This window comes from Janthinobacterium tructae (genome assembly GCF_006517255.1).
Taxonomy (GTDB): Bacteria; Pseudomonadota; Gammaproteobacteria; order Burkholderiales; family Burkholderiaceae_D; genus Janthinobacterium; species Janthinobacterium tructae.
Map to the genome: position 1 here is coordinate 5943325 of NZ_CP041185.1, position 53648 is coordinate 5996972.

A 53648-nucleotide genomic window follows, 5' to 3' on the forward strand; every position below is an offset into this window, starting at 1 on the left:
AGTGATACCACCGTCACTAAAGCCCAATATGGAAAAACAATCGATGTTCAAGTGCGCCAGAATAGCTTCTACATCTGCTTGATATCGTTGATAGGTCAGGCGGGATTTTCCGAGCGTCGACTTGCCGTGTCCACGAAAATCAACGCCAATCAATCTAAATTCACTTGCAAGTTGAGCGACAATGCCATTGAAGTCTGTCAGGTTGCCTAAGCCGCCGTGCAGTAACAGCAATGGACTCCCGATCGGATTTCCTATGATTTCAAAGTATATTTCGGCATCATCAACGGATAAGTACTGGCCTGAAGAATGAGTAAAAGTAGTCATGGTGAGTTTATCCCTGCAACCTTTTGAGATAGCCCCCTGATTCCCCGGACACAGCCTATGCGTTATTCTTACGGATAGTAATAGGACTGTGCATATGACTAGGAACAAGCAAACAATCGAAGTGGTAACGGTGAGCCAGGAGCGTCGCAGACGCTGGTCAGCCGAGGAAAAGGCGGCACTGGTACGCGAGACGTACGAGCCGGGCATGAACGTGTCGCTGGTCGCTCGCAAGCACGGCGTGGGGGCGAGCCAGCTGTTCAACTGGCGCAAACTCGAACGCGAAGGTGCACTGATGGCGGTTACTGCCGGCGAATCGGTCGTGCCAGCGAGCGAACTGGCAGCTGCGCGCGCCCAGATCGCACAATTGCAGCGCATGCTTGGCAAGAAGACGATGGAGGCGGAAATTCTCAAGGAGGCCGTCGAGTTCGCTCGCGAAAAAAAGTGGATTGCGCGCTCGCCCTTGTTGGGCAAGGACGACCAGTGAAGCCGGTTTGTTCTGCCCTTGGTGTAGCGCGCTCGCATGTTTCGCAAATGTTGATTCGGCCGGCCGACTGGGTCGATGGCCGCACTGTACAAACGTTCCATCAACCTGCTGACGCGATCCTGGTCGACGCGGTGCGCGCCGAGATCACCGCATTGCCAACGTATGGCTATCGCCGTGCAGGCGCTCTGGTCAATCGAACACGCGCATTGATGGGGCTGCAAACGATCAACCATAAGCGCTTTTACCGGGTGATGAAACAGAACTCTCTACTGCTGCCCAAAGCACCTAAACGGCCCGTCAGTAGCCGCGTGCACGACGGTGTGGTGTCGGTGGCCGAATCGAACCAACGCTGGTGTTCCGACGGTTTCGAGATCGCCTGCGACAACGGCGAAGTGGTGACCGGCGTGTTCATGAAGGACTGCTGTGATCGTGAAATCATCGCGTGGCGGGCGTGGGCTGAACGTGGGTTGCCTGGCGAACCGGTACGTGACATGTTGGTGGAAGCGGTGGAAGCGCGATTTGGCCAGGCCAGTGTCGGATCGACCCGGCTGGAATTCTTGAGCGACAACGGTGGCGCCTACCGGGCCCATGAAACGCACGCCTTGGTGCGCGCACTTGGGATTGAACCGGTGCACACGCCGGTATGCAGCCCGCAGTCGAACGGCATTGCTGAAAGCTTCGTGAACACGTTTAAACGAGACTATGTGAACTTGATGGACCGCAGCAGCGCAGAAATCGTTCTGGCTCAATTGCCAGACGCCTTTATGCACTTCAACGAGGTCCATCCGCATTCGTCGCTGAAATGGAAATCGCCTCGCATGTTCAGGAGGGAGCTGGCGCGCCGGGCTCAGGAAAGTGGCGCTAACTAAACGATTGGCTGTGTCTGGTTATACGGGGGCAAGATCACTTTTAGTTTTTGATGCACCGATCTTACGTGGGTTGAATGTCAGTTTTTGTCAGTATCTGTTCGGTATCTGGCCCTTGCTCCATCTCGCGCCCGCACGGTGCTTTCTGCTTTGACTTCTGAAAAATTCCTCCATGTCTACCTTGTCTGTTCAGAAGTACTGTGTAAAAATACAGTGTCAACTTTCAAAAAGGACACCTCATGATCAAAGGCAGTTGCTGCTGTGGTTCGGTAAAGTTTGAATTGGCATCACCCCCAAGCATGATGGGCATGTGCCACTGTTCTCGGTGTCGGAAGGCCGGAGCGAGTGCCTTGGCCTTTGTTGATAAGAATTCTTTTACTTTGCTGGAGGGGCGAGAATTTATTCAACGATATGAACCAGAGCCTCCATTTAAATATGCAAGAACTTTTTGCAAGAATTGCGGAACTTCGTTGGGGGAAATTGGTTCAGAGAATGATTCATTTCCAATATCAGTTAACTGCCTGGATGATGACCCTGAGGTAAGAATACAATTTCATGTTTATGTTGGCTCCAAGCCTGCATGGTATGCAATTTGTGACAATGCAAAACAGTTTCAAGAAAGTCCAACATAAATAAAAAAAAGCCAGTCAGTTGACTGGTTTTTTTATCGCACTCTTGATATTTCGAAGAATGTCGATGTTCGTTTAATGTCGCCGCATCCTGCGTGTGAGATTTGAAGCGCCGGGCCTGCCGGCCCAGCCCGATCCGAATTTTCCAACTGCAACTTCGCGACCGATCTTGTTTGAAAATCATCGATTCTTCAAAATCACACCACTCATGTATTGATTCAAGTCGCGAAAATCCTGAACCTTCCATGCGTACGGCGATATTCTTACGCCATTTTCTCGCAAAGTTTTTGGAATCAAGTCGCCATTCGGGCGAAGTATGACTGATGAAATAATAACGCCCGGATAATCTTTCAGACGTTTTTTGAAGGCGGAGGTTGTAAGGTCAGGTGTGGAAGGATTGCTTTTATTCGCCAGTGGGCCGGTTCCCTTGATATCTGTTCCATGGCACATGGAGCATCGCTGTATATAGAGATTTTTACCGTTGATATTGTCCGCGAAGGATGGTGGTGCCTGAATTGGCGATAGCATTCCTAGCGAGGCGATGAATGATATTTTGATTTTCATGTAGTCTTGCATCAATAAAATCTGAGTCAACTATTATATCTGCCGTTGTTTGGCTGCACCAGTTTAGTGATTCAGGAGCGAAATTATGCTGCCAGTGCTAAGGCGGCGTCGCGTGGCTCCGCTTATCTCCTCGGTTGAGCCGGCTACTACGACGTCCAGTACCTCTGCTCGTGTGCAATGCCATGGAATGACCCCGATGTGCTCATGTATGCGCCATCGGCCCCTTGTTGATGGGGACGAACACTACCCATTTCTTTTGTATCGTGGGCTTTACGGTCTGGTCGCAACTTACAGCAACATTCGGTCCAGACAGGCCATGGCTCTTCGGAACCCATTTCACGCGCAGAGATCCCGCACATTTGGCCACCAGAATCTTCCGGTTCGGCTCCATGGCTTGCCACTTTGTTCCATTTTTTAGATTCTCTGCTGCAATGAACTGTACCGCAGCCTCCCTTATCTCAAACAATCCATGTATGTCACCTCGTGTCCTATCCTCGTCAAGCGTGCTGGCAAACACCGATGAGGCACCCGCAGCAAGAAAAAAGGCGCCAGCAATGGTGGTGTTCACGCGTTTATTCAATCGTAACGGTAGCAGCATATTTATAATCCTTGCCAAGTTTGTTTTTTATCGGATAAGTTTCAGCGTGCCTGCTTGCGTGACCTGGCCGCTTCGGTCTTGCTGAGCGTTAAATGCGGGCATGCATCTTGTCTACGGCGCGACTGGAGCCTCATGACGCGCCAGCCTCTGCCCGCAAGACAGAACCGCCTATTGCGCCATTATTTGGCAGAAGCGGTTTCCCATACGGATCTCTTTACACTCGTGAACCAATGAAAAACATCACTGTCGAATACCGTCATAACTTTCCTCTTGATCCGGCGGATGTCGTTCGCGTGTTCGATCACTCCGGCATCAAGCGGCCCACAGGCGAGCTCCCGAGAATTGCGCGCATGTTTGCCGCGCCTTGCCTGTTGCTGTCGGCATGGGTGGATGGCGAGCTTGTGGGACTGGCCCGGTCGCTGACCGACCATGCGTATTGCTGCTATCTCTCGGACCTGGCCGTCGACAAGCACTACCAGGGCCTGGGTATCGGCAAGGAGCTGGTCAAGCGTACCCAGGCCATCATCGGCGATGAAGTGTCCCTGATATTGCTCTCCGCTCCCGATGCCATGTCCTACTATCCTACGCTCGGTTTTGAACTCGCCGGCAATGCATACGTCATTCGGCGCAAACATTGAGTGAGCGCTTACAAGAACTCTTGCACCCTTATGATACCTGTCTACACCCTCGCCGAAGCCCTGGCACAAGACCCCGCTCGCGTCACCAGGACGCAATCGCTCACCCTCGACAGTGCCAAGCCCCTCATGGGACTGAAAGGCAGGCACGGCCTGTTTGCCTCGGACGCATGGTGGGACAGCATCAAAGCCGGCCGCATCCAGACGCAAACGGTGACGGTCAGCATCGAACGCACGTATTTCGCGGGCCAGGACAGCCGCCGTGGCGATCAGATCAACAGCTTCACCCTGCGCCTGGCTGACGGTTCGACAGTCAACGAAAGCATCTATACGCACCGCAAGCAGGACATCGCGCTGTTCGTGCCCGGCGCCATGGTGACGATGGTGTATGCGCTGGACGAACTCAAGGAACAGCCGGCTTCGGATGGCAGTGTCAATGTCGCGCGTATCGTGCTGGAAGTGTACTGCGCTTTGCCGCCACTCCGCCCATCTGCGCAGAATTGATCCCGAACAAGTTTCCTGCCGAAATTCGTTTGACCGCCCCCCGCGCCAGGTCTAGAGTCGTCGACGAGACCTCAACCGACTGCATCCCCACGCCATGGCCAAGCCTTTTCCCTTGAACCCCAAGAATCCCGAACGCATCTGCTGGGGTTGTGACAAGTATTGCCCGCCGGACGCCATGCGCTGCGGCAATGGTTCCGAACGCACGCAGCATCCTATCGAGCTGTTTGGGGAAGGCTGGAATGACTGGGGGCTGGCGGCCGCTGACAAGAAAGAGGACGAAAGCAAGCCTTAAGGCAAGCGCACCACGCGGCGCGGCGCTACAATTCCCCATCGCACCAGCGCTGAGAAAATCACCATGCAAGAAACCCTGTCCCGCTGGCTGGCAAGCAGTGCCGGTGACTACACCTTGGTCGAACACCCGGCCGTGCACACCATCGATGAAGCACTGAACCACGTGCCGGCCATGTCCGGCCTGATGGTGAAAAACCTGTTCGTGCGCGACGAGAAGGGCCGGTGGCATTTTCTCGTCATCGTGCCGTTCGACAAGCGCATTGACCTGGCTGCACTGGGGCGCTTGCTGACGGTCAGCAAGTTGAGCATGGCCTCGCCCGAGCGCCTGCTGCAGCACCTGGGCATCACCCCCGGCTCCGTCAGCCTGTTTGCCTTACTGAATGACAGCGCGCACACGGTGGAACTGGTGCTGGACCAGGCCGTATGGGAAGCTGATTCTATGCAAGCACATCCGCTGCGCAACGCGGCCACGGTGGCGCTGTCGCATGCCACCTTGGCCAGTTTCCTGGTGCATACGGGGCACGTGCCGCGCATCGTGACGGTGCCGGCGGCTGATTAAACGGTCGCCTCAGTGCCCGGCTACGGGCGCGCCGCCGCTGCGCCGTCCCGGCCGGAAACCGTGCGCGCTGGCCGACCAGGCGACCGTGAAAGCCAGCACCAGCAACGCCACCATGGCCCAGGGAAAGGCGCCCGCGCCCCAGGTTTCCAGCAGGGCGCCACCCACCACGCCCGCGGCTGCAATCGCCCCATTCCACGCCACCACATTCATCGACAAGGCCACGTCGGCGCCGAAGACGAGCCGGACCAGGTCGATGCGCCCCGTCAATCCGGCAGGGGCCACGAACGGGGCGATGGAGGTGTAGAGAATGTTGTGCGCAAGCATTCAGGTGATGACGACGGCCAGCAAGGGGCGCACGCCCGGCGTCGTGAAAACGCGGCGCAGGGGCAGGCGCTCATGGACGGATAGTCCCGGATAGTCCGGCACCTTCGCCTGTATCCAGGCGATCATGAATAACGTCAGGGCGGAAATGATCCAGAACGCGGCGCGCCAGACGACCAGCGAACCGAGCCGGGTATCCAGCCGCGTGCCTGGCTAGGCGCTAGGCCGTCCAGCGAAACTCCAGCACATCGTCGCCATACTTGTCCGTTTCCCCCGTCGCGGTCCAGCCCAGGTAGCGGTAAAAGCCGTAGGAGCGCGAAGCGGGATCGCTGGAGCAACCGAGGAACAGCCGTTGGTGGCCCTGCGCGCGCAGTTCCGTCATCACCAATTCCAGCAAGGTCTTGCCGATGCCCAGTCCTTCGAATTCCGGCAGCAGGGCCAGGACGATGATTTCGCCCGTGTCGCGCGCGCCAAAGCAGTAGCCGACCAGCTGGCCGTCGTGGTGGCAGACCTGGCCGGGCAGGCTGCCCGAGCGCATCATCTCGGCCCAGGATTCGGCCGTGATGCCCACTTCCGCCAGGCGTTCTCTGGAAACGGCGTTTTGCCGCGTCTTGCCGCGCAATGCGATAAAGGCCGGGGTGTCGTCCGCCTTGGCGGCATGGAAGGTGATCGATGCTGGATGTGTCGTCATGTCTGCGTTCATTGTTCGATGGTGGTGAAGGATTGACTCCCCAGGATTTATTCCCAGGATTTGCGCATGATGCGCGCATGGCGCTGCCAGTCATATGCTTTTACATTGTCGATGGCCTGCTGGCCGGAATTGCCGCTATCGATGATTTCATCCTTGACGATGATCAAGTCGTTCTTATCACTCAAGCGGTATTCCCGATAGCGCTCGCAATCCTGTGCGCGCCGGGCGATGGTAATTAATTTGCTGGCCCTCCATGCATAGCTGTCCTCATAAAAGCATTGCGCCGCGCAGCCGCAATTGGCGATGCCGCCTTCGATTCTCTGGTCGGCTATGTTGATTTCCAGATTCGGAATCGCCGATAAGGGCGCGTTGAAACTGTATTGCCGCGCTGGCGCATCCCACAGCCACACATCGGAACAGCGGACGCGTCCCTGGCTATCCGTGTAACCGGTCACCCACAGGTCGGCATGGCCGTCGAAATTCATGTCCAGCAGCAGCGCATGCAAGTTGCCCGTGCCGCTGCTGCTGCAGCTGCCAGCTATCCACTGCTTGCCGATTTTTAGCCGGTAAGTCTGCTTTTCATCGTGATTGACATAGCGGATATCGGCCGCTTGCCGCACTTTGCCTGTCGCGGCTTTGTCCAGGTGCAGCGTGGCGCCATAAGCCGCGGTGGAAATTAGGGATAAAAGCAAAACAATCAGTTTCATGGAGATATTCTTGGGCTGGCACTTGTCGTTATGCCGGAATTAAACCGTGCGGTGAACGATCATAACGCAGGATTTGGGCAATGCACCACACCGTTCCCACACCGTTCCTATCGTGCATTCGGCGCGGAACAGTGCTGTGTACAATGCCCAAAATCCCCGAACAAGGAATCTTCATGAGCGTATCGACAGCATCTTTGAATGAAGCGGGCATCCTCGCTTATAACGACGGCAATTACGCCGAGGCCTTTAAACAATTCGACGCGGCTGCGCGCACCGGCGAACCGGCCGGCCAGCATTTATTGGCCAGCCTGTATTACCAGGGCCATGGCGTGATGCAAGACGTGCCGAAAGCGGTGGAACTGTTCACGGCGGCGGCGCAAGCGGGTTTTCCCCCATCGCTGGCCAACCTGGCCCTGATGTATGCAAGCGGCGATGGCGTCGCGCAAGACATGGCGCAATCGCTCGCATATGGGCGCCAGGCGGCCGAGGCGGGCGATGGCCAGTCGCAATTCAACCTGGCGCAGGCGTACCGCAAGGGTGATGGTGTACCGCAAGACTATGCCGAAGCGGCGTTCTGGTACAAGCAGGCGGCCGAAGCCGGTTCCCTGTCGGCGCAGAATGAATATGGCTTGCTGTACGCGCAAGGGCAGGGCGTCGAGCTCGATTACGTGCAGGCGTATGCCTGGATCGCCATGCCGGCAGAGGCCGGCAGCGCGCAATCGATCAAGAACCGCGACCAGTTGCTGGAAATTCTCACGCCCTCACAGCAGCAGGCGGCACGCGCGCTGGCCGCTGAATATGCTGCGCAGTACGGCGTCAATCCCCACTAACGGTTGTTAGCGGGATTTCGCCGGCAGCTTGCTGAGCACGCCGGCCGCATCGAGTTCATAGCTGTCGAAATCGCGCGCCAGGAACAATTCACCCGAGTAATGCAGCCGGGCTTCCGCTTCCAGTTCTGCCATGCCGTCCGCATTGTGATAGCGGGCGCTGAAGTGCGTCAAAATCAGATTGGGCAGGCGCACAGCTTCGGCAAACTGCGCCACGCGCTGCACGGAACTGTGCGTGGGGCCGGGGCCCACCTTTTGCAGCATCGCTTCCGTGTAGGTGGCTTCATGCACGAGCAGCTGCGCGCCGGCACAGGCGTCCGTCAGCAACGCTGGCGTGTCGTTGTCGCCGCCGATCACCACCGTGGCGCGCTGCGTTTCCACCTGGCGGAAGGCGGTGGCGCGCAAGACCGTGCCATCGTCCAGGATCGCATCCTGGCCCGCCTGCAACAGTCCCCAGGCGGGGCCGGGCGGCGCGCCCGCTGCCTGCAGGGCCGCCTTGTCCAGCTTCCATCTGCTCGTTTCCAGCGCAAAACGGTAGCCGACGCTGGGCGCGCGGTGCGACAGTGCATGGCGCGATATGGTCAAGCCCGCTTCCTCATGCACGACTGGCGCGCTGTCCACGTCGATGTGGATCAGCGGATACGTCAAAAATAGTTCCGTGTGCAGCAAGGTCGCGTCGATCCAGGCCTTGATGGCGGCCGGGGCGATCAGCAGCAGGGGTTTTTTGCGCCCCGTCATCGAGGCGCTGGCCAGCAAGCCCGGCAGGCCATAGCTGTGGTCGCCATGCACGTGGGTGATGCAGATGCCCACCAGGTCGTGCACGGACAAGGGCAGTCGCTGCAGCCGGTGCTGCGTGGCTTCGCCGCAATCGATCATCCACCAGTCGCGGTTGTGCGTGGTTTGCAGGGCCAGCGACGTGACGTTGCGGTGGCGCGTGGGCACGCCGGAAGACGTGCCGAGAAAAGTCAGTTTGAACATGCCCGCATTATGCGGCAGGCGTGCCCGCTTGCCAACGCTGCTGGCCTCAGCCTGCCAGCGGCACGCTCAATTTGTCCTTGTAGATGCGGCCGTTTTTCATGATCAGCAGCAGGCTTTCCTCGGGATGCGCGAGGAAATCGAGGTTTTTCGTCGGGTCGCCCTCGGCCACCAGCAAGTCGGCCAGGGCGCCTGCCGCCAGGCGGCCCAGGGCGCCCGGGTAGGGCGCGCGCTGGCCGGACAGGGCCAGCAATTGTCCATTCTGCCCCGTCGCCTGCGCCAGCAAGGTCAGGGGATCGTAAAAGCGCGTGAGTTTGGCCAATTGCCGGCCCTGCGTGGGCGTGTTTTTCGCGTTGAACAGGATATCCGTGCCCCAGCCCGTCTTGATGCCGTACTTTTGCGCCAGCGCATACGCCTTCACCGTGCCTTCCGAAACGATGGCCTGGCTGGCCTTGCGCGCCGCATCGGGGTAGACGTTCGCATCCGCATCCTGCAGGAACGGTTGCAGGCTCCACCATGTGCCCGCGTCGCGCATCATGCGCGCGGATTCGTCATCGGCCAGCTGGCCGTGCTCGATGCTGCGCACGCCCGCGCGGATGGCGCGCTGTATGCCTTTCGGCGTGTACACATGGGCCATCACATACGTGCCCCAGTCGGCGGCCGCTTCCACGCCCGCGCGCAGTTCGCGTTCCGAATACTGCGTGCTGTCGAGCGGGTCGTACATCGACGCGACGCCGCCGCCGGCCATCATCTTGACTTGTGTCGCACCCAGCATCAGCTGCTCGCGCACGCGGCGCAGCACTTCCGCCTCGCCATCGGCGATCATGGCCATGCCCGCCGTTTCTGCCATGCCCAGCGGTGCATTCGCCGCGCGCGGGATCTCCGAGCGCAAACGGAAGTCGCCATGGCCCGAGGTTTGCGAAATCATGGCGCCGGACGGGAAGATGCGGGGACCGTCGACGATGCCTTCATCGATGGCGCGTTGTAAGGCAAAGGCGGGGCCGCCAGGATCGCGCACGGACGTGAACCCCCGCAGCAAGGTGCGCCGCGCTTCCTGCGCCGCCACCAGGTACAGATAGCCGACATCCGACGTCATGGCCGTCACCTGGTTGATGGCGGCCAGCATGGTGTGCCAGTGGGCGTCGATCAAGCCCGGCATGACCAGCTTGCCCTGGCAATCGATCACTTGCGCGCCCTCGACTTTCTCGCCGGCCGGCAGCAGGGCGGTAATGCTTGCCCCCGTCACCAGCACATTAACACCGGAACGGGGCGCCTTGCCCGTGCCGTCGAACAGGCGCAGATTGGTCAGCAGCAGGGGGCGTTCGGAGGTCTTGGGCTGCTGGGCAATGGCGTTGCCGGTGGACAGGCCGAGGCCGACGAAGGGCGCCAGCATGGCGGCCGCGCCGCCGAGAAATTGCCGGCGCCGCATGTCGGCCATCACCCGCTGGTGCAGGATGGTAAAGATGGTGCCGCCGCAGTCGCAGGCGCGCGGTTTCAAGCCGCGCGTTTGCCACGTATCCATCAGATGCTGCTCTTGTGCCAGTGCCATCGCCGCCATCCTTTCATCGCTGCCGCAGCAGGAGACTGGCAGCAGGCAAAGTTAACAATAGGAAACTATTGCCATTGAAAGCCCGCAGCGTCGGCAAGTCAAGCGTGCACTTGCTTTACGGCAAAGAATGTAGCATCGGCTTGCCAGACGGTAAGCTTGCACCGTGTTTCCTCCGTCACTGTGGTGGCATGTCGCCAGCCGTGTAGTCGACGAAGCCGTCGCGGCGGCAAAAACTGACCAGTTGCATGCCGGCGAGGCGGGCGTCATGTTTGTCGGTTTCTGCCGCGATATCACGGTGACCGTGGGCATGCTGCGGCAAATGTATGGCGTAGGCTATGATGGCGTCAGCAAGACGGACAGGCTGCTGGATTTTTCCACGCCGCTGTCGTCGGCGATCTATTTCGTGCCCAGCATCGATGCCTTGCTGGCCGTGGGTATTTCGCCGGCCGATCCCGGCTAAGGGCCGCCCCGGCGGTTCCCGGTCCTGTCTCTATTCTTTACTTTACAAGGAGTTTTCCATGCGTATTCGTCCCGCCACATTGCTGTCCGCCCTGATCTTCGGTAGCGTCGTCTTCAGCGCTTCCGCTTCCGCCGTCGGCCTGGGTTTCCTGGCCGATACGCCGATGGCTTACCTGAACAAAAACGACAAGCCCGTCTTCGTGAAAGCCGTCGCCGACGTACTCAATGACAAGAAGGATGGCGAAACCGTGCAATGGAGCAATGAAGGCTTGCGCAATTCCGTGCGCATCGCCGCCGAGATCACGGCCAGCGACACGCAAAAGACGGACGCGCAAACCTGCCGCAAGGTGCAGGTGGGCTTGAGCGCCAAGGGCCAGGAACAAACCCTCAAGCTGAAAGTCTGCAAAGCCGGCACGGCCGCCTGGAAAGTGGCGAAGAGCTGATTGCCCGTGCATTGCCCTTGCCGGTTCTGCACCGGCAAGGTGCGACTTTCGTCTAGGTAAGTCTGGCAGCGGTTAGAATCACGCTTTACCCTCACTCTTCCCAACTACATGCAGCAAAGTCGCCTCCTGTTCTTCCGCTTGGCCGGCCAGTTTCGCCGCTATGGCGCCATCGTTGCCGCCACCTTGCTGGCCGTGGGCGTGGCGTCCGCCACCGATGTATTGTTAATCCGCCAGTTGCAAAACGTCGTCGATGCCATGCGCACGACGGCCAGCGAGCAGGTGGCGCCCGTGTCCGGCGTGATGGGCATGCTGCAGGGCTGGGTTGACCGTTTCCTGCCGGCACAGGCTGGGCAGGTGGACTTGTGGGTGATTCCCGCCACCATCCTCGGCCTGGCCGTGCTGCGCATGGTGTCCAGCTTTGCCGGCGATTACGGTTCCGTATGGCTATCGAGCCGGGTGCAGGCTGATTTGCGCGAAAAAATGTTCGCCACCATCATGCGCCTGCCCAGTCGCTTCTTCGATACCACCACCACCAGTCTGACGCAGTCGCGCGTGGCCTTCGACGCCAGCCAGGTGTCGCAGGCGGGCTTGAACGTGCTCAATGTGATGGTGCGCGACTCCGTCGCCACCATTGGCTATCTGATTTTGCTGTTCAGCATCGATGTGAAACTGGCCCTTTTCTGTATGGCCTCGATGCCCATCGTGGCCATCGTCGTGACCCTGGCGGGACGCCGCATGCGCCACCTGAGCAAGAGTTCGCAGCAAGCCGTGGGCGAGCTGACGTCCGTGCTGGACGAAAGCATCGCCGGCCAGCGCGTGGTGAAGATCTTCGGCGGGCAAGACTATGAACAGGCGCGCTTCGTCGACGTGGTCAAGCGCAACCGCCAGCTGGCCGTCAAGCATGCCGCCACCTCGGCCATGAATTCCGGCTTCATCATGATGCTCGTCGGCATTACCCTGTCTTCCGTGATTTACTTTGCCATGCTGCGCGCGCAAAGCGGCGCCATCACGCCGGGCGCCTTCGTCGCCTTCATGGGTGCGCTGATGGCGATGCAGTCGCCGATCAAGAATTTAACCAAAATCAATGAGCCGCTGCAGCGGGGTCTGGCGGCGGCCGAATCCGTCTTCGGCCTGATCGACACCCCGCTGGAGCCGGACCCGGGGACTGTGGCCCCGGCGGCCGTGCAGGGCAATCTGTCGCTGCAAAACGTCCACTTCCGCTACAACAGCGACGATCCCGATGCGCCCACGGCCTTGAGCGAGATCACGCTCGACATCCGCGCCGGCGAAACGGTGGCCCTGGTGGGCGGCTCCGGCGGCGGCAAGACGACCCTGCTGGGTTTGCTGCCGCGCTTCTACGATGTCAGCGGCGGCCAGATCCTGCTCGACGGCGTCGACCTGCGCGACTACGCCTTGCTGGCCCTGCGGCGCCAGTTCGCCCTCGTCAGCCAGGATGTGATTTTGTTCAACGACACCATGGCGGCGAATATCGCGTATGGCGACCCGGCCCCGGACCAGGACAGAGTCGAAGCGTCGGCGCGCGCCGCCTACGCGCATGACTTCATCATGCAGTTGCCGCAAGGTTACGCGACGCAGGCGGGGCAGAACGGTTCGCGCCTGTCGGGCGGACAACGCCAGCGCCTGGCCATCGCGCGCGCCCTGTACAAGGACGCGCCGATTCTGCTGCTCGACGAAGCGACCAGCGCGCTGGACACGGAGTCGGAGCGACAGGTGCAGGCGGCGCTGGAAGTGCTGATGCGCAACCGCACCACCATCGTCATCGCGCACCGTTTGTCGACCATCGAAAGCGCCGACCGCATCGTCGTCATGCAGGGCGGGCGCCTGGTGGAATCGGGCAGCCATGCCGCCTTGCTGCAGCAGGGCGGCGCGTATGCGCGGCTGCATGCGAGCCAATTGTCTCCCGTCAAGAATGGCGTGGGCTGACGCCTGGCGCACCAGCGCATCCGCCAGGCCGGAACCGGACCAGCAGGTCCGTTCCGGCCTTTTTTCATGGGGCGGCAATCGTACCCATGGCGAACGGCGCTTGCCTTTATGATGGTGGCCGCAAAGCAACATGATCAATGGAGCAACATGAAGAATCAACAAACGCTGCGCTGGCTGCTGGCCGCCGCGCTGGGTGCGGCCTTGCCGCTGGCGGCACAGGAACTGGCAGCGGCACAAACGCCAACGCTACAGGAGGAACAGCAGACCATGTATCTGGATGAAAATTTCATGCCGAGCAATCAGCGCCGCGCCGTGTATGCACTGCGCACGCCGCCCGTGCGCGACGAGGCGCTGGGCGCCTGGCATGTGCGGCTCGAATTTCCCGACACGCCAGGCGTGCTGGCCTTTGAAACCTATGCCACGGATCTGGACTTGAGCCAGGTCAGGTTCGTGCGTTTTCGCAAGTACTACTACGAGAATGGCCAGCTGCTGCGCGAAACCTACTTCAATGCCCAGGGCGAGGAGCTGCTCGGCGGCAGCGTGTACTTCGAGAATGGCCAGGTCCAGCAGCGGGTGACTGCGTTGCCGAACGGGCGCGACAGCATCTCGGAAACGTATCACGAGAATGGCCAGCTGGCGCACAAGACGCTGTATCACGGCGACGAGATGGCCGATGGCGAGCAAGTGTCATATGGCGCGAATGGCGCCGTCAGCAGCCGCTCGTATCGACGCAATGGCGAGATGCATGGCGTGCAGGAATCGTTTTATGCCGATGGCAAGCTGTTCCAGCGGGGACAGTTCGTCGATGGCAAGCGCGAGGGCGAGTTTGTCACGGTTGCCCAGGATGGCAGTGTGCTGGCCAGAACCGTCTGGGTGCACGGCCAGCCCGACGGCTGGTCGTTTGAAAGCCATGGCAATGGCGTCGTGTCGAACAAGACGCTGTACCAGAAGGGCGCCGTGCTCAGCTTGCAAACGTGGGGGCCGAATGGCCGGCCCGTGTTTGCCTGGCAGAAGGACGCGCAGGGGCGCGACCATGGCGATACGACGGACTGGCATGCGAACGGCGTGCGCGCCAGCGTGACCCCGTTTGTCGAAGGCCAGCGCCACGGCTTGCTGCAGACCTGGTACAGCGATGGCAGCCTGCGGCAGATCGTGCCGTACGAACACGGCAAGAAGCACGGCATCGAGCGCCACTGGGACCAGGCCGGCAAGCTGGTGCTAGAACAGGCGTGGCAAGCTGGCGAGCCAGCCTCCATGCACTAGGAGTCTACCTGCCTTTGCAGCGCCTTTACAGGTATCATGCAGGGATTCCGGCCCGCCAGCAGGCGTGACGCCGGCAGGATAACTGGAGGCAATGGTGGTGGAAGCGGAAGGTTCGGCGGTGGCCCGGGCACAAGGCCTGGCCTTGCAAAACATGCGCGTCGTCATGCGCGCGGCGCAGCGGCACTCGGCGCAGATCGAGAAACAATGCGGCGTATCGGGCGCGCAATTGTGGGTGATGCAGGAATTGCTGGAGCGCCCAGGCCTGCGCATGGGCGAACTGGCCGGCAAGATGTCGATCCATCAGACGACGGCCAGCAACCTGGTCGACGCGCTGGTGAAAAAAGCCTATGTACGCAAGGCGCGCGACCAGCCCGACCAACGCGTGGTCACGCTCACCCTGACGGCGGAGGGCCAGGCCGTGATCGCCGGCGCGCCGCAGCCGGCGCGCGGCTTGCTGCCCAGTGCGCTGGCCCAGCTGGACCCCGACAGCCTGGCGCACCTGAACCAGGGCTTGAACGCCTTGCTGGCCGTGGTCGCCCCAGACGACCGCCAGGCGGGTATGCAGCCGTTTCCTTTCACCATGTAATCCCAAGGCAAGCGTGTGGCTGGAGCGCCCCGCTTGCCATTATCATCGGCGCTGTCGCAGCGTTGATGAAAGCATGCATTGAAAATAATCAATTCCGTTTTGCTGGCCGCCGTCCTGGCCAGTTCTTCTTCCCTTGCCACCCCGGCCTTGCCTGCCGAAGCGTTGCCCGCGACCCTGTATGTCGACGCGGAGCGTCAGCCCGCCGCGCCCGCTGCAGCCATGTACGAGCAGCGCGCGCCGCTGCGCCATGATGCGGCCCGCCAGGCCTGGCATTGGCAGCTGTATTTCGCGCAGCCGCCAGGCAAGCTGCACATGGATGCCTGGTTGCTGAGTGCCGACGTGGCGTCGCCGCGCTACGCCTACCAGCGCAGCGTGTATTTCGCCGATGGCCGGCTGGCCCTGCTGGAAGAGCGCAACGGGGAGGGCGATTTCGACGGCGTGAACGTCGAATACCATGCAAACGGTGCGGTGAAGAGCCGCAAGGCTTACCGCGACGGCGAGTACGAAGGCTTGCACAGCCATTATCATGCGAATGGCCAGCTGAGTCGTGAAATGCGCTACCAGGCGGGCCAGCCCGCCGATGGTGAGTACCTGAGCTTTGACGAGCAGGGCCAGATCAGCAACCGCGCGCATTTTGCCGATGGCGTGCTGTCGGGCGAGGCGCAAGCGTTTCATCCGAACGGTCGGCTGGCCGAGCGGGGGCCGTATCTGGAAGGCCAGCGCAACGGCCTGCACCAGACCTGGTGGCCGGACGGCCGCGAAAAGTCGCGCCTCAATTTCCTGCATGGCAAGCCGCAGGGCTGGTCGCTGCTGTATTTCGCAAATGGCCAGCTGGACCAGAAAAACCTGTTCGAGGATGGCGTCATGCTGAGCACGCAAAGCTGGCGCGACGATGGCACGCCGCTGCATGCCGTGGAGTATGTCGACGGGCGCAAGCACGGCCTGGAGCGCCGATGGGGCGAGGATGGCACGCGTACCGTCTGCGCATGGCAGGACGGCAGCTTGCTGCGCCCCTGCAGCCATTTTTAGTTGGGCGGCGCCGGCAGCCGTTGCAGCTGCAGTTGCGCCAGCGCCCCGTACAGTGGTTCGCTGAGCACGCGCGAGACGGTGCTGGCCACCACGGCGCAGGCCATCAGGCTCAGCACCATGCCGTGGCCGTCGACCATTTCCATGACAATGATAAACGCCGTCAGCGGCGCCTGCGTGGCGGCGGCCAGGAAACCCACCATGCCCAGCGCGATCAGGGCCGGTGCGTACGGGTAGTGCAGCAGCACGGCGATATCGTGGCCGATGCCGGCGCCGATGGCCAGCGACGGTGCAAAGATGCCGGCTGGCACGCCCGACCACACGGTCAGCCATGTCGCCACATACTTGAAAGCGACAAAGGCGGGCGATGCATCGCTGGAACCTTCCAGCATGGCGCGCGTGGCCACGGTGCCGCTGCCGAACGTGGCGCCATGGCTGGCGATGCCGATGGCCGCCACCAGCAAACCGCAGACGGCGGCGAACAGCACGGGACGGCCCTTTCTCCATGCAGACAATTTGCCCAGCGGGTTGCCGCGGGCGGACGCCAATAGCAGCCGGGCGAACAGGCCGCCGGCCACACCGGCGACCAAGGTGACCAGTAAACCTGGCAGGGCCAAGGCCAAGCCGATGGGGCCAGGATGGATGATGCCGAAATGGGTGGCGTTGCCGTGGATCGAGACGGCCATCATGCCGGCCAGCACGATGCCAGCGACGATGAGCCCGCTGTTGCGCTGCTCGGGTGAACGCGACAATTCTTCGATGGCAAACATGACGCCCGCCAGCGGCGTGTTGAAGGCGGCCGCGATGCCGGCCGCGCCACCGGCCACCAGCAGGGAATGGGCGCTCACCTGCGAATGACGCGGCAGCAGGCGGCGCGCGGCCAGCATCACGCCGGCGGCGATTTGCACGGACGGTCCTTCGCGCCCCAGCGAGAGTCCCCCCAGCAAGCCGCCCGCCGTCAGGACGATTTTCGCGGCACTCAGTTTCAGGGACACGAACAGCGAACGCTGTTCCGGTGCCACGGCCGGATCCAGGGTGGCCATCACTTGCGGGATGCCGGAGCCGGCCGCACCGATGGCGTAGCGGCGCGTCAGCCAGACCAGCAGGGCGGCGCAGGCCGGTGTCCACAGCAGGGCGAACCACCAGGCTTTGCCGTTAAAAAAGAGAAACAGGTCCAGGGCTTCCTCCGCCAGCCACGTAAAGCCCACGACGACGAGGCCCGCGATGGCGGCCATGCCGACGACGACGGCGCGCGACCACCACAGGCGCGGGTTGGCAAATTCATGCTTGAAGGCAGAGGGGATGTCGTGCAAGTGCTTCATTGCGGCAAGTCCGGGAAGGGGCGCGCAGGGCGTCGGGAAGACTTGTCATTATATAGATGTATTTGTTCAAATGTATTTGCGGGGTTTTAATTGTGGAACGTCAGTTGTAGAACTGCTACACGAACAGCTCGTGCCGCGCGCTCTGGCTGATGGCGATGGTGGCGGGGTGACTCAGGCGCCGTTCGGTGGTGATGGCATACACTTGCTCGACCAGGCTGTCGACCCGCCCCAAGGCCACCACGGCATATTGCTCGCATACCTGGGGCGCGATAACGGTCGGCGCAAAGAACAGGCCCGCGCCGGACTGGCCGAAGGCCTTCATCATGGCGCTGTCGTCGAACTCGCCCACGATGCGCGGGTGCAGATGGTTGTCGCCGAGCCACTGCAGCAAGCGCCCGTAAATGGCGAAGTCTTCGCCCGGCAGCAGCAGCGGCGCGCCGTCCAGGCATTCGGGGAAGCCCCCGCTCAGGGTGGCGGCCAGCGCTGGCGTGCCGAACAGGGTCATGCCGCTTTCGCCGAGCAAATGGTTAAAACCGCGCACGCTCAAATGGGCGGGCATGGGGCGGTCCGCCATGATCAGGTCGAGCCGGTGCACGGCCAGGTCCGCCAGCAGGCTGGCCAGCCGGCCTTCGCGGCAAATGATGCGCAGCGGTTCGGCCAGGCTGAGCGCCGGTTCGACCAGGCGGCAGGCGATCAGTTTCGAGACGGAATCGGCGCAGCCCACGCGAAACGTCGTCGTCGCCGTGCGCGACTGGTCGCGCACGATTTCCAGCAATTCATCGCCCGTGCTGAAAATGCTTTCGGCATGGCTGAGGATGCGCCGGCCCGTGTCCGTCAATTCCAGCTGGCGCCCGCTGCGGCGGAACAGTTCCACGCCCAGGGTGTCGGCAAATTCGCTGAGCTGTCCGGAAATCGATTGCGGCGTCAGGTGCAGCTGTTCGGCCGCGCGCGCGATGCTGCCCGTCTTGGCCACCATCCAGAAATAGCGCAAGTGCTTGAAGTTGAGTGTCGACATGCTTTTCCCTAAAGCGAATACATCGAGTTTTTCGATGTATTCGTCAATTATATTCGATTTGTTCGATGTTTATATTCAGACTATGATGGCTGCTCAATTCATGCAAGGAGAGTGCCATGGGCATCAGGATAGAAACAGACAGTTGCGGAGGCCACCGATGAACGGCCTGGAGAGTATTGCAACGGCACCCATGTGGGCCGGCTTCATCGCCTTTGTTCTGGTGATGCTGGCGCTGGACTTGTTCGTGTTCGGCGGCAACAAGGCGCACAAGGTCAGCGTCAAGGAAGCGGCGACGTGGTCGCTGGTGTGGGTCAGCCTGGCCCTGCTGTTCAACGGTGGCCTGTGGTGGTATCTGAACGGCACGGCCGGACCCGAGATCGCCAATCAGAAGGCGCTGGAATTTTTCTCCGGCTACCTGATCGAGAAAGCGCTGTCGGTCGATAACGTGTTCGTCTTCCTGCTGATCTTCAGCGCCTTCCAGGTGCCGATCCAGTACCAGCGCCGAGTGTTGATTTATGGCGTGCTGGGCGCGATCGTCATGCGTGCCGTGATGATCATGGCCGGTGCATGGGTGGTAAGCGAGTTCAGCTGGGTGCTGTACCTGTTTGGCGCCTTCCTGTTGATTACCGGCATGCGCATGCTGGTGGCGGCCGACTCAGAGCCGGACGTGGCGAACAACCCGGTGCTGCGCTTTGCCCGCCGCCACTTGCGGGTAGCCGATGGCGACCATGGCGAGCGTTTCTTCGTGGCAAAGGGCGGTTTGCGTTACGTCACGCCGCTGTTCCTGGTGCTGATCCTGATCGAGGTGACGGACCTGGTGTTCGCGGTCGATTCGATCCCGGCGATTTTCGCCATCACGACGGACCCGTTCATCGTCTTCACGTCGAACCTGTTCGCCATCATGGGCTTGCGTGCCCTGTACTTCCTGCTGGTGGATGTGGCTGACCGCTTTCACATGCTCAAGTATGGCCTGGCGATGGTGCTGGTGTTCATCGGCGCCAAGATGCTGATCATGCCGTGGTACCACGTGCCGGTGGAAGCTTCGTTGCTGGTGGTGGCAGTGCTGATCGTATCGAGCTGCGTGGCGAGCGTGTTCATCACCCGCAGCGACAAGAAGTAAATGCAGTACAGCGCGCCCCGCCTGGCGGTGGCGCGCCTTTTAATTGACTAATAGAAAGAGTAGAAAATCATGCGTACCTATGAAGCGAACAGTCCCCAGGCAGCGGGACGTATTCTGGCCCTGATGATGGTGGTCGACGGCAACCTGGCCAGTGCCGAGCTGCAAGCGATGCACCGCAGCAAGATCCTCGAGCATATCGACCTGGCGCCGGCCGCTTTTCAACAGCTGCTGCAAGACCTGTGCGACGACATGCTGACCTCGACCGTGCATGGCGCCGTGCAACTGGCCAATGGCGTGATCGACAGCCTGCTCGATGAAATCGATGATCCGGACTTGCGCCGCAAGCTGCTGCAAGCCATGTGGAAGATCGCCGACGCGGACGACTGGCTGGCCGATGGCGAAGCCGTGTTGCTGGCCCGCGCCAGCGCCGTGTGGTCGGCGGAAACGAACTTCCGCGCGCACGGTGCCTGATGCACGTCAAGCCGTCTTGTGCCCCATGGCAATGACAGCGGCGCCGGCCAGGGCCAGGGCCACGCCGGTGATATCCGTCCAGGCGGGCGTGATGCCGTCCACCAGCCACAGCCATCCCAGCGCCGTGGCGATATAGATGGCGCCATACGTGGCATACACCCTGCCGCTGGCGGCTGGATGCAAGGTCAGCAGCCACACGAAGATCAAGAGGCTGATGGCGGCCGGCAACAGCAGCCACACGCTGCCCTTGTTGCTCAGCCACAGCATGGGCAGGTAGCAGCCCAGCAGTTCGGCCACGGCCGTGACGGTAAACAGCCCGAAAGTGCGGGCAAGACTGGTCCATTCGATGGCGTCGCTCATTGCATTCCTGTTCGTGATCAAGCCGCCATTGTAGCCTCCGGGCGGCGCCGTCCCTGCTATGATCGGGTTCGGATACCGGAGGAAACACCATGACGACCACCCCAGCGCCGCGCGCCTTGCTGCAAGCCATGTTTCAGGCCGCCATCGAAGCGGCCCAGCCATCGCACTGCATACCGCCCCATCTGCCGGCTGCGCCCAAGGGGCGGCTGATCGTCATCGGCGCCGGCAAGGCGTCGGCCGCCATGGCGCAAGCCGTGGAACAGCATTGGCCGGGTCCTCTGTCCGGACTGGTGGTGACGCGCTACGGTTACGCCGTGCCATGTGAGCGCATCGAGATCGTGGAAGCGTCGCACCCCGTGCCGGACGCGGCCGGCATGCAGGCCGCGCAGCGCATGCTGGAGCTGGTCGCCAACTTGCAGGCGGACGATACGGTGCTGTGTTTGATCTCGGGCGGCGGCTCGTCGCTGCTGGCCTTGCCGCTGGACGGCATCAGCCTGGAAGACAAGCAAGCCTTGAACCGGGCGCTGCTGGCCTCGGGCGCCACCATCGGCGAAATGAATTGCGTGCGCCGCCATTTGTCCGCCATCAAGGGCGGGCGCCTGGCGGCCGCCTGCCATCCGGCCCAAGTCATCACTTTGGCCATTTCCGATGTGCCCGGCGACAAGCTGGGCGATATCGCTTCCGGCCCCACGGTAGGCGACGCCACCACCTGCGAGGACGCGCTGGCCATCGTACGCCGCTACGGCATGGACTTGCCGGACAGCCTGCGCGCGGTGCTGGAAAGCGGGCGCGGCGAATCCGTGAAGCCCGACGACCCGCGCCTGGCGCGCACGCGCACGACCCTGATCGCCACGCCGCAGATGGCGCTGGAGGCGGCGGCAGCCGTGGCGCGCGTGGCCGGCGTCACGCCGTATATATTGGGCGACAGCCTGGAAGGCGAGGCGCGCGACGTGGGCAAAGTCATGGCTGGCATCGCGCTGCAAACGGTCATGCGGGGCCAGCCGTTTCCCGCACCGTGCGTGCTGCTGTCGGGCGGTGAAACGACGGTCACCGTGCGCGGCAACGGGCGCGGCGGGCGCAATGTGGAATTCCTGCTGGCGCTGGGCATCGCGCTCGATGGGCACGAAGGCATCCACGCGCTGGCGGGCGATACGGATGGCGTCGACGGCCAGGAAGACATCGCCGGCGCGGTTCTGGCGCCGGACACCCTGCAGCGCGCCTGGGACCTGGCTATCCGGCCCCGCGACAGCCTCGACAACAACGATGGCCACGGCTTCTTCCAGGCGCTGGGAGATAGCGTGATCACTGGCCCGACCTTGACGAATGTCAATGATTTCCGGGCCATCCTGATTACCTGATTAATTAAAATTTTCCAGCACGATCTTGCCCTTGGCGGTGTTGCTTTCCAGCAGGGCATGCGCGCGCTTCAGATTCGCCGCATTGATCGTGCCGAAGCGCTCGGCCAGGGTGGTCTTGATGATGCCCGCATCCACGAGCTGCGCCAGTTCTTCCAGCAGTTCATGCTGCTGGACCATGTCGGCCGTCTGGAACAGCGAACGGGTAAACATCAGTTCCCAGTGCAGCGACACGCTCTTGCCCTTGAACTTGCGCACGTCGATGTGCTCGGGGTCGTCGATCAGGGCGAACTTGCCTTGTGGCGCGATCAGTTCCACGATTTGCTCGAAATGCTTGTCCGTCTGGTTCAGGCTGATCACGTAATCGACGGGCGGCAAGCCCAGGCGCGTGATTTCCTGCGCCAGAGGCAGGCTGTGGTCGATCACATGGTGGGCGCCCAGTTCCTTGACCCAGTCGGCCGTTTCGGCGCGCGAGGCCGTGCCGATGATGGTGACGCCCGTCAATTGCCGCGCCAGCTGCACCAGCACGGAACCGACGCCGCCGGCCGCGCCGATCACGAGAAGCGACTTGCCCGTCAGACTCTTGTCGCGGCTGAGCTGCAGGCGGTCGAACAGCAATTCCCAGGCCGTAATCGCCGTGAGCGGCAGGGCGGCGGCCGGGGCGAAATCGAGGCTGGCGGGCATGTGGCCGACGATGCGCTCGTCGACCAGCTGGAATTCGCTGTTGCTGCCGGGGCGGTTGATGGCGCCCGCGTACCAGACCTTGTCGCCCACCTGGAACAGGGTGACGTCGGGGCCGACGGCGGTGACGACGCCGGCCGCATCCCAGCCCAGCACTTCCGGCTGGCCCTCTTTCGGCGCGCGGTTCTTGCGCACCTTGGCGTCGACGGGGTTGACGGAGATGGCGTGCACGGCGACGAGCAGGTCGCGCCCCGTGGCGACGGGCGTGGGCAGCTCGATGTCGAGCAGGGCGTCGGCATCCGTGATGGGCAGGCTGTGGTGGTAGGCGATGGCTTTCATGATTATCCTTGGGCTAGAGTGGGGAGGTGATGACGTATGATGGTTGCTTTCGCGTCCGGGAAAAAGAGGGCGCGTAGCGAAACACTTTCAAAGGAATGCTGAAAATTGCTGCGACTCGATGACTTGCAGGTATTTGTCCGTACGGCCGACCGGGGCAGCCTGTCGGCGGCCGCGCGCGAGATCGGCATTTCGCCCGCGCTGGCCAGCGCCGCCGTCAAGCGCCTGGAAGGGGAGCTGGGCTTGCGCCTGCTGACCCGCACGACGCGTTCGCTGAGCCTGACGGCGGAAGGCACGCAATACCTGGAACATGCGCGCGAAGCCTTGCGCCTGCTGCGCGCGGGCCACGACGCGCTGCTGGCCGGCAAGGACAGTTTCGGCGGAACCTTGAAAATTGCCATGCCGTCCGACCTGGGCCGCAACCTGATGCTGGGATGGCTGGATGAATTCCAGTTGCGCCATCCCAAGTTGCAGTACCAGCTCAGCGTCAGCGACCGGGTGGCCGACATGGTGCGCCAGCAAGTAGACATTGCCTTGCGTTACGGGCAGCAGGACGATTCGAGCATGGTCGCCATGCCCATCGCGCCTGCCAACGATCGCGTGCTGGTGGCTTCGCCCGCTTACCTGCGCGCGCATGGCCCCCTGCTGGCGCTGGAAGACTTGTCGCAGCGCAATTGCCTGCGCTTTGCGCTGGAAGATGGCTTGCACGACCGCTGGACCTTTTATCGCCTGCCGCAGCGCGAGCAAGTCACCGTGCCAGTGAGCGGCAACCGCAGCGCCGACGATGCCGAGCTGGTGCGGCGCTGGGCCGTGGCGGGCCTGGGCATCGCCTATAAATCGCGGCTCGACGTTGCCGGCGACGTGGCGGCCGGCCGCCTGCAGGTGCTGCTGCCCGAGGTGGCGGGCGAGGCCGCGCCTTTGCAGCTGCTGTGCATGCACCGGGCGCAAGTGACGCCGCTGGTGCTGCAGCTGCGCGATTTCCTGCGCGACAAGTGTGCGCAATGATTCAAATGACATTACTGATTACAACTCGTTGCAAATCGCAATCATGCGCGGGTCAACCTGGGCGTACCCTCAGGCATTGTGCATGAAATCGCTTGAAGGATGGCCATGAACCCGAACCGACTGTTGCCGACGACCTTGATGTGCCTGCTGTTGCTGGCCGGCTGCGCCGCGACGGCGCCGCCGGCCGCGCAGCATGCCGCCGCCGCGCCCGACAATGCCGCGCAAGGCATCGCCATGCTGGAACGGGTCAGCTGGGGCGTGAATGGCGGCAGCGTGCGCCAGTTACAAAAGGAAGGCTGGAGCGCTTATCTGCAGGCGCAGTTGCACCCAGGCAAAACCAGCCTGCCGCCCGCCGTGCAGGCACAGATCGACGCCATGACGATCAGCCAGGTGCCGCTCGATCAGTTGGTGATGTCGATGGAGCAAAAGCGCAAGGAGTCGGCCGCCGTCATGGACGACATGGCGAAGCAGCAGGCGCAAAAGGATTACCAGCAGGAACTCAACCGCCTGGCGCGCGAGGCGGCCACGCGTTCGCTGTTGCTGGACGTGTATTCGACTCAGCAGCTGCAGCAGCAGTTGAGCTGGTTCTGGCTCAACCATTTCAGCGTGCACCAGGGCAAGCACAATTTGCGCGCCATGGTCGGCGATTACGAGGCGAACGCCATCGCTCCGCATGCCCTGGGGAAATTTCGCGACTTGCTGGGCGCGACCGTCCACCATCCCGCCATGCTGCGCTACCTGGACAATGAAGCCAACGCCGTCAAGCGCATCAATGAAAACTATGCGCGCGAACTGATGGAACTGCACACCCTGGGCGTCAACGGCGGCTACAGCCAGGCTGACGTGCAGGAACTGGCGCGCATCCTGACCGGCGTGGGCGTCAACCTGGGAGGGGATACCCCGAAGGTGAAACCGGCCTTGCAATCGCAATACGTGCGCCGGGGCTTGTTCGAATTCAACCCGAACCGCCACGATTACGGCGACAAGCAATTCCTCGGGCAAACGGTGAAGGGCAGGGGGCTGGCCGAACTCGACGAAGCGCTGGATCGCCTCAGCCGCAGTCCCGCCACCGCGCATTTCATCAGCGGCAAGCTGGCCCAGTATTTCGTCAGCGACAATCCGCCAGAGCCGCTGGTGGCGCGCATGGCCGCCACCTTCCAGAAAAGCGACGGCATGATCGCCGATGTGCTGCAGACCATGTTCAACAGTCCCGAATTCAGGCAATCGCTGGGCAAGAAATTCAAGGACCCCATGCATTATGTGGTGTCGGCCGTGCGTCTCAGCTATGACGACAAGCCCATCCTCAACGCGGGCCCCATGCTGAACTGGCTTTCGCGCATGGGCCAGCCCCTGTACGGACGCCAGACGCCCGATGGCTATCCCATGACGGATGCGTCCTGGGCCAGCCCCGGCCAGATGACGACGCGTTTCGATATCGCCCGTACCATCGGTTCGGGCAGCGCCGGCCTGTTCAAGACGGAGGGCCCGCAGCCGCAGGAAAAAGTGGCGTTTCCCCAGCTGTCCAGCGCCCTGTATTACCAGTCGTTGCAGCCGACCTTGAGTCCGGCCACGCGCCAGGCCCTGGAACAGGCCACTTCACCGCAGGAATGGAATACATTTCTTCTTTCTTCCCCCGAAATGATGCACCGCTAAGTTGAAACCGGAGGATTGCCATGCACCGTCGTGACCTGTTGAAAGCCCTGGCCGCCGCGCCCTTGCTGTCGCATGCGGGCAGCTTGCTGGCCGCACCCGCCACGAATGCCCGGCTGTTGTTCGTCTTTTTGCGCGGCGGCTATGACGCGAACAACCTGCTGGTGCCGGTCGGCAGCGATTTTTACTATGCATCGCGGCCGAATATCGCCATTGCAAAACCCGGTGCGGACAACGGTGCGCTGGCCCTGAATGCGGACTGGGCCTTGCACCCAGCCTTGCGCGAGACCATCTACCCCATGTTCAACGGCGGCGAGGCGGCCTTCATTCCATTTGCGGGCACGACGGATTTGACGCGCAGCCATTTCGAGACGCAGGACAGCATCGAACTGGGGCAGGAGATTGGCGGGCGGCGCGATTTCCGCTCGGGCTTTTTGAACCGGCTGGCGCAAAGCCTGAATGCCAATCAGGGCAAGCACGCCATTTCCTTCACCGACCAGCTGCCCCTGATCTTCCAGGGCGGCGTGCAAGTGCCGAACATGGGGCTGCGCTCGGTGGGCAAGTCGGGCATCGATGCGCGTCAAAGCCAGCTCATCGCCGCCATGTACAAGGGCACACCCTTGCAGCAACCGGTCAGCGCGGGTTTTGCCGTGCGCGACGATGTGACGAAGGAATTGACGGGAGAGATGCAGGCGGCCAACCGCAACGCCATCAGTACCCGCGGCTTTGAGCTGGAAGCGCAGCGCATCGCCCGCTTGATGAAGGATAAATACAATATCGGTTTCGTCGACGTGGGCGGCTGGGATACGCATGTGGGGCAGGGCGGCGCCAACGGCTATCTGGCGGGGCGCTTCGACGAGCTGGGGCGGGGCCTGGCCGCGTTTTCGCAGGAAATGGGCAGCGCATGGCGCAATACCGTGGTGGTGGTGGTCAGCGAATTTGGCCGCACCTTCCGCGAAAACGGCAACCGCGGCACGGACCACGGCCACGGTAGCGTGTTCTGGGTGCTCGGTGGCGCGATCAAGGGCAAGCAGGTGGCGGGCGAGCAGGTGGCGATTTCACAGGCGAACCTGTTCCAGAACCGCGACATGCCCGTGCTCAATGAATATCGCGCCGTGCTGGGCGGCTTGCTGCGCCGCACCTTCGGTTTGACGCCGGCGCAACTCGAACACGTGTTTGCCGGCGTCAAGCCGGTGGAGCTGGGGCTGGTGTGATGTAACGAACCTCCGTGTTACGCTACGCCTGCGCAACTGGCGCGTAACTAAAAACAGCTAACAAAACCGTAGCGAGCGGAAGGAAGGCTCGGCGCCCCCGTTGGCTTGAGAAGCGCAACTGTACGAAGGTACAGTGAGCATCGCAGACCGCAAATTACGACGCGCAGTAGGTTTTGATAGGTGTTCTAAGCCCCGTCCCTGTCCCCGGTGCGAGGCACGAATGGAGTGGTATGACCGATACCCAGCGCGACATCGTCAGCGCAGGCTTTTCCCTGGCCCTGATTGCCGTGACGGCCTTCGTCATGCAGCGTTTCTTTTTGCCGCTTGTGTGGGCCGGCATCCTGTGCGTGGCCACCTGGCCCTTGTACCTGCGCGTGCGCGCGGCCCTGGGGCAGCGCACCATCATCGCTGCAGCCGTGCTGACCCTGGCGTTCGCCTGCATCTTCATCATCCCCGTGCTGTTCGGCGTGGCGCAGGCGGCGCGCGAAGTGCCCGTGCTGGCCAATTTCGTCGTCCACGCGAATACCGAGGGCTTGCCCGTGCCGGACTGGGTGGCGCATATTCCGCTGGCCGGCAGCGCCATCGGCGACTGGTGGCTAGCCACCCTGAGCCAGCCCCATGGCCTCGGCCACTTCTTTGCGGGCAGTGCCGTGGGCGGTTTTCATTCCGCGCGCGACATCCTGAAAATCCTTGGCGCGGACGTGTTCCACCGCCTGGTCGACTTCGGCCTGGCCTTCTTGTGTCTGTTTTTCTTTTACAAGGATGGTGAAGCGCTGACGCGCCAGATCACGGCCGTCGGCAGCCATTTTTTGCGCCCCGAACGCTGGGGCCGCTATGCGCAAAAAATCCCGACCGCCATCCGCGCGACCGTCAACGGCCTGGTACTGGTGGGCCTGGCCGAAGGCGTGCTGATCGGCATCGCCTATGCGATTGCCGGCTTGCCATCACCGGCCCTGTGGGCGTTCGCCACCGGCATCCTGGCCATCATCCCGTTCGGCGCACCGTTGGCTTACCTGTGCGCCGCCGCCTTGCTGGTCGTCCAGGGCAATCTGGGCGCCGCCATCGGCGTGGCCGCCTGGGGCACCGTGGTGCTGTTCGTGGCCGACCACTTCGTGCGTCCCGGCATGATCGGCAATGCCACCCGCTTGCCCTTCCTGGCCGTGCTGTTCGGCATTCTGGGCGGCGTGGAAACCCTGGGCCTCGTGGGCCTGTTCATCGGTCCCGTCGTGATGGTGCTGTTCGTGACCTTGTGGTACGAAGCGAATGTGTCTGACAAGGTGCTGCCAGTGCAAACACCTGCCAGCCCGGCCGCACCGGAGCGCGCACAGTAATGAGGGGTCGGTCAGCGTTGCCGCTGGCCGGTACTGAGGCGTTCCCGGCGTGGCCGGGCGAGCTGACTTTACAACAGGGTGCGAGCACCTTGTTTTAAAGTCATTCTTAATGCGCCTTGGATAGAATAAGCAACCAACGGCGCATCAGCAGCACTTCAACATAGCCCGGCTCGATGCCCGTACCGCACTCGATCAGGGGATTGACGGTGTAGTAGCGCTTGCGGAAGTCGCGGCAGACGAGGATTTCGCGCTTGCCCATGCGGACGAGGAAAGAGCTTGGGGCGTATTCCAGGCCGAACCGTGAGCCAAAACCGCTATTCAATGTTGCCATGACAATTCCTTTGAGGGAGATGTGTTGAACGAGTCATCAGAATAGCATAACTACTGTATGAAAACACAGCTACTGTATGAATAAACAGTATTTTTTTACTGGTGTGGTTTTTTTGATCATCACCGCGAACATGAAAGAGAGATGAGTTTGCAAGAGAAGAATGACATGGGCATGACCACGGGCTGGACCATGAAACTGCGCCGCTTCGTCGAGGCGCGCCTGTCGCCCGAAGGCGAGCTTGGCCTGCACATGACGGTGGGTGTGGCGCTGATGCTGGTGGCCATCGTGGTGTTCCACGAGATTGCCGAAGCGGTGATGGGCATGGCCCAGATCACGGTGATCGACCTGCAGGTGGCGCAGTGGTTCAACCAGCATGCCGTGCCGTGGATCACCAGCTGCCTGCTGGTCGTCACGCATACGCATGGCGTGATCGGCGCCATCACCCTGGCGACCCTGCTGGGCTGGTATCTGCACCGCAAGGGTGCCGATTACTGGCTGTTTACCCTGGTCATCACCATGCCGGGCGTCATGTTTTTGAACCTGCTGCTAAAGTACATTTTTGTCCGCGCGCGGCCCAGCTTTGACGAGCCCCTCCTGCAGACGGCCCTGAGCACGTACAGCTTTCCGAGTGGCCATACGGCCACCTCGACGGCCCTGTACGGCTTGCTGGCTGCCTACCTGATTTGCCAGACGGCGCCGGGTGCCTGGGGCAAGCGCATCGCCATCGCGCTGGGCGCCTTCCTGATGGCGGCACTCGTGGGTTTCAGCCGCATCTACCTGGGCGCGCATTACCTGAGCGATGTGCTGGCAGCCATGGCGGAAAGCTATGGCTGGCTGGCCATCTGCATCGCCGGCGTGTCGACCCTGCGCCGCCGCCGGCATATCCGGCAAACCAAATAAGGGGAAAGATCCTGAGTAAAATTGCAGTCATCATCAACGGGGGCGCTGGCTGCGGCTATGCGCCCGACTGGGCGCAGCAGCTTGAAGCGCAATTCGCCGCCGTGGGCCTCGACGCCGCCATCACCCTGGCGCAAAGCGGCGCCGACATGATCACCACTGCCGAGCTAGCCCTGCGTGATGGCGCGCCCATCGTCGTGGCCGGCGGCGGCGACGGCACCATCAATGCCGTCGCCTCTGTCGTCGTCGGCAGCGGCACGCCGTTTGGCGTCTTGCCGCTGGGCACCCTGAACCATTTCGCCAAGGATTTGAATATCCCGCTCGACCTCGATGCGGCCATCGCCAATGTGGCGCGGGGCGTGCGGCAGCAGGTCGACGTGGGCGAAGTGAATGGCCGCATTTTCCTGAACAATTCCAGCCTGGGCCTGTATCCCGATATCGTGCGCGACCGCGAAAAGCAGCAGCGCCGGCTGGGACGGGGCAAGTGGCTGGCCTTCAGCTGGGCGCTGGTGGCGGCCTTGCGCCGCTATCCGTTTCTCAGCGTGCAATTGAAACTCAAGGACGCCGTGCATGCGCGCCGCACGCCTTTCGTCTTCATCGGCAATAATGAATACCTGATGGAAGGCTTGAATATCGGCGAGCGCGAGCGGCTCAATGGCGGCCAGCTGAGCCTGTACGTGGCACAGCGTCCGGGCCGCCTCGGCTTGCTGAAACTGGCCTTGCACGCGCTGTTCGGCAAACTGTCGCAAGCCAAGGATTTCGATATGCTGATGGCCAATGACCTGGAAATCGCCACGAAACACCGCCGCCTGCGCGTGGCCACCGATGGCGAAGTGACCATCATGAATACGCCGCTGCGCTACCGCATCCGTCCCGCCGCGCTGGACGTGATCGTGCCAGCGCCAGCCCAGGAGTAGGCCATGCGTACCCTCGTGCATTTATCCGATTTGCATTTTGGCAGGGTCGATGCGGCCCTGCTGACGCCCCTGCGTGCGCTGGTCGAACGCCTGGAGCCGGACGTGGTGGTGGTCTCGGGCGACCTGACGCAGCGCGCCCGCAGCGTTCAATTCCAGCAGGCACGAGCTTTTCTCGATAGCTTGCCGGGGCCGCAGGTCGTGGTGCCGGGCAACCATGACGTGCCTCTGTATAACGTCTTTTCCCGCTTTCTGACGCCACTGGTGAAATACCGGCGCCACGTGACGGACGATTTGTCGCCCGAATACGTGGACGAGGAAATCGCCGTGCTGGGCATCAACACGGCCCGCTCATTGACGTTCAAGGATGGCCGCATCAGCCACGAGCAGATCGATGTCCTGCGTGAACGCCTGGGCCGTTTGCCGCCCGGTTTGACGCGCATCATCGTCACGCACCATCCCTTTGACTTGCCCGAGCATTTCGACAAGGATGACCTGGTCGACCGCGCGCCGCTGGCGCTGCAAATGTTTTCCGAGTGTGGCGTGGACCTGTTGCTGGCCGGCCATTTGCACGCCAGCCATGCAGGCGACACCTCGGCGCGCTACAAGATCGACGGCTACGCTGCCCTGATGGTGCAGGCGGGCACGGCCACGTCAACGCGGGGCAGGGGCGAGTCGAACTCGTTCAATGTCATCCGCATCGAAGACAGCGGCATCAGGGTCGAGCGCTACAGCTGGAATGAAGACAGCGCCGACTTTGAAAAGGTCAGCACGGAAGCGTTTGCACGCCAGGGCGGGGTGTGGGCCAGTTTGCGGCCGTTGTAGGTCGGATTAGCGCGGCGAAGCCGTGCGTAATCCGACGCTATTGTTGGCGGTGGTGGTTTTCGTGATGGTGTCGGCTTACGCTGATGTCGGCTTACGCTGCGCTACGCCGACCTGCGCCGACCTGCACCGGTAGCAGGAGTGGCCGGCAAAATGGCCAGGGCGAGGCAATGCAACAACGCCCTGGACTTTTTGACGGCTACTCCCTTACAGCCAGTAGTTCATGAAGCGCGCCGCCCACTCCTTCATGCGGTCCGAGATGGGCCGCGTTTCCCATTTGGCCCTGGTGATTTCTTCCGAGTCGCGCAAGTCTTCCTGGAAGGCGTTTTCCATTTCACGGCCGAAGCTGTCGCCCAGCACGATCACGTTCAGTTCGCTGTTATGCAGGAAGCTGCGCATGTCGATGTTGGTCGAGCCTACCGTTGACCAGGCGCCGTCGATGACGGCCGTCTTGGCGTGCAGCACCGCCAGTTTCAAGTGGAAGATGCGGATGCCGCCAGCCAGCAGCTGGTCATACAGCGCGTGTCCCGCATGGAACACCAGGCCGCTGTCGGACACGCCGGGCAGCACCACGGTGACGTCCACGCCGCGTCTGGCGGCCGCCACCAGCGCGTCGACCGTCTGCTGGTCGGGCACGAAATAGGCGGACGTGATGTGGATGGATTTCTTGGCTTCCTGGATGGCTAAAATATACGCCTTGTAGATTTCGAAGCCGCCTTCCGGTTCGCTGGCCACCACGCGCACCAGCTTGTCGCCCACTTCGGACAGCACGGGGAAATAATTTGCGTCCGGCAAGTCGGCCTGGTCTTGCTGTGCCCAGGTGCGGATGAACAGCCACTGGAAGGCGGCCACGGCCGGGCCTTCCACTTTCACGTGGGTATCGCGCCAGCCCACGTCCTTCTTGTCGGTGGCTTTCGATTTCGAGCGGAACAGCGAGCTTTTCGCATAGGTATCGCTGATATTGATGCCACCCGTAAACGCCGTCTTGCCATCGACGATCAGCACCTTGCGGTGGTCGCGGTTGTTGATTTTCCAGTCGTCGCCCTTGAGCTTGGCGGGATTGACGGGGTTGAATGCCACCAGGTGCACGCCGGCCGCGCGCATGCGCTCGAAAAACGCCTGTGGCACGCCGAGGGTGCCCACGCTGTCATAGATAACGTTGACCGTCACGCCCGCCTGCTGCTTTTCGATGAGCATGTCGGCAAACTTCAGGCCCAGCGGATCCTGGTCGAAGATATACGTTTCCAGGTTGATGCTGTTTTTCGCTTCGCTGATGGCCCGGAACATGGCGGCCATCGTTTGTGGGCCGTCAAACAGCAGGGTTACCTTGTTGCCCTTGATCAAAGGCACGCCCGTGGCCGCCTCTTCCAGCGCGGCCTGGGCCTTCAAGTCCATGCCGGATTTGGCCCAGCGCTTGTTGAGCAAGGCGGCGCGGCTGTTGACGTTCAACAAGGCGCCCTTGCCTGTGATCACATTGGGCCTGGCCACGGGGGCCAATGTGGTGTTGAGGTTCTTGACATCGGGCAGCGAGGCGCATGCAGCCAGGGTCCAGCACAGCAGTAGGGCGGTGAGGCAGGATTGCATGCGCCTGTTGATCATTTTTGAGCCTTGTTTGTCAGTGACAGGTTTGCCGAGTCATCGGCCAGTGCCAGGGGCGGCGGGTTTTTCGAGCCGAAGAAGAAGACGATGGGCGAGCGCAGGAAGCGCTTGCCCAGAATCTTCAACAATTGCATGCCGTGCTTGAAGCGCACCTGGCGCGAACGCAGCGCTACCCACAGGGCCAGGCCGAAGCTGACCAGCAGGTTGGCCGTGCCGATGGCGAAGATGCCCGACAGTGACTTGACGGCCAGCTGCCAGCTCATGTTGTGGTCGAGGCCCACCAGCGCCGTGGCAAAGTTGGCGGCCGAGAAGGTAATGTGGCGGATATCGATGGGCAAGCCGATCAGGAAACCCAGGGTGCCGATGGAACCGAGCAGGATACCGAAATAGAAATTACCCATCAGGCCGCCCAGGTTGTTTTCCAGGTACAAGCCCAGGCGCTGCAAGCGATCCTGGCCGATGACGCGGCCCAGGCCGCGCAATTGCGCGATGCGCTGCGCCCAGCGCGTGTACAGCGCCTGATTGTCATAGTAGCCGGAAATCAGGCCGGCCACGAACAGGCACACGCCGGCAATCATGGCGTAAAAAATGGCGGGGCTGCCGATGGGGTCGATATCGTGCAGCAAGTGCATGGCTTTTTCCGGTGATACCAGGTGGTGGCCCGTGATCGCCTTGTAGCCGAGTGCGATCAGCCAGGCCGTGGGAATGGCAGTGGCCAGGTTGCCCAGCACGGCCATGTTTTGCGTGCGGAAGACCTTGTTGATCAGTTCGGCCATGCTGTCGAGGTCGATATTCCGGCCATCCTTGCTGTGCAGGCCGGCGGCGATGCGCGAGGCCGTCATGGCCGGCTGCTTGGTGGCCACCGTGAAATGCAGCAAGTGGATGAACATGAAGCCGATCGAGTAATTCATGCTGAACATGAAGGCTTCGACCAGCGGCGCCGAGCGCAGATACGACATCAATATCTTGAACAGCGCCATGAAGCCGATGATCACGCCCGCGCCGGCGGACGAGAGGAACATGGCACCCATCTCGCGGCGGTTTTCCGCAATGTAATGTTCGCCCGTGCGGCTGGCGTTTTCCGTCACATTGCGCGCCAGCAAGTTGATATTGTCGGAGAACAGGTCGCTGACCTTGTACTTGTGGTTATGCGCGCGTATCAGTTCCAGCGCCAGCCCCACGGCGCCCGCGCGGCGGCGGCTGACCGGTTGCGGGTGCAGCAAGTCTTGCGTGGCGTCCACCGTGATGGCGGCGATATCCACGTTGGCGGAGCTGGGCAGCTCGCCGCTCGTGTCGACCAGGAACAGCAGCTTGCGCAGGCGGTCGATGCTTTGCGCCAAGGCCACCAATAAATAGGTGAGGGGAATGCTGGTGCCCTGGTACAGGGCCTTCTTGCGGATCTTGGCGATGACGGCATCGCACTGGTCCAGCATCACCAGCAGGTGGCGCGCATCCTCGATGTGCTCGATATTGCCTTGCAGTAAATTCGTGTAAGCGTCCAGGTAGGCGTTCACTTCCGTGTTCTGCACCATGAATGGCGACTGGAACACTTCGATTTCATTGTGGAAACGCGTCAGCTCCGGCTCCAGCCCCATGGCACAGACGCGGTAGGACAGGGTGCGGATGGCGTCGAGTATGCCGGGCAGCATGATATTGCCGTCGCCGACGGCCAGTTCGATGTCGTCGCTGGTGAGCACGTCGAACAGTTCCAGCCAGTCCGTGGCGGGCACGTTGCTGATCCACAAATAATCGGTCTTCAGGTACAGCACCTGGTCGAGCGCGTCGTTCAGGTACTCATCGCCCAGGGCGGGTGGCAGCATGCGGTAGGCGATGCGGCGTTTCAATTCGGTGAAAAAACCGCTGTTCGACAGCACGCCGATGTCCGTGTACAGGCTGGCGTGGCGGCGCGCGGCCAGCACGCGCAGCACGTATTCGTGCAGGGCGCGCGCTTGCGCGGGGTTACCTTTGAGAAGCTGGCGCAGGGTGCGCACGTTGGCGATCGCGGTAGCGCTGTCGTGCGGGCGCTTGGGACGCAATGAGTTGAATAATTCCACCAGCAAGTCGATATTGCTGGAGTTGGGGTCAATGCGTTCGAGGATAGCTAGCATGCAGAAAAAACGGGCGAGCCGCTGTCGGTAAAACCAGTAGTGTACCGCCTGCGTCAAATCGCGCAACGTTCGCCACCGAACATTGCTTTGCGGCAGGGCCTGCTTTTAACGCCATTTTGCCGCAGATTGCCACAATCATGGTCAAACTTGCGTGTTGTCAGTGCGCGACGTGTTTCCCGGGACTAAGCTGAAGTTTCTGTTGCACAACGCACGGATGGCTGGACAAAAAGCGAGGATAAGGTAACACTGAGATGTGACATACAGCGCATGTCCTGATCAATACCGGGAAGTTTCACCCACGTCACCGAGATATTTATCATGAAGACCTCGTATTTTGCGCTTGCTGTGATAGGGATGGGGCCTTTCGTGCTGGGCGCAACGGCCCAGGCCGCCGATGGCGCGGGCGGTCCCGCATCGAGTCACGTTGCCGTGTACGGCGTGCTTGACGCGGGCATCGTTGCCGAACGGGGCTGTGCCGCCAATTGCGCCGGCAGCAAGGTGTCCGGCGGCGTCGCGTCCGGCTCGCGCCTGGGGCTGCAGGGCCGCGAAGCGCTGGGCAATGACGTGTCCGCCATATTTACCCTGGAAGCGGGCGTGCAGAACGACACGGGCCAGTCGGAAGACGGACGGCTGTTCGGCCGCCAGGCTTACGTGGGCCTCGACAGCCGTCTGGGCGCGCTGACCCTGGGGCGCCAGTACAACCTGCAATACCTGGCGCTCACCGATGTGGCCGACCCGTTCAAGGGCGGCATGGCCGGCAGCGCCAGCAACCTGGCCGGCTACAGCGTGAAACGCTATGACAATACCGTCAAATACGTGTCGCCCGCCTTGCGTGGCGTGTCCGCCAGCGCCATCTACAGCTTTGGCGAGTCGCCGTACAGCAGCGCCAACAATCGCGCGTATGGCGCCACGCTCGGCTATTCGGCCGGCGCCGTGAATGTCAGCGTGTCGCACCAGCGCAAGAACAATTTCATCCTCGCCTCAGGTACCTTGCCCGCCATCGACATGTCGTCGCGCAACACCCTGATCGCGGCCAATATCGACCTGAAAGTGGCCACCGCCTTTGCCGCCGTGGGCGTGAACAAGGGCTATGGCAGTTCGCCGTGGGACCCGAACAACGCCTACAGCTCGCTGGCCCTGTCGATGTCGTCCTCGGACAGCCGCGACACCTTGCTGGGCGTGTCCGTGCCCGTGGGCGGCTTCAAGCTGCTGGCGTCCTGGGTGCACAAGGATGACCGCGACCTGGCCAACCGCGACGCCAGCCAGATGGCCGTCGGCCTCACGTATTCCCTGTCAAAGCGCAGCGATTTCTACGCGTCCTACGCGAAGATCCACAACAAGAACGGCGCCCGCTACACGGTGGGCAACGCCAGCGACGCGGGCCGCGGCGACGCCGCTTTTAATATGGGTTTCCGTCACGGCTTCTGAGCTGCTGTCGTAGCCGGGGCCGGGCAGCTGGCGCCCAGCCACTTGCCATTGCTCGTCACATTCACCTGTTCCGGCGTGCCGCGCGCGCTGGTCGTCACGGCCAATTGCATGCTGAACGCCTGGTCGCCGGTGAACATGACCTTGCCTTCGCCGCTCGATTTCGGGTTGGCGCACGCAAACGACACATGCATGCCGCCCGCGATATCCGTATTTTTCGATTTGCAGTCGCCGGGCTGGCCCGTGGGAATCTGCCTGCGCGCGGCCATGTCCGGCGTCACGCACGCCGTCACGCGCACGGCGCCATCGGCGCCCACGGTGGGCATGGCCATGCCGCGGCTGGCGGCCATGCTTTCCAGCTGCTTGCGTTGATCGGGCGGGAGGTTGCCCAGCTGCTGCAGCACCATGGACATGGCGTTGCCGGTGGCGGCGTCGGGCGAGGCCATTTTGCTGTCGACTTGCCACAGGCCCGGCCTGATGGTGGCGGCCTGCGAGGCGGCCATGACATTGGCTTGGGCGCCCAAGGCGGCGCAAGCCAGCAGGGTCAGGCGTAGCAAAGAGTGTTTCATGTTGGCGTCTCCAAAAAAGGCAGACCCCAGCATACGGCATGACAAGCGGGGCACGCTTGCCATTGTGTTACAAACTGTGATCGGGCTCGATGCGGCGCACGTCCACGCAGGCGATGCGGCGCTCGTCCGCTTCGACGATTTCATAACGCAGATCATCGAGTTCCAGCACTTCGCCCACGGCCGGCATGTTTTCAAAATGCGCCAGCAGGAAGCCGGCCAGCGAGTTGTAGTCGCCGTCTTCGCTGACCAAGGACTCCGTCTCGAACACTTGCTCCAGGTAATGCAGGTCGGTGGCGCCATCGATGCGCCAGTGGCCGGGGCCCAGCACCTCCACGTCGGGTAGCTCGTCCTCGTCGGGGAATTCGCCGGCGATGGCTTCGAGGATGTCGATCGGCGTGAGCACGCCTTGCACGGTGCCGAACTCGTCAACCACCAGCACCAGCTGGCCGCGCGAGCGCTTCAGGGTTTCCATGGCTTTCAGCACGCCGGCCGCTTCCGGCACGACGACGGCTTCGCGCATGCTGGCCGGGTCGATCTTGCCGTGCGAGACGAGGTCTTCGATCAGGTCCTTGCTGCGCGCGATGCCGACCACATTGTCGAGGTCATCATTGCAGACAGGAATCATGCTGTGCGGCGTTTCGCGCAGCAGTTGCAGCATCTTCTCGCTGCTGTCGTTCAGGTTGACCCACGAGACGTCGCCGCGCGGCGTCATCACCGAGCGGATCGAGCGTTCGGCCAGCGTCAGCACGCCGCTGACCATGTTGCGCTCTTCCACGCCAAAGGCGGAGACATCGGGCATTGCCTTGACTTCATGTTCTTCGACGGCTTCGCGGCCCTTGCGTCCGCCCAGCAGGCTCAGGACGGCTTGCGCCGTGCGGTCGCGCAGCGGCGCGTTCGACTGCAGCTTGAGGAAGTTGCGGCGCGCCAGCTGATTGAAGAACTCGATGACGATCGAGAAACCGATGGCCGCGTACAGATAGCCCTTCGGAATGTGGAAGCCCAGGCCCTCGGCCACCAGGGAGAGGCCGATCATCAGCAGGAAGCTCAGGCACAGCACCACGACGGTGGGGTGGGCGTTGACGAAGCGCGTCAGCACCTTCGAGGCGAGCATCATGACGACGATGGAAATGACCACGGCCGCCATCATCACGTACAGATTGTCGACCATGCCGACGGCCGTGATGACGGCGTCGAGCGAAAAGACGGCGTCGAGCACGACGATCTGCGCCACCACCAGGCCGAAGCCGGCGTAGACTTTCGGGCCCGTCTGGGCATGCGTGATGCCTTCAAGGCGCTCATGCAGCTCGCTGGTCGCCTTGAACAGCAGGAACAGGCCGCCGAAGAGCAGGATCAGGTCGCGTCCCGAAAACGAGAATGTCCATAGGGAAAATAGTGGCGTGGTCAGGGTGACCAGCCAGGAAATCAGCGAGAGCAGGCCCAGGCGCATGACGAGGGCCAGGGTCAGGCCCAGTACGCGCGCCTTGTCGCGCTGGTGCGGCGGCAGTTTCTCGGCCAGGATGGCGATGAAGATCAGGTTGTCGATACCCAGTACGATTTCCAGTACGACCAGCGTCAGCAGGCCGACCCAGATTGTCGGGTCAAATAACCATTCCATGTGTGTAACCTTGTAAAGTCAATCAATATAAAGCGTGCCCGGCGGCGGATTGCCCCGGGTCTGAATGCGCTGCGTGCTGCGGTGTCAGTGGCGGACGCGCGGCGGCCGGGTGGCCTGCCGCGCGTCCGCTTCGGCAAGTGCGCCCGGTCCCGCCTGCCAAATGATGGCGCAAAACGGCGCGCCCTGGCGCGAGGTCGGGTACAGCGTGATGGGGTCGTTGTCGCATTCGTCGGCGTCGCAGTTGTCACCGGACAAGCCCACATGGGCGCTGGGGTCCAGGCAATCGGCGACGAAGGCAGGCGCAGCGGTAGTGCCGGCCGCGATTGCATGCTGGAATGGGGAAGGGCTGGCGTAAGCCATGCTGGCGAACGCCTGGGGCAAGGCGATGAAAACAAAAAGGCAGAGCAGGACGAGAGCTCGTCTCATATACAGGCAGATAGTTCTGGAAGCGCGAGTATAACACGGGCACATAACAGCTTGATGACAGGCACTTGCGTAACTGATAAGTATGCCGTAAATTGTGAGAGCAATCATTGCACCGGGCAGCGAAGACGCAGCGCGGGCCCGGCGACAATTTTTGCGTTTGTATCGTATGGCGCTTGCGCTTCTTTATATAACGTAGTGTTACCAGGACTTTGCCTTGAAACCAATTACTGCTCTCCTGCTTGCCGCCGGCATCCTGTCGCCGTCGTTCATCCTGGCCGCCACCCCGGTGGAAACCGCACCGACCCAGAAAGCCGGCAAGGCCGCACCCAACCGCGGCGCCGCCGTCAAGGTCACGTCCGTCGAAGGCATCACCGAATACCGGCTGGCCAATGGCTTGCGCGTGCTGTTGTTCCCCGATGCCAGCAAGCCGACCCTGACCACCAACATCGTCTACCTGGTCGGTTCGCGCCATGAAAACTATGGCGAAACGGGCATGGCCCACTTGCTGGAACACCTGCTGTTCAAGCCCAGCGCCAACTTCGGCATCAAGAAGGGCACGAAAACCCCCGTCGAGATCCTGAACTCGACGGGCGCGCAGTTCAACGGCACCACCTGGTACGACCGCACCAATTACTACGCCACCTTCCCCGCCAACGACGACAATCTGCGCCAGATGCTGGCCATGGAAGCGGACCGCATGGTCAACGCGGCCATCGACCAGAACGACCTGTGGAACCCGAAGACGCAAAAAGGTGAAATGACCGTCGTGCGCAACGAGTTCGAAATGGGCGAGAGCGATCCGATCGGCGTGACGAGCGAACGCATCCAGGCCATCGCCTACGACTGGCACAACTATGGCAAGTCGACCATCGGCGCCCGTTCCGATATCGAGCAAGTCAACATTCCCCGCTTGCGCGCGTTCTATCATAAATATTATCAGCCCGATAATGCCGTGCTGATGGTGGCGGGTCGCTTCGATGAAGCCAAGGTCTTGCAGCAGATCAATGACCTGTTTGGCAAGATCCCGAAACCCACGCGCGTGATCGAACCCACCTACACGGCCGAGCCCGTCCAAGATGGCGAGCGCGCCGTGACGGTGCGCCGCAGCGGCGGCACGCAATTCGTCGGCGCCGGCTACCACGTGGCGCCATCCGGCAACCCGGACGCCGTCGCCATCGAGGTGCTCGGCCACGTGCTGACGGACGCCCCCGCTGGCCGTTTGCACAAGGCGCTGGTGGAAACCAAGCTGGCCAGCAAGATCGAATACAACTCGGTGAGCAACCTGGAGCCTGGCTACAACCTGTTCGGCGCGCTGGTGCCCGTCGATGGCAACCTCGATGCGGCGCAAGCGGCCATGCTGAAAGTGCTGGAAGAGCTGAAGGCGCAACCGATCACGGATGCGGAAGTGGCGCGCGTCAAGCAGCAATTGAACAAACAGATCGAACTGGCCACCTCGAACACGGCGCGCCTGACGATTGCCCTGACGGAATCGCTGGCGGCCGGCGACTGGCGTTTGTTCTTCCTGCAGCGCGACCAGCTCGACAAGCTGACGGCGGCGCAGGTGCAGGCGGCCGCCGAGAAATACCTGAAGAGCTCGAACCGCACCCTGGGCCGTTTCATCCCCACCGATGCGCCGGACCGCACCGTTGTGCCGGCCTACGCCGACGTGGCGCCGCAACTGGCCGGCTACACGGGCCGCGCCGTGGTGGCGCAGGGCGAGGCGTTCGACCCGAGCCCCGAGAATATCGAAGCGCGCACCCAGCGCTTCACCTTGCCGAACGGCTTGAAGGGTGCCTTGCTGCCGAAGAAAACCAAGGGCAGCACCGTCAGCGTCGTGCTGAAACTGCAGCTCGGCAGCGAAGAGAGCTTGCGCGGCAAGGGACAAGTGGGCAGCTACACGGCCAATCTGTTGTCCCGCGGCACGGATAAACTGTCGCGCCAGGAAGTGAAGGACAAGTTCGACCAGCTGGGCACGCAAGTGGCGATCACGGGCGGCGCCGAGGGCGTGACCGCGATGCTGATGGGCAAGCGCGAGAATTTGCCGGCCGCCATGGATCTGCTGGCGCAAGTGTTGCAAAAGCCGGCCCTGAACGCAACGGAATTCCTGGAATTGCAGCGCGAAAGAGTCGGCCGCGCCGAGCAGGAATTGCCTGAACCGCAGCCGCTGGCCGTGAACGCCTTCCGTCGCCTGCTCGACGCCACGCCGGAAGGCCATGTGCGCCACGTGGCCACCCTGCCGGCTGAACTGGCACAATGGAAAGCCATCAACGTGGCCGATGTGAAAGCCTTCCATGGCGCCTACTATGGCGCGTCGAGCGCCACCTTTGCCGCCGTGGGTGACTTTGACCCGGCCGCGCTGAAGGCGCAAGTGGCCAGTCTGTACGGCAGCTGGAAGGCGCAGCAGCCGTATGTGCGCATTCCCGACACCGTCAAGCCTGTCAGCGGCGAGAAAGTCACCTTGGAAACGCCGGACAAGGCGAATAGCGTGCTGTTCGCCATCCAGCCGATTCCCCTCAAGGATGACGCCGCCAGCTATCCGGCCTTGCTGATGGCCAATCACATGCTCGGTGGCGGCGCCTTGCGCAGCCGCCTGGCCGACCGCATCCGCCAGAAAGAAGGTCTGTCGTACGGCGTCGGTTCGCAAGTGAGCATCCCGTCGCGCGAGCCGGCCGGCTACTGGATGGCCTACGCCATCAGCGCGCCGCAAAACACGGTCAAGGTGGAAGCGGCCCTGCGCGAGGAAATCGCCAAGGTGCTGGCCGACGGCTTCACGGAAGCGGAACTGGCCGAGGCGAAAAAGGGCTGGCTGCAATCCCAGGAAGTGGGCCGCACGCAGGACAGCGGTCTGGCGCGCGAACTGGCCGGCTACCTGGCGCAGGACCGCACCATGGCCTACGACAAGGATCTGGAAACGAAAGTGGCCGCCTTGACCCTGGCGCAAGTGAACCAGGGCTTGCGCGAGTACCTGAAACCATCGGCCGTGTCGATCGTGACGGCGGGCGATTTTGCCAAGGTGGCGAAAGAGGGTGACAGCGGCGCCAAGGCAACGACGTCGAAATAAGCTACTTCAAAATAAGCTGTTTTAAATAGAAAAACCCGTTGGCAAGTGACCTTGCCAGCGGGTTTTTTTACGATCTTGATTTTGATGTCAACGTCCCGACACCGAACAAAACCGTAGCGAGCGGAAGGGAGAGGTGGCCGAGAAGCGCAACCGTACTAAAGTACGGTGAGCATCGCAAGCCGCCTATACCGACGCGCAGTAGGTTTGGTTCGGTGTTACCCCCGTGGGGCTAATTCTGCTACGTAGATTTCCACGCGGCGGTTGCGTGCGCGTCCCGAGGCATCCGCATTCGAGGCGATCGGCTCTCGGGCGCCGCGGCCTTCCGTGACGATGCGCGTTGGCGATACGCCGCGCATGGCCAGGTAGTCGCGCGTGTGGGCCGCGCGTTCCACCGACAGCGGTTCGTTGATCGAAGCGCTGCCCGTGCTATCCGTATGGCCGACGATGCTGACCGTGGTGTTCGGGTTTTCATTCAGGGTGGCAGCAAAGCGGTCGAGGATGGGGCGGAAGTTTCCCTTGATGTCGGCGCGGTTGGTGTCGAAGGAAATATCGCTGGGGATTTCCATTTTCAGGCGGTTATCGGCCGTCTGCGACACTTGCACACCCGTACCTTGTGTCGCTTGTTCCATCGCGCGCTTCTGGTTTTCCATGCGGTTCGACCAGATATTGCCGACTACGGCGCCCGCTGCCGCGCCGAGCAGGGCGCCGCCGGCCGTACGGCCGCCGCTGCCGCCACCGGTGGTGCCGCCGATCAAGGCGCCCAGGCCAGCGCCGATGCCGGCGCCCGTGGCCGTGCCACGTTGCGTCGAGGACATGTCCGCGCAGCCGCTGGCGGCCAATGCGATCACCAGCATGCCGATCAGGGATTTGGCGCCAGGGCCTTTTTTGAATGTTTCTTTCATGGATTTTCTCCTTGTTTTGTTATTGGGACATACCCAGGACTACCCGTACACGTTACTGCAAAATACAGTTGCTTGCCAGTGCGTGCCCACTGTCGCTAAAAGCGGCAAAAGAGCGGCGCCCGTTTGCACGCGCGCCGCTCTTGTCAGGCCAGGCTAACGGCCTGGGCTATAAACCGCGCCCGCTGATCAGGCGCAGCAGGATCATGATGACGGCGACCACCAGCAGGATGTGAATGAAGCCGCCAATGGTATAGGAAGTCACCAGGCCCAGCAGCCAAAGAATAATGAGTACGACGGCGATTGTATACAGCATGATATGTCCTCCGAGAGTAATGTGTGGATGACGGCGACTGCCTTGGCCTTGCAGGCGCTGGCGCGTAGCGCCGTCATCGGTTTTTTGTCATTGCGCGGCGATTGGGTCGCTGAACGCTGATGCCATGACTAAGTGTCTACTTTGTTTCGCTTGAGTTCTGTACGCTGTCGTACACAAGGATCAACTATCGCGACCGGTCGGCATGTTCATCTGCCATGCCCGGTATCCAGGCCAGCATGCCGGCCATGCCGACGGCGCCCGCCAGGCAACTGACCATGCCACCCGTCAGCAGCAGCATCACGCCGAACACGGGCGCGCTTGCTTGCAATGGCGCCAGGTCCAGCGCGCAGAAGCCCAGCGCGGTGGCCAGGATGCCGGCCCCGATAAAGCCGAGCCAGATCCGCTTACTGCCTGCCTTGTCGTTTTCCATCGCAGCTCCTTGAAGATATTCGTTGAACTTTCCTGAGTGCATCATCTCGCGGGACGGCGTACTCATCTGTACGCCAACGAACATGGCTAAAAAGAAAACACCCGGATAGACCGGGTGTGTGTTGGATTTGTCACGCTGGCGAGCGGCCTACTTGCCGCCAGCCGCTTAGCCGATGGCGCGCAAGCCGCCGTTGACGACGCGTACGCGGTCGCCCTGGCGCCAGTTCGGCGCGGCGCTCTGGTGCACGGTACGCGTCTTGCCGTTATCGAGGCGCACGACGATGTTGTAGCTGCGCGTGGCGCGCACGCTGCCTTCTATCTGGTTGCCGGCCACGGCGCCGCCAACGGCGCCCAGCACGGTGGCCAGCTGCTTGCCATGGCCGCCGCCTACCTGGTTGCCCAGCAAGCCGCCGACGACGGCGCCGCCGGCCGCGCCGACGCCGCTGCCTTCGGCGCGCGTATTGACTTCATGGATGGCTTCGATCACGCCGCAATTGCTGCACACCTGCGGCGCCGGGGCTGCCGCATATTCTTGCTGAGGTTGTTGCTGTGGCTGCTGTGGCTGCTGAGGCTGCGGTTGGCGCACGGGTTGTTGCGGCGGCAGGGCCGCCAGCGCTTGCGCGCCGGCAGGCTGCAAGTTCGCTTGCGGCTGGTTCGCCTGCAGGCTGGCCAACTGTTCGGCCGAGGTGCTGGCCGCCAGTGGCTGAGCATCGCGCTGGGACGAGGGCAGCCAGCCCATCAGGGCCGCCGTGCCCACGCCGCAAAACAGCAGGACGGCGACGGCGGCGGCAAGCACCAGCGGATGGAGGGATTTGGTGGTGGTAGTCATGGAGAGCTCCTTGGTTTTTTTGAAATAATGAAATGGGTAGTGCGTGTTATCCGTGCATGCAGCCAGTGTGCTGTGCCGCGTGCCCCGCTTCCGTGCGTCACCGTACATACAGGCACGGTACTGCACCGTAGGCTAAGTAAAAATTATGTCGAGTTGTAACGACACCAAGGAAAAGCAATGCCACCAACGAACGCCAGCATGACCCTGTCCCGCGATGCAGGCCGATCCGGCATGGGCACGCCTGCGGGCGCGCTTGATGCCGGTAACCGCTTGCTGGCCAGCCTGCCCGAGCACGACTTGCGGCACCTGACGGCGCTGTTCGAGAGCGTCACGGTCGAGGTGGGCGAGGTGCTGTACGAACCGGGCCAGCCTATCGGCCACATCTATTTCCCCGGCGATTGCCTGATCTCGCTGCTGGCCGTGGCGGAAGGCCGCATGACCCTGGAGGTGGGCTCCGTCGGCCGCGAAGGCGTGCTGGGCGCTTCCGTCGCGCTGGGCCATGACCTGGCGCAAGTGCGTGCCGTGGTGCAACGCTCTGGTACGGCCAGCCGCATCGGGCGGGCAGAGTTCTGCGCCGAGTTCGCCCAGCTCGATTCCCTGCAGCGTTTGCTGTACCGCTACACGGACACCTTGCTGGCGCAAGCCATCCAGATTGCCGTGTGCAGCCGCTTTCACGTGCTCGAGGCACGCCTGGCCCGTTCGCTGCTGATCACGCGCGACCGCCTGCAGTCGGAAAAATTTCACCTGACGCATGAATTCCTCGCCCATACCCTGGGCGTGCGGCGGGTCGGCGTGACCAAGGCGGCCAGCGCGCTGCAGCAGCAAAAACTCATCACCTACAGCCGCGGCAATATCGAAATCCTCGATTCGGCCGGCCTGGAAGCCGTCTCCTGCCGCTGCTATGAGCTGGTCAAGGACAGCGGCGCCATCGGCATGGCCAACGTCTTCGTCTGATCTTTCTCATCCTCGTGCCGCGGACGCAAAAAAGCGGGGTGGACGCCTGGGCGCCCACCCCGCTTTCTTGAGTACCAATTACTTCGGCTTGACCTGGTTACCGATCACACCGCCGACGGCGGCGCCGCCGATTGCGCCGACGGCGCTGCCGCCGGTCAGCACGGAGCCGGCAACTGCGCCGACACCGGCGCCGATGGCCGTGTTTTTATCTTGGCCCGACATGTTGGCGCAAGCGGTCAAGCTCAGCAGCAGAGCGGCAACGGAAGTGGTAGTGGCGATTTTTTTAATGATTTGCATGATAGTTCTCCTATGAATTCGGACCTCGTGGCGCCGGCATGGTATGGGCCGGTGGGACTTCGTATCGCCACGTCTTGGTGTTTCAGGCACGATCACAGAATAGGATTGTGGCAAGGCAGGGTCTGTTCGGCAACGCACATAGGGGTGTAACAATTGTAATCGTGCACGGCCTCCTTATCTTGCCATCTTGTTCATCGACTTTGTCGCGGTGTCTTGCCCGGTTTCGGCGCCACCGGTTTCACGCGCGCCTGGGCCAGCAGGGCTGCGCATTCGCTATCCTCGCCGGGACCGGTATTGACCAGTGGCAGCAGGGCAGCCACGGGCGCCACCACGGCCAGCGCCAGGGCGCCGCCGGCGCGCAGGGCCAGCACGCCCTTGTCGACGCTGACGTCGGGCTTGCTGAAAGTGCCCTGCACATACAGGGGCGAGCGCAGCGAAAAGATGCGCAAGCCCTTGCTGTCCGGCTGCAATGTCAGGTCCAGCTGCTCGTTGGCCAGGTTCACCGTGCCGTCGATATGCAGCACGGCATCGTCCGTGTCGACGATGAACTGGCGCGTGCGCATCAAGCCCTTGGTGGCGACGAAATCGGCAGCCATGCAGTTCAGCTTGACCTGCTTGTCGCCCACCAGTTTGGTCAGCACGATACTGCCGATATTCAAGCCCATTTCTTCCAGCAGCAGCTTGCTGATGCTGCCCCGGTTGATCAGTGCGCGCACTTCGCCGTTTGAGCTGCCCAGCAGGCTGGCGACGGAATTGCCCGTGGCCGACAGCGACGCGTCGCCATTGATTTCGCCCGCGCTCGCTTGCAGGGCCGGCAGGCGGGGAAACAGTTGCTGGATGTGCAGATGGCGGGCGCTGGCCTTGAGTTCGGCCGCGATGCCGTTGGCGATGACCTTGCCGCTGCCGTCGAGCCTGATCTGCGACGTCAGGGTGCCGCCCGCCACGTTGAAGTTGAGCGGCGTCAGGGACAGCACGCCATCCGTCAGCACCACATGCGTGTCGAGCTTGCTGATTGGCAACTCGGCGTCGCGCGTGATTTTATCGGCCGTGTAGCGCACGTCGGCGTCCAGGCTGGTCCAGCGCTCCGTCTTGAAGGTTTCCACCGGCAGCACGCGGCCGGCCGGCTGCGTCGACGGCACGCCCCGTTCCTTCTTGCTGGCGCTGGAGTCGGCGCCCACCAGCGGGCCCAGGTCGGAAAATTGCAGCAGGCGCGAGTGCACCTCGCCCGTCAGGCGCTTGCGCGGCGTGCTGGCGGAAAACGCCAGCTTGCCTTCGATGTCGCTGGAACCCACTTTGCCGCTGAACTGGTCGTACACCCATTCGCCGCCACGCGGCGCCAGGGTGCCCGTCAAATGGCCTTCCGTACTGAAATGCGGCGTTTCCGGCAGCAGCACGCCCGTCAAGGGATACAGGCGCGCCATGCTGGGCCCGGATATTTTCAGGCGCACGTCGAGCGCGGCCAGGTCCGCCGGGCGCGTCAGCGTGCCTTCGATGGCCACGCTGCTGCCGTTTGCACGCATGTCGGCCTGGATGGGGAAGGGCGTGCCTTGCTGCTGCAGCGACAGCACGCCGCCCGCCTTGCCGCCGCCCTGGATGTTTTCGCCTCTGTATTTGCCCGACAGCTTCCAGGCGATGCCGTAGCGCGCATCGTCCGCGATGGTGTCGACGTCGGCACGCATCGCCGTGTGCGTGACGGCATCGTCCAGGGTCACGCTGCCCTTGCTGAAGACCACGCTTTGCAGTTCCAGCTGCCACGGCGACGGCTGCTCCTGCTTGTCGAAGGTCCAGTTGTTCTTGCCGTCCTGGTTGCGCAGCAAGCGTACTTGCGGCGCGTCGAAGCGCAATTGCGGGATGACGATTTTCTTGTCCAGCAGGGCCAGGGGATTGAGTGTGAACGCCAGCTGGCTCACGCTGGCCAGCTGCGCCTGCGCATCCGTTCCTGCCATGGCGCTCGGGTTGCCCAGGCGCACATCCTTGGCCTGCAAGTGCGGCCACGGCAAGTAGGCGCGCCAGCCTTGTTGCCCCGCAGTGCTTGGCTGCTGCCACGTCAGCGACAGGTCGCCTGCAATGGCAAAGGGCCGGCCCAGCGCTTCGCTGGCGCGCGCATTGAGCCAGGGCTTGGCGCGGTTCCAGTCCATATTGAGCAGGGCGACGGCGGCGACGATGGGTAATGCGATGAGTGCGGCGGCGCTGGCAAGGGCGATTTTCCGGCGGCGCGAGAGAGAGATAAAACGTGGCATAGGGTGTGAGGTAAGAGGTGTTTCTTTCTGGACAGAAGCATGATGCTACAGGAATCGCTACAAATCCGGTCCCGTTTCAGGTTTTGCTGGCGTGCACGTGCGCTGGCGCACGTTGCCCATGCAAGTATTGTCGATTTCTTACTCTATGTGCGGCACCGAACGGATATGCGGGGAGCCGGAGCCTATAACGTCATACATCAAACGCAGTTCCTGATTCCAGATGTACCGACGTTGATACCTACCGCTTAACATTCTCCAGGAGAAAAAAAATGACAAACCGAGATTTCATCAAAACCCCCATGACCGCTCTGGCCGCCTGCCTCACCGCCGTTGTCCTGATGACGGGTTGCTCCAGCCTGAAAACGCCAGCCACTGCCGACGTCGCCGTGTCGCGCGCCGCCGTCGATAACGCCGCCAGCGCCGGCGCCGCCGAACTGGCACCCGATGAAATGCGTTCTGCCCGCGAGAAAATGCGCATGGCTAACCAGGCCTTGAAAGACCGCGACTACAAACTGGCGCGCGACCTGGCCGACCAGGCGCAAGCCGATGCCAAGCTGGCGCAAAGCAAGGCCAACTCGGCCAAGGCCACCAGCGCCGCCGATGAAATCAACGAGAACATCCGCGTCATGCGCGAAGAACTCGACCGTGCCAATCAGCAAGCGCCAAAACAATAAGCAACAACAATAACTAATAACAGGATTCCATCATGAAAAAAGCTACTTACACCACCATTCCCGGCCTGCTGGCCATGGCCGCTTTAGTTGCCGCCTGCAGCTCCGCACCGACCACCACCAGCCTGCTCGACCAGACGCGCGGCGACTACATGGCGGCGCAATCGAACCCGCTGGTATCGACCTATGCGCCACGCGAATTCCGCGAAGCGAGCGCTGCGCTGGAAGCGGCGAACGCGGCCGCCACGCGCCAGGATGACAGCGAAAAGGTCGACAAGCTGGCCTACCTGGCCAAGCAAAAGATAGCCACGGCGCAAGAAGTCGCCAAGCAGAAAGCCGCGGAAGCCGATGTCGCCAACGCCGGCAAGCAGCGCGACCAGTTGCGCCTCGATGCGCGCACGCAGCAGGCTGACCAGGCCACGGCCCGCGCCCAGTCGGCGCAAGCGGATGCGGAAGCGGCCAAGGCCCAGGCGCAAGCGGCTGAAGCATCGGCCCGCGATGCGCAAGCCCGCGCCGCCGGACTCGAAGCGCAGCTGGCCGACCTGGCCGCCAAGAAAACCGAACGCGGCATGGTCATCACCCTGGGTGACGTGCTGTTTGGCACGGACAAGGCAAACCTGACGGCCGATGGCACGAATACGGCGCGCAAGCTGGCCGACGTGCTGAAAAACAACCCGCAGCGCACCGTGCTGATCGAAGGCTTTACGGATAGCACGGGCGGCTCCGCGCATAACCTGGAATTGTCGCAACGCCGCGCCGAATCCGTGCGCAATGCCTTGCTGGAGCAAGGCATCAGCCGCGACCGCGTCGCCACGAAAGGTTATGGCGCCGCCTATCCGGCCGCCGGCAATGACAGCGCGGCGAACCGCCAGCTGAATCGCCGGGTGGAAATTGTCTTGTCCGAAGATAACACGGCCATTCCCGCCCGCCGTTAAAACACCAGTCCAAACCTACTGCGCGTCGCGACTTGCGGCCCCCGATGCTCACTGTGCCATAGCACAGCTCCGCTTCTCGGCCACAATTCGCTGCCGCTCGCTACGGTTTGGTCAGGTGTTGAGTTAGTAGGCAGCACCGGCCGCAGGTCGGCCGGTGGATACCCATGCAAGACTTGAAAGGAAACATCATGACCCAAACATCTGTGGAAATTCCAGCTGGCATCGATACGGCCGCCATCCGCGCGGCCGCCAAAAACCTGGGCGACGGCGCTGTGACGGCCGGCTACCAGGGCGACCGCCAGGAGTTGATCGCCCTGCTGAATGGGGCGCTGGCCACCGAACTGGTGTGTATTGCACGCTATAAACGCCATTACTACACCGTGAGCGGGCGCGACAACGGCAGCATCAAGGCCGAGTTCCTGGAGCACGCGCAGCAGGAGCAGGAACACGCCGACTGGCTGGCCGAACGCATCGTGCAATTGAATGGCAAGCCAGATTTTAATCCTGCAACATTGCTTGCACGTAGCCATGCCGAGTATGATGAGTCCGAAGACGTGCAAAGCATGGTGCGTGCCAATCTGATCGCGGAACGGGTGGCAATCGAGTCGTATCGCCAGATGATCGTGAAAATTGGCGACAAAGATCCGACCACACGCCATTTGTTGATCAAAATCATGGCTGTCGAAGAAGAGCACGCCGATGATATGCGCGATCTAATGGAATAGTGTTTTTGAGTAAAGTAGGTATAGTAACTACATTCATCCACAGCTAAGGAGCTAAACCATGTTGGAAAACAATATCACCACCGTCAATAACGATGTCAAAACCCTGGTCAAGGATGCGCAAGCCCTGTTCAGCGCCGCTGCCGCCCTGACCGGCGAAAAAGCCGATGAAGTGCGCGTCAAGGGCATGAAAACCCTGGACGCCGCCCTGGCCAAGGCGCACGAAGCGCAAGCATCGGCCATCGTTGCCACCAAGCAGCTCGCCTCCCAGGCGGACGGTTATGTCAAGGAAAACCCATGGCGCACGGTGGCCGTCGCCGCTGGCGTCGGCGTGCTGGTCGGCTTCATCCTGGGCCGCAAGTAATCCACTGTCAGGAGCGATATGGACAAGTCTGCTTCGTCTCACCAGGGGCCGGGATTGATCGGCTCGGTCGCCGGCCTGGCCAAGAACGCCGTCGGACTGATGTTGTCGCGGCTGGAGCTGGCCACCATCGAACTGTCGGAAGTGCGCAATCACATGCTGCAGCTGGTGGTCATTTTCGCGCTGGCGACGGTGGCGGGCTTGTTTGCCATCGCTTACGGCAGCGTGCTGATCGTTTTCCTGGCCTGGGATAGCCTGGGCTGGAAGATCCTGGCGATCATGACGGTCGTGTTCGTACTGCTGGCCATCGCCCTGGTCATGTATGCGCGCGCCATGCTGCGTCAAGGAAAGTTGTCCATGCCCGCCACCATGGCGGAATTGAAGGCCGACCGCGACATGCTGATGTAAGCTGCTGGCGGGAACCACCCGGACTTGTGCCGGAACGGGGCCCGCCATGTCCAGCCTGCCTTACGAGGAGAATTCATGTCGGAAAACGACAAACTGGCGGCGCAAGCCGCCCGCAAGCGCCTGCTGATCGCCCAGGGCGAAATGTACCGTGTCGGCATCGTGCATGCGCGCGCCAACGTCGGTTATGCATTGCGTCCCGAATCGCTGTTGCAGGGCGTGGTCGAGACGGCGGTCGGCTTTGCCGGCCACCGCGTCGAGTCCTTGCTGGCGCCGGGCGGCATGCGTTTGCAAGGCGCCATGCCCTACGTGCTGACGGCGCTATCGTTCATCGGACGCAAGAAGCTGGTCAAGCCGGCCCTGGTCCTCCTGGCCGTGGCCGCCGTTGCCGCCAGCTGGCTGCGCCGCAAGCGCTGAACGCCAGCCATGTTGCACAGGAACGCCGTCATTGACGGCGTTTTTTTTTGCCTGCACCCAAGGTCCGACACGCACTGACGCAATCCCTTACAATGATTTACGCCGCATTCCGCGCGGTGGACAGAGGGGCCATCTTGATGACGAATTCGAAGACACCGATCAATCAGTTAAATCCCTCGCGCCTGCGCATCGTGCTGGTACTGCAGGGTGGCGGTGCACTGGGCGCCTACCAGGCCGGCGTCTACCATGCGCTGCACGAACATGGCCTGGTGCCCGACTGGGTAGTGGGTACTTCGATCGGCGCCATCAATGCCGCCATTTTGGCCGGCAACAAGCACGAGGACCGGCTGGTGCGGCTGAAACAGTTCTGGCAGCGCGTGGCGCACCGCGACAGCATCGACATGAATCTGGTATCGGACCAGCAGCGCCGCTCGAACATCTGGCTGGCCACGCTCGATACGGTACTGCGCGGCGTGCCCGGCTTCTTCAAGCCGCGTTCGTTCAGCTTGTTCCCGGCAGGAATCGCCGTCAAGCCGGAAGACGCCAGCTATTACGACACGAGCGAGCTGGCCAGCACCCTCGGAGAACTGGTCGATTTCGATTACCTGAACCAGCCGGGCAGCATGCGCCTGACGGTCAACGCGCTGCGCGTCAAATGCGGCAGCCTCACCAGTTTCGACAGCCAGCAGCAACCCTTGACAGCGGACCATATCCGCGCCAGTGGCGCCTTGCCGCCGGGCTTTGCCGGTGTGCGCGTCGATGGCGACCTGTACTGGGACGGAGGTCTGTACTCAAACACGCCGCTGGAAACCGTGCTCGACGACACGCCCCACGTCGACACGCTGGTCTTCATGGTGGATTTATGGAGTTCGGAAGGCCCGGAACCGACCACCCTGGACGAAGTGCAGACGCGGCAAAAGGATGTCACCTTTGCGTCGCGCTCGAAGCGGCATATCGCCGATTATGTCAATACGCACACCTTGCAGCGCAAATTGCGCGAACTCTACGCCGGTCTGCCCGATACAAAGCACAACCGCCAGCAGACGGAAGAGCTGGTAGCGCTGGGCTGCGACAGCACCATGCACATCGTGCGCCTGCCGTACGCGGGGCGCGACTGGCACATGGCGGCCAAGGACATCAATTTCTCCAGGGGCTCCATCGAGTGGCGCTGGGAGCAGGGCTACCAGGACGCCTTGCGCGCCATCAAGGCGGCCGGTTGGCTGGCTTTTGTTACGCAAGACACGCCGCTGGTGGTGCACGAGCTACCACCCTACGAGCGCGACGCCGCTTAGTGACGCCTGTCAAAACCTGCTGCGCGTCGGTATAGGCGGCCTGCGATGCTCACCGGCTCGGCGCCCCCGTACAGAGTACGGTTGCGCTTCTTAGCCAGCTCTCCCTTCCGCTCGCGACGGTTTTGTCAGGCGTTGCAGTTTGTCTGGCGTCGCAACAGCACGGCGCATCACTGCGGATGGGCTGCCTCGCGCAGTTTTTCCGCATGTGCCATGTCTTGCCGGTAAGTGTCTTGTGCATCTTTCAGGCAGCTGGCGCGCGTGGCGGAGGGTTCCGAACGACACGCTTTTTTGGCCTCGCCCAGGGCGGCGGCGATTTCCTTGCGCAGGGTGCGCAGCTGGGCTTGCGCCGTGCTGTCTTCCTGGTACCAGCGTTGCGGGTCGCCCGGCTGCGGCGTGGCCGTCTGGGCCAAGGCCAGTGGCGCCAGGCTGCAGGCGAACACGGTGGCCAAGAGTGTGTTGTGGATAGTCATGATATTTCCTCCTTAAAATAAAAAAGGCGCCGCAGCGCCTTTTTTTACAACCTGCCCGTCAGTAATAGCAGGATCAGTATCACGACGACCAGGCCAGCGATGCCGCTGGGGCCGTAACCCCAGTTGCGGCTATGCGGCCAGGTAGGCAGGACGCCGACCAGGGCGAGGATCAAGATGATCAGAATGATGGTGCCCATGGCAACTCCTTGTTATCGTACGACTTATGCGGGATGGCGGACGCTTGCTGGCAAGCTACGCCGAAAATTAATAGCGGTAGACGCGGCCGTCAACGACGCGCACGCGGTTGCCCGGACGCAAGTCATTCGCGTTGTCCTGCACTACGGTGCGGTATTCGCCGTTGTCGAGGCGCACGCTGATCTGGTAAGCCTGCGCTTGCTGCCTGCGGCCTTCCACCTGGTTGCCGACTACGCCGCCGGCGACGGCACCCGCCACAGTGGCGGCCGTGCGTCCGCCGCCCGAGCCGATGGTATTGCCCAGCAGGGCGCCGGCGATGCCGCCGACCACGGCGCCGGCGCCGC

Annotated in this window: 61 protein-coding genes (2 of these 61 only partly in view); 33 read left to right on the forward strand and 28 right to left on the reverse strand. The window is 62.1% G+C overall.

Features of this window, described 5'->3' with window-relative positions; genetic code table 11:
* Positions 1-324, reverse strand: partial view of an alpha/beta fold hydrolase gene (locus tag FJQ89_RS26260; RefSeq protein WP_141172307.1) — the 5' portion only. The gene continues 471 nt to the left of window position 1, outside the view; 324 of the gene's 795 nt are visible here — the first part of the coding sequence; the start codon lies at positions 322-324; its stop codon lies off the left edge, out of view.
* A gap of 94 nt (positions 325-418) precedes the next feature.
* Here FJQ89_RS26260 and FJQ89_RS26265 point away from each other — a divergent pair.
* Both FJQ89_RS26265 and FJQ89_RS26270 read left to right on the forward strand, forming a co-directional pair.
* A protein-coding gene (locus FJQ89_RS26265; RefSeq protein WP_423245175.1) for an IS3 family transposase occupies positions 419-1677 on the forward strand; the annotation gives its coding sequence in 2 pieces (ribosomal slippage) (positions 419-767 and positions 767-1677; 1260 coding nt in all).
* Between the two features lie 236 nt (positions 1678-1913).
* Entirely contained in the window at positions 1914-2306 is a 393-nt protein-coding gene (locus FJQ89_RS26270) for a GFA family protein (RefSeq protein WP_141172308.1), read from the forward strand.
* A gap of 177 nt (positions 2307-2483) precedes the next feature.
* Here FJQ89_RS26270 and FJQ89_RS26275 read toward each other — a convergent pair whose 3' ends face one another.
* Together FJQ89_RS26275 and FJQ89_RS26280 are read right to left on the reverse strand one after the other, a co-directional pair.
* The gene (locus FJQ89_RS26275; protein ID WP_141172309.1) at positions 2484-2867 is read right to left on the reverse strand and encodes a cytochrome c; all 384 of its coding nucleotides are present in this window, start codon (positions 2865-2867) and stop codon (positions 2484-2486) included.
* Between the two features lie 202 nt (positions 2868-3069).
* A complete protein-coding gene (locus FJQ89_RS26280; RefSeq protein ID WP_141172310.1) occupies positions 3070-3435 on the reverse strand; it encodes a hypothetical protein in 366 nt (121 codons plus the stop codon).
* Between the two features lie 260 nt (positions 3436-3695).
* Here FJQ89_RS26280 and FJQ89_RS26285 point away from each other — a divergent pair, with 260 nt between their 5' ends.
* The 4 genes from FJQ89_RS26285 (at position 3696) to FJQ89_RS26300 (ending at position 5454) form a co-directional block, all read left to right on the forward strand.
* Positions 3696-4103: a GNAT family N-acetyltransferase gene (locus FJQ89_RS26285; protein WP_141172311.1), complete on the forward strand. Its 408-nt coding sequence runs from the start codon at positions 3696-3698 to the stop codon at positions 4101-4103.
* A 30-nt stretch (positions 4104-4133) separates the two neighbouring features.
* Positions 4134-4604, forward strand: coding sequence for a hypothetical protein (locus FJQ89_RS26290; RefSeq protein ID WP_141172312.1), 471 nt, complete (start codon positions 4134-4136; stop codon positions 4602-4604).
* A 94-nt stretch (positions 4605-4698) separates the two neighbouring features.
* The gene (locus tag FJQ89_RS26295; RefSeq protein ID WP_096234537.1) at positions 4699-4896 is read left to right on the forward strand and encodes a DUF3079 domain-containing protein; all 198 of its coding nucleotides are present in this window, start codon (positions 4699-4701) and stop codon (positions 4894-4896) included.
* A gap of 63 nt (positions 4897-4959) precedes the next feature.
* The gene (locus FJQ89_RS26300) at positions 4960-5454 is read left to right on the forward strand and encodes a prolyl-tRNA synthetase associated domain-containing protein (RefSeq protein WP_141172313.1); all 495 of its coding nucleotides are present in this window, start codon (positions 4960-4962) and stop codon (positions 5452-5454) included.
* Between the two features lie 9 nt (positions 5455-5463).
* Here the strand turns inward: FJQ89_RS26300 and FJQ89_RS28520 are convergent, their stop codons facing one another.
* The 4 genes from FJQ89_RS28520 to FJQ89_RS26315 form a co-directional block, all read right to left on the reverse strand.
* Positions 5464-5778 (reverse strand): hypothetical protein, encoded by a 315-nt coding sequence (locus FJQ89_RS28520; RefSeq protein ID WP_243136281.1) that lies wholly within the window; start codon positions 5776-5778, stop codon positions 5464-5466.
* A complete protein-coding gene (locus FJQ89_RS28630) occupies positions 5779-5904 on the reverse strand; it encodes a hypothetical protein (RefSeq protein WP_279239616.1) in 126 nt (41 codons plus the stop codon). It lies immediately after the preceding gene.
* A gap of 91 nt (positions 5905-5995) precedes the next feature.
* Positions 5996-6466, reverse strand: coding sequence for a GNAT family N-acetyltransferase (locus FJQ89_RS26310; protein WP_141172314.1), 471 nt, complete (start codon positions 6464-6466; stop codon positions 5996-5998).
* Positions 6467-6513: 47 nt separating this feature from the next.
* Positions 6514-7173 carry an XAC2610-related protein gene (locus FJQ89_RS26315; RefSeq protein ID WP_141172315.1) on the reverse strand — a complete coding sequence of 220 codons (660 nt, stop codon included), beginning with the start codon at positions 7171-7173 and terminating at the stop codon, positions 6514-6516.
* A 173-nt stretch (positions 7174-7346) separates the two neighbouring features.
* On the opposite strand from FJQ89_RS26315, the gene FJQ89_RS26320 reads away from it, so the two are divergent.
* Positions 7347-8003, forward strand: coding sequence for a tetratricopeptide repeat protein (locus tag FJQ89_RS26320; protein WP_168208528.1), 657 nt, complete (start codon positions 7347-7349; stop codon positions 8001-8003).
* Between the two features lie 6 nt (positions 8004-8009).
* On the opposite strand, the gene FJQ89_RS26325 is transcribed toward FJQ89_RS26320, so the two are convergent.
* On the reverse strand, positions 8010-8978 hold the full coding sequence (locus FJQ89_RS26325) for a ribonuclease Z (protein ID WP_141172317.1): 969 nt from the start codon (positions 8976-8978) through the stop codon (positions 8010-8012).
* A gap of 46 nt (positions 8979-9024) precedes the next feature.
* Positions 9025-10524 carry a metal-dependent hydrolase family protein gene (locus FJQ89_RS26330; protein ID WP_243136283.1) on the reverse strand — a complete coding sequence of 500 codons (1500 nt, stop codon included), beginning with the start codon at positions 10522-10524 and terminating at the stop codon, positions 9025-9027.
* A 163-nt stretch (positions 10525-10687) separates the two neighbouring features.
* Between FJQ89_RS26330 and FJQ89_RS26335 the strand changes: the two genes are divergently transcribed.
* From FJQ89_RS26335 to FJQ89_RS26360, 6 genes are all read left to right on the forward strand, one after another.
* Positions 10688-10984 carry a Dyp-type peroxidase domain-containing protein gene (locus FJQ89_RS26335; RefSeq protein WP_141172318.1) on the forward strand — a complete coding sequence of 99 codons (297 nt, stop codon included), beginning with the start codon at positions 10688-10690 and terminating at the stop codon, positions 10982-10984.
* Positions 10985-11042: 58 nt separating this feature from the next.
* The gene (locus FJQ89_RS26340; RefSeq protein WP_141172319.1) at positions 11043-11426 is read left to right on the forward strand and encodes a hypothetical protein; all 384 of its coding nucleotides are present in this window, start codon (positions 11043-11045) and stop codon (positions 11424-11426) included.
* 108 nt (positions 11427-11534) lie between these two features.
* Positions 11535-13370, forward strand: coding sequence for a lipid A export permease/ATP-binding protein MsbA (gene msbA, locus FJQ89_RS26345; RefSeq protein WP_141172320.1), 1836 nt, complete (start codon positions 11535-11537; stop codon positions 13368-13370).
* A gap of 147 nt (positions 13371-13517) precedes the next feature.
* Positions 13518-14633: a toxin-antitoxin system YwqK family antitoxin gene (locus tag FJQ89_RS26350; protein ID WP_168208529.1), complete on the forward strand. Its 1116-nt coding sequence runs from the start codon at positions 13518-13520 to the stop codon at positions 14631-14633.
* 91 nt (positions 14634-14724) lie between these two features.
* Complete coding sequence (locus tag FJQ89_RS26355) at positions 14725-15219, forward strand: MarR family winged helix-turn-helix transcriptional regulator (RefSeq protein WP_141172322.1); 495 nt, start codon at positions 14725-14727, stop codon at positions 15217-15219.
* A gap of 78 nt (positions 15220-15297) precedes the next feature.
* Positions 15298-16248 (forward strand): toxin-antitoxin system YwqK family antitoxin, encoded by a 951-nt coding sequence (locus tag FJQ89_RS26360; RefSeq protein ID WP_141172323.1) that lies wholly within the window; start codon positions 15298-15300, stop codon positions 16246-16248.
* On the opposite strand, the gene FJQ89_RS26365 is transcribed toward FJQ89_RS26360, so the two are convergent.
* Together FJQ89_RS26365 and nhaR are read right to left on the reverse strand one after the other, a co-directional pair.
* Entirely contained in the window at positions 16245-17567 is a 1323-nt protein-coding gene (locus FJQ89_RS26365) for a chloride channel protein (protein ID WP_141172324.1), read from the reverse strand. The genes FJQ89_RS26360 and FJQ89_RS26365 overlap by 4 nt on opposite strands.
* 115 nt (positions 17568-17682) lie before the next feature.
* Positions 17683-18582, reverse strand: coding sequence for a transcriptional activator NhaR (gene nhaR, locus FJQ89_RS26370; RefSeq protein ID WP_141172325.1), 900 nt, complete (start codon positions 18580-18582; stop codon positions 17683-17685).
* Positions 18583-18739: 157 nt separating this feature from the next.
* Here nhaR and FJQ89_RS26375 point away from each other — a divergent pair, with 157 nt between their 5' ends.
* Positions 18740-19702 (forward strand): TerC family protein, encoded by a 963-nt coding sequence (locus FJQ89_RS26375; RefSeq protein WP_141172326.1) that lies wholly within the window; start codon positions 18740-18742, stop codon positions 19700-19702.
* A 69-nt stretch (positions 19703-19771) separates the two neighbouring features.
* Positions 19772-20173, forward strand: a complete 402-nt coding sequence (locus tag FJQ89_RS26380; protein WP_096234556.1) for a tellurite resistance TerB family protein — start codon at positions 19772-19774, stop codon at positions 20171-20173.
* A 6-nt stretch (positions 20174-20179) separates the two neighbouring features.
* Here FJQ89_RS26380 and FJQ89_RS26385 read toward each other — a convergent pair whose 3' ends face one another.
* Complete coding sequence (locus tag FJQ89_RS26385) at positions 20180-20533, reverse strand: YnfA family protein (protein WP_141172327.1); 354 nt, start codon at positions 20531-20533, stop codon at positions 20180-20182.
* An 89-nt stretch (positions 20534-20622) separates the two neighbouring features.
* Between FJQ89_RS26385 and FJQ89_RS26390 the strand changes: the two genes are divergently transcribed.
* Positions 20623-21891, forward strand: coding sequence for a glycerate kinase type-2 family protein (locus FJQ89_RS26390; RefSeq protein ID WP_141172328.1), 1269 nt, complete (start codon positions 20623-20625; stop codon positions 21889-21891).
* On the opposite strand, the gene FJQ89_RS26395 is transcribed toward FJQ89_RS26390, so the two are convergent.
* A complete protein-coding gene (locus tag FJQ89_RS26395; RefSeq protein WP_141172329.1) occupies positions 21892-22908 on the reverse strand; it encodes a zinc-binding alcohol dehydrogenase family protein in 1017 nt (338 codons plus the stop codon).
* 105 nt (positions 22909-23013) lie between these two features.
* On the opposite strand from FJQ89_RS26395, the gene FJQ89_RS26400 reads away from it, so the two are divergent.
* From FJQ89_RS26400 to FJQ89_RS26415, 4 genes are all read left to right on the forward strand, one after another.
* Complete coding sequence (locus tag FJQ89_RS26400) at positions 23014-23910, forward strand: LysR family transcriptional regulator (RefSeq protein WP_141172330.1); 897 nt, start codon at positions 23014-23016, stop codon at positions 23908-23910.
* Between the two features lie 105 nt (positions 23911-24015).
* Positions 24016-25563, forward strand: a complete 1548-nt coding sequence (locus FJQ89_RS26405) for a DUF1800 domain-containing protein (RefSeq protein WP_141172331.1) — start codon at positions 24016-24018, stop codon at positions 25561-25563.
* A gap of 20 nt (positions 25564-25583) precedes the next feature.
* On the forward strand, positions 25584-26774 hold the full coding sequence (locus tag FJQ89_RS26410; RefSeq protein ID WP_141172332.1) for a DUF1501 domain-containing protein: 1191 nt from the start codon (positions 25584-25586) through the stop codon (positions 26772-26774).
* A gap of 230 nt (positions 26775-27004) precedes the next feature.
* A complete protein-coding gene (locus FJQ89_RS26415; RefSeq protein ID WP_141172333.1) occupies positions 27005-28105 on the forward strand; it encodes an AI-2E family transporter in 1101 nt (366 codons plus the stop codon).
* A 106-nt stretch (positions 28106-28211) separates the two neighbouring features.
* On the opposite strand, the gene FJQ89_RS26420 is transcribed toward FJQ89_RS26415, so the two are convergent.
* Positions 28212-28436 (reverse strand): hypothetical protein, encoded by a 225-nt coding sequence (locus FJQ89_RS26420; protein WP_010396348.1) that lies wholly within the window; start codon positions 28434-28436, stop codon positions 28212-28214.
* A gap of 141 nt (positions 28437-28577) precedes the next feature.
* On the opposite strand from FJQ89_RS26420, the gene FJQ89_RS26425 reads away from it, so the two are divergent.
* From FJQ89_RS26425 to FJQ89_RS26435, 3 genes are read left to right on the forward strand one after another with little or no spacing between them, the layout of a single operon-like run.
* Positions 28578-29336, forward strand: coding sequence for a phosphatase PAP2 family protein (locus FJQ89_RS26425; RefSeq protein ID WP_243136285.1), 759 nt, complete (start codon positions 28578-28580; stop codon positions 29334-29336).
* 11 nt (positions 29337-29347) lie between these two features.
* Positions 29348-30250, forward strand: coding sequence for a diacylglycerol/lipid kinase family protein (locus FJQ89_RS26430; RefSeq protein WP_141173003.1), 903 nt, complete (start codon positions 29348-29350; stop codon positions 30248-30250).
* A 3-nt stretch (positions 30251-30253) separates the two neighbouring features.
* Positions 30254-31072 (forward strand): metallophosphoesterase family protein, encoded by an 819-nt coding sequence (locus tag FJQ89_RS26435; protein WP_141172334.1) that lies wholly within the window; start codon positions 30254-30256, stop codon positions 31070-31072.
* Positions 31073-31276: 204 nt separating this feature from the next.
* On the opposite strand, the gene cls is transcribed toward FJQ89_RS26435, so the two are convergent.
* Together cls and FJQ89_RS26445 are read right to left on the reverse strand one after the other, a co-directional pair.
* Positions 31277-32668 (reverse strand): cardiolipin synthase, encoded by a 1392-nt coding sequence (gene cls, locus FJQ89_RS26440; RefSeq protein ID WP_141172335.1) that lies wholly within the window; start codon positions 32666-32668, stop codon positions 31277-31279.
* Positions 32665-34776, reverse strand: a complete 2112-nt coding sequence (locus FJQ89_RS26445) for a site-specific recombinase (RefSeq protein ID WP_141172336.1) — start codon at positions 34774-34776, stop codon at positions 32665-32667. The genes cls and FJQ89_RS26445 overlap by 4 nt, the downstream gene beginning before the upstream one ends.
* Positions 34777-35130: 354 nt before the next feature.
* On the opposite strand from FJQ89_RS26445, the gene FJQ89_RS26450 reads away from it, so the two are divergent.
* The gene (locus tag FJQ89_RS26450) at positions 35131-36204 is read left to right on the forward strand and encodes a porin (protein ID WP_243136287.1); all 1074 of its coding nucleotides are present in this window, start codon (positions 35131-35133) and stop codon (positions 36202-36204) included.
* Here FJQ89_RS26450 and FJQ89_RS26455 read toward each other — a convergent pair.
* The 3 genes from FJQ89_RS26455 to FJQ89_RS26465 form a co-directional block, all read right to left on the reverse strand.
* Positions 36192-36770, reverse strand: a complete 579-nt coding sequence (locus FJQ89_RS26455; protein ID WP_141172338.1) for a DUF3617 domain-containing protein — start codon at positions 36768-36770, stop codon at positions 36192-36194. The genes FJQ89_RS26450 and FJQ89_RS26455 overlap by 13 nt on opposite strands.
* A gap of 67 nt (positions 36771-36837) precedes the next feature.
* Complete coding sequence (locus FJQ89_RS26460; protein ID WP_071078655.1) at positions 36838-38385, reverse strand: TerC family protein; 1548 nt, start codon at positions 38383-38385, stop codon at positions 36838-36840.
* Between the two features lie 84 nt (positions 38386-38469).
* Positions 38470-38745 carry a hypothetical protein gene (locus tag FJQ89_RS26465; protein ID WP_141172339.1) on the reverse strand — a complete coding sequence of 92 codons (276 nt, stop codon included), beginning with the start codon at positions 38743-38745 and terminating at the stop codon, positions 38470-38472.
* Positions 38746-39025: 280 nt separating this feature from the next.
* Between FJQ89_RS26465 and FJQ89_RS26470 the strand changes: the two genes are divergently transcribed.
* Entirely contained in the window at positions 39026-41872 is a 2847-nt protein-coding gene (locus FJQ89_RS26470; RefSeq protein WP_141172340.1) for a M16 family metallopeptidase, read from the forward strand.
* Between the two features lie 215 nt (positions 41873-42087).
* Here the strand turns inward: FJQ89_RS26470 and FJQ89_RS26475 are convergent, their stop codons facing one another.
* The 4 genes from FJQ89_RS26475 to FJQ89_RS26490 all read right to left on the reverse strand — a co-directional run bounded on the left by FJQ89_RS26475 (position 42088) and on the right by FJQ89_RS26490 (position 44345).
* On the reverse strand, positions 42088-42726 hold the full coding sequence (locus tag FJQ89_RS26475; protein WP_141173005.1) for a YiaD family glycine zipper/OmpA-like lipoprotein: 639 nt from the start codon (positions 42724-42726) through the stop codon (positions 42088-42090).
* 214 nt (positions 42727-42940) lie between these two features.
* Positions 42941-43087 carry a lmo0937 family membrane protein gene (locus tag FJQ89_RS26480; protein WP_121670992.1) on the reverse strand — a complete coding sequence of 49 codons (147 nt, stop codon included), beginning with the start codon at positions 43085-43087 and terminating at the stop codon, positions 42941-42943.
* 184 nt (positions 43088-43271) lie between these two features.
* Positions 43272-43517, reverse strand: a complete 246-nt coding sequence (locus tag FJQ89_RS26485; protein WP_141172341.1) for a hypothetical protein — start codon at positions 43515-43517, stop codon at positions 43272-43274.
* A gap of 165 nt (positions 43518-43682) precedes the next feature.
* Complete coding sequence (locus FJQ89_RS26490; RefSeq protein WP_141172342.1) at positions 43683-44345, reverse strand: outer membrane lipoprotein; 663 nt, start codon at positions 44343-44345, stop codon at positions 43683-43685.
* A 231-nt stretch (positions 44346-44576) separates the two neighbouring features.
* Here FJQ89_RS26490 and FJQ89_RS26495 point away from each other — a divergent pair, with 231 nt between their 5' ends.
* A complete protein-coding gene (locus FJQ89_RS26495) occupies positions 44577-45299 on the forward strand; it encodes a Crp/Fnr family transcriptional regulator (RefSeq protein WP_141173006.1) in 723 nt (240 codons plus the stop codon).
* Between the two features lie 78 nt (positions 45300-45377).
* Here the strand turns inward: FJQ89_RS26495 and FJQ89_RS26500 are convergent, their stop codons facing one another.
* Entirely contained in the window at positions 45378-45596 is a 219-nt protein-coding gene (locus FJQ89_RS26500) for a glycine zipper 2TM domain-containing protein (protein ID WP_141172343.1), read from the reverse strand.
* A 191-nt stretch (positions 45597-45787) separates the two neighbouring features.
* On the reverse strand, positions 45788-47836 hold the full coding sequence (locus FJQ89_RS26505) for an AsmA family protein (RefSeq protein WP_141172344.1): 2049 nt from the start codon (positions 47834-47836) through the stop codon (positions 45788-45790).
* Positions 47837-48105: 269 nt separating this feature from the next.
* Between FJQ89_RS26505 and FJQ89_RS26510 the strand changes: the two genes are divergently transcribed.
* From FJQ89_RS26510 to FJQ89_RS26540, 7 genes are all read left to right on the forward strand, one after another.
* Complete coding sequence (locus FJQ89_RS26510) at positions 48106-48510, forward strand: DUF4398 domain-containing protein (protein ID WP_071078649.1); 405 nt, start codon at positions 48106-48108, stop codon at positions 48508-48510.
* Between the two features lie 32 nt (positions 48511-48542).
* A complete protein-coding gene (locus tag FJQ89_RS26515; RefSeq protein ID WP_141172345.1) occupies positions 48543-49442 on the forward strand; it encodes an OmpA family protein in 900 nt (299 codons plus the stop codon).
* A 188-nt stretch (positions 49443-49630) separates the two neighbouring features.
* Positions 49631-50167: a ferritin-like domain-containing protein gene (locus FJQ89_RS26520; protein WP_141172346.1), complete on the forward strand. Its 537-nt coding sequence runs from the start codon at positions 49631-49633 to the stop codon at positions 50165-50167.
* A gap of 58 nt (positions 50168-50225) precedes the next feature.
* Positions 50226-50528, forward strand: a complete 303-nt coding sequence (locus FJQ89_RS26525) for an ElaB/YgaM/YqjD family protein (RefSeq protein WP_034786336.1) — start codon at positions 50226-50228, stop codon at positions 50526-50528.
* Between the two features lie 18 nt (positions 50529-50546).
* A complete protein-coding gene (locus FJQ89_RS26530; RefSeq protein ID WP_070224915.1) occupies positions 50547-50933 on the forward strand; it encodes a phage holin family protein in 387 nt (128 codons plus the stop codon).
* A 75-nt stretch (positions 50934-51008) separates the two neighbouring features.
* Complete coding sequence (locus FJQ89_RS26535) at positions 51009-51347, forward strand: hypothetical protein (RefSeq protein WP_099760049.1); 339 nt, start codon at positions 51009-51011, stop codon at positions 51345-51347.
* Between the two features lie 137 nt (positions 51348-51484).
* Positions 51485-52639, forward strand: coding sequence for a patatin-like phospholipase family protein (locus FJQ89_RS26540; RefSeq protein WP_141172347.1), 1155 nt, complete (start codon positions 51485-51487; stop codon positions 52637-52639).
* 167 nt (positions 52640-52806) lie between these two features.
* Here FJQ89_RS26540 and FJQ89_RS26545 read toward each other — a convergent pair whose 3' ends face one another.
* From FJQ89_RS26545 to FJQ89_RS26555, 3 genes are all read right to left on the reverse strand, one after another.
* Positions 52807-53109: a hypothetical protein gene (locus FJQ89_RS26545; protein WP_141172348.1), complete on the reverse strand. Its 303-nt coding sequence runs from the start codon at positions 53107-53109 to the stop codon at positions 52807-52809.
* Between the two features lie 44 nt (positions 53110-53153).
* On the reverse strand, positions 53154-53306 hold the full coding sequence (locus FJQ89_RS26550; RefSeq protein WP_010396415.1) for a DUF3309 family protein: 153 nt from the start codon (positions 53304-53306) through the stop codon (positions 53154-53156).
* 67 nt (positions 53307-53373) lie between these two features.
* Positions 53374-53648, reverse strand: partial view of an outer membrane lipoprotein gene (locus FJQ89_RS26555; protein ID WP_099760047.1) — the 3' portion only. Its footprint extends 172 nt past the window's final position; 275 of the gene's 447 nt are visible here — the last part of the coding sequence; the start codon falls outside the window, past its right edge; it ends in the stop codon at positions 53374-53376.

Excerpts from the sequence above, each read along its gene's own strand:
- FJQ89_RS26395 (WP_141172329.1), bottom strand. The coding sequence starts at position 22,908 with ATGAAAGCCATCGCCTACCACCACAGCCTGCCCATCACGGATGCCGAC.
- FJQ89_RS26435 (WP_141172334.1), top strand. The coding sequence starts at position 30,254 with ATGCGTACCCTCGTGCATTTATCCGATTTGCATTTTGGCAGGGTCGAT.
- FJQ89_RS26505 (WP_141172344.1), bottom strand. The coding sequence starts at position 47,836 with ATGCCACGTTTTATCTCTCTCTCGCGCCGCCGGAAAATCGCCCTTGCC.
- FJQ89_RS26405 (WP_141172331.1), top strand. The coding sequence starts at position 24,016 with ATGAACCCGAACCGACTGTTGCCGACGACCTTGATGTGCCTGCTGTTG.
- FJQ89_RS26495 (WP_141173006.1), top strand. The coding sequence starts at position 44,577 with ATGGGCACGCCTGCGGGCGCGCTTGATGCCGGTAACCGCTTGCTGGCC.
- FJQ89_RS26355 (WP_141172322.1), top strand. The coding sequence starts at position 14,725 with ATGGTGGTGGAAGCGGAAGGTTCGGCGGTGGCCCGGGCACAAGGCCTG.
- FJQ89_RS26530 (WP_070224915.1), top strand. The coding sequence starts at position 50,547 with ATGGACAAGTCTGCTTCGTCTCACCAGGGGCCGGGATTGATCGGCTCG.
- FJQ89_RS26420 (WP_010396348.1), bottom strand. The coding sequence starts at position 28,436 with ATGGCAACATTGAATAGCGGTTTTGGCTCACGGTTCGGCCTGGAATAC.
- FJQ89_RS26550 (WP_010396415.1), bottom strand. The coding sequence starts at position 53,306 with ATGGGCACCATCATTCTGATCATCTTGATCCTCGCCCTGGTCGGCGTC.
- FJQ89_RS26490 (WP_141172342.1), bottom strand. The coding sequence starts at position 44,345 with ATGACTACCACCACCAAATCCCTCCATCCGCTGGTGCTTGCCGCCGCC.
- FJQ89_RS26365 (WP_141172324.1), bottom strand. The coding sequence starts at position 17,567 with ATGAAGCACTTGCACGACATCCCCTCTGCCTTCAAGCATGAATTTGCC.
- FJQ89_RS26515 (WP_141172345.1), top strand. The coding sequence starts at position 48,543 with ATGAAAAAAGCTACTTACACCACCATTCCCGGCCTGCTGGCCATGGCC.
- FJQ89_RS26450 (WP_243136287.1), top strand. The coding sequence starts at position 35,131 with ATGGGGCCTTTCGTGCTGGGCGCAACGGCCCAGGCCGCCGATGGCGCG.
- FJQ89_RS26325 (WP_141172317.1), bottom strand. The coding sequence starts at position 8,978 with ATGTTCAAACTGACTTTTCTCGGCACGTCTTCCGGCGTGCCCACGCGC.
- FJQ89_RS26410 (WP_141172332.1), top strand. The coding sequence starts at position 25,584 with ATGCACCGTCGTGACCTGTTGAAAGCCCTGGCCGCCGCGCCCTTGCTG.
- FJQ89_RS26275 (WP_141172309.1), bottom strand. The coding sequence starts at position 2,867 with ATGAAAATCAAAATATCATTCATCGCCTCGCTAGGAATGCTATCGCCA.
- FJQ89_RS26285 (WP_141172311.1), top strand. The coding sequence starts at position 3,696 with ATGAAAAACATCACTGTCGAATACCGTCATAACTTTCCTCTTGATCCG.
- FJQ89_RS26340 (WP_141172319.1), top strand. The coding sequence starts at position 11,043 with ATGCGTATTCGTCCCGCCACATTGCTGTCCGCCCTGATCTTCGGTAGC.
- FJQ89_RS26535 (WP_099760049.1), top strand. The coding sequence starts at position 51,009 with ATGTCGGAAAACGACAAACTGGCGGCGCAAGCCGCCCGCAAGCGCCTG.
- FJQ89_RS26480 (WP_121670992.1), bottom strand. The coding sequence starts at position 43,087 with ATGCTGTATACAATCGCCGTCGTACTCATTATTCTTTGGCTGCTGGGC.
- nhaR (WP_141172325.1), bottom strand. The coding sequence starts at position 18,582 with ATGTCGACACTCAACTTCAAGCACTTGCGCTATTTCTGGATGGTGGCC.
- FJQ89_RS26310 (WP_141172314.1), bottom strand. The coding sequence starts at position 6,466 with ATGACGACACATCCAGCATCGATCACCTTCCATGCCGCCAAGGCGGAC.
- FJQ89_RS26520 (WP_141172346.1), top strand. The coding sequence starts at position 49,631 with ATGACCCAAACATCTGTGGAAATTCCAGCTGGCATCGATACGGCCGCC.
- FJQ89_RS26445 (WP_141172336.1), bottom strand. The coding sequence starts at position 34,776 with ATGCTAGCTATCCTCGAACGCATTGACCCCAACTCCAGCAATATCGAC.
- FJQ89_RS26475 (WP_141173005.1), bottom strand. The coding sequence starts at position 42,726 with ATGCTGGTGATCGCATTGGCCGCCAGCGGCTGCGCGGACATGTCCTCG.
- FJQ89_RS26390 (WP_141172328.1), top strand. The coding sequence starts at position 20,623 with ATGACGACCACCCCAGCGCCGCGCGCCTTGCTGCAAGCCATGTTTCAG.
- cls (WP_141172335.1), bottom strand. The coding sequence starts at position 32,668 with ATGATCAACAGGCGCATGCAATCCTGCCTCACCGCCCTACTGCTGTGC.
- FJQ89_RS26525 (WP_034786336.1), top strand. The coding sequence starts at position 50,226 with ATGTTGGAAAACAATATCACCACCGTCAATAACGATGTCAAAACCCTG.
- FJQ89_RS26465 (WP_141172339.1), bottom strand. The coding sequence starts at position 38,745 with ATGGCTTACGCCAGCCCTTCCCCATTCCAGCATGCAATCGCGGCCGGC.
- FJQ89_RS28630 (WP_279239616.1), bottom strand. The coding sequence starts at position 5,904 with ATGATCGCCTGGATACAGGCGAAGGTGCCGGACTATCCGGGACTATCC.
- FJQ89_RS26425 (WP_243136285.1), top strand. The coding sequence starts at position 28,578 with ATGAGTTTGCAAGAGAAGAATGACATGGGCATGACCACGGGCTGGACC.
- FJQ89_RS26485 (WP_141172341.1), bottom strand. The coding sequence starts at position 43,517 with ATGGAAAACGACAAGGCAGGCAGTAAGCGGATCTGGCTCGGCTTTATC.
- FJQ89_RS26290 (WP_141172312.1), top strand. The coding sequence starts at position 4,134 with ATGATACCTGTCTACACCCTCGCCGAAGCCCTGGCACAAGACCCCGCT.
- FJQ89_RS26460 (WP_071078655.1), bottom strand. The coding sequence starts at position 38,385 with ATGGAATGGTTATTTGACCCGACAATCTGGGTCGGCCTGCTGACGCTG.
- FJQ89_RS26295 (WP_096234537.1), top strand. The coding sequence starts at position 4,699 with ATGGCCAAGCCTTTTCCCTTGAACCCCAAGAATCCCGAACGCATCTGC.
- FJQ89_RS28520 (WP_243136281.1), bottom strand. The coding sequence starts at position 5,778 with ATGCTTGCGCACAACATTCTCTACACCTCCATCGCCCCGTTCGTGGCC.
- FJQ89_RS26350 (WP_168208529.1), top strand. The coding sequence starts at position 13,518 with ATGAAGAATCAACAAACGCTGCGCTGGCTGCTGGCCGCCGCGCTGGGT.
- FJQ89_RS26545 (WP_141172348.1), bottom strand. The coding sequence starts at position 53,109 with ATGACTATCCACAACACACTCTTGGCCACCGTGTTCGCCTGCAGCCTG.
- FJQ89_RS26270 (WP_141172308.1), top strand. The coding sequence starts at position 1,914 with ATGATCAAAGGCAGTTGCTGCTGTGGTTCGGTAAAGTTTGAATTGGCA.
- FJQ89_RS26510 (WP_071078649.1), top strand. The coding sequence starts at position 48,106 with ATGACAAACCGAGATTTCATCAAAACCCCCATGACCGCTCTGGCCGCC.
- FJQ89_RS26540 (WP_141172347.1), top strand. The coding sequence starts at position 51,485 with ATGACGAATTCGAAGACACCGATCAATCAGTTAAATCCCTCGCGCCTG.
- FJQ89_RS26415 (WP_141172333.1), top strand. The coding sequence starts at position 27,005 with ATGACCGATACCCAGCGCGACATCGTCAGCGCAGGCTTTTCCCTGGCC.
- FJQ89_RS26375 (WP_141172326.1), top strand. The coding sequence starts at position 18,740 with ATGAACGGCCTGGAGAGTATTGCAACGGCACCCATGTGGGCCGGCTTC.
- FJQ89_RS26455 (WP_141172338.1), bottom strand. The coding sequence starts at position 36,770 with ATGAAACACTCTTTGCTACGCCTGACCCTGCTGGCTTGCGCCGCCTTG.
- FJQ89_RS26300 (WP_141172313.1), top strand. The coding sequence starts at position 4,960 with ATGCAAGAAACCCTGTCCCGCTGGCTGGCAAGCAGTGCCGGTGACTAC.
- FJQ89_RS26380 (WP_096234556.1), top strand. The coding sequence starts at position 19,772 with ATGCGTACCTATGAAGCGAACAGTCCCCAGGCAGCGGGACGTATTCTG.
- FJQ89_RS26315 (WP_141172315.1), bottom strand. The coding sequence starts at position 7,173 with ATGAAACTGATTGTTTTGCTTTTATCCCTAATTTCCACCGCGGCTTAT.
- FJQ89_RS26500 (WP_141172343.1), bottom strand. The coding sequence starts at position 45,596 with ATGCAAATCATTAAAAAAATCGCCACTACCACTTCCGTTGCCGCTCTG.
- FJQ89_RS26320 (WP_168208528.1), top strand. The coding sequence starts at position 7,347 with ATGAGCGTATCGACAGCATCTTTGAATGAAGCGGGCATCCTCGCTTAT.
- FJQ89_RS26330 (WP_243136283.1), bottom strand. The coding sequence starts at position 10,524 with ATGGCACTGGCACAAGAGCAGCATCTGATGGATACGTGGCAAACGCGC.
- FJQ89_RS26385 (WP_141172327.1), bottom strand. The coding sequence starts at position 20,533 with ATGAGCGACGCCATCGAATGGACCAGTCTTGCCCGCACTTTCGGGCTG.
- msbA (WP_141172320.1), top strand. The coding sequence starts at position 11,535 with ATGCAGCAAAGTCGCCTCCTGTTCTTCCGCTTGGCCGGCCAGTTTCGC.